Source organism: Amycolatopsis sp., from assembly GCF_025464955.1.
Lineage (GTDB): Bacteria > Actinomycetota > Actinomycetes > Mycobacteriales > Pseudonocardiaceae > Amycolatopsis.
On sequence record NZ_JAODNM010000130.1, the window covers coordinates 1 to 56959 of the forward strand.

55 protein-coding genes (1 of these 55 cut by a window edge) are annotated in these 56959 nt (G+C 68.4%); 34 read left to right on the plus strand and 21 right to left on the minus strand.

The window, feature by feature from the left end:
* Positions 1-100: 100 nt before the first annotated feature.
* Together JWQ81_RS33930 and JWQ81_RS33935 are read right to left on the minus strand one after the other, a co-directional pair.
* On the minus strand, positions 101-556 hold the full coding sequence (locus JWQ81_RS33930; RefSeq protein ID WP_297548007.1) for a DUF3558 family protein: 456 nt from the start codon (positions 554-556) through the stop codon (positions 101-103).
* A 91-nt stretch (positions 557-647) separates the two neighbouring features.
* Entirely contained in the window at positions 648-1277 is a 630-nt protein-coding gene (locus JWQ81_RS33935; protein ID WP_297547885.1) for a DUF3558 family protein, read from the minus strand.
* A 129-nt stretch (positions 1278-1406) separates the two neighbouring features.
* On the opposite strand from JWQ81_RS33935, the gene JWQ81_RS33940 reads away from it, so the two are divergent.
* Entirely contained in the window at positions 1407-1733 is a 327-nt protein-coding gene (locus JWQ81_RS33940; protein ID WP_297547886.1) for a hypothetical protein, read from the plus strand.
* On the opposite strand, the gene JWQ81_RS33945 is transcribed toward JWQ81_RS33940, so the two are convergent.
* Both JWQ81_RS33945 and JWQ81_RS33950 read right to left on the minus strand, forming a co-directional pair.
* Positions 1714-1947: a DUF397 domain-containing protein gene (locus JWQ81_RS33945; protein WP_297547887.1), complete on the minus strand. Its 234-nt coding sequence runs from the start codon at positions 1945-1947 to the stop codon at positions 1714-1716. The two genes, JWQ81_RS33940 and JWQ81_RS33945, sit on opposite strands and share 20 nt — an antisense overlap.
* A complete protein-coding gene (locus JWQ81_RS33950) occupies positions 1940-2350 on the minus strand; it encodes a DUF5753 domain-containing protein (RefSeq protein ID WP_297547888.1) in 411 nt (136 codons plus the stop codon). Before JWQ81_RS33950 ends, JWQ81_RS33945 begins: the two co-directional genes overlap by 8 nt.
* Positions 2351-2397: 47 nt before the next feature.
* Between JWQ81_RS33950 and JWQ81_RS33955 the strand changes: the two genes are divergently transcribed.
* The gene (locus JWQ81_RS33955) at positions 2398-2706 is read left to right on the plus strand and encodes a hypothetical protein (RefSeq protein ID WP_297547889.1); all 309 of its coding nucleotides are present in this window, start codon (positions 2398-2400) and stop codon (positions 2704-2706) included.
* Positions 2707-2780: 74 nt separating this feature from the next.
* The gene (locus JWQ81_RS33960) at positions 2781-3266 is read left to right on the plus strand and encodes a hypothetical protein (RefSeq protein WP_297547890.1); all 486 of its coding nucleotides are present in this window, start codon (positions 2781-2783) and stop codon (positions 3264-3266) included.
* A gap of 61 nt (positions 3267-3327) precedes the next feature.
* Here JWQ81_RS33960 and JWQ81_RS33965 read toward each other — a convergent pair whose 3' ends face one another.
* The gene (locus tag JWQ81_RS33965) at positions 3328-7047 is read right to left on the minus strand and encodes a multifunctional oxoglutarate decarboxylase/oxoglutarate dehydrogenase thiamine pyrophosphate-binding subunit/dihydrolipoyllysine-residue succinyltransferase subunit (RefSeq protein ID WP_297547891.1); all 3720 of its coding nucleotides are present in this window, start codon (positions 7045-7047) and stop codon (positions 3328-3330) included.
* Positions 7048-7388: 341 nt separating this feature from the next.
* Positions 7389-8003, minus strand: coding sequence for a DUF4291 domain-containing protein (locus JWQ81_RS33970; protein WP_297547892.1), 615 nt, complete (start codon positions 8001-8003; stop codon positions 7389-7391).
* 46 nt (positions 8004-8049) lie between these two features.
* On the opposite strand from JWQ81_RS33970, the gene JWQ81_RS33975 reads away from it, so the two are divergent.
* The gene (locus JWQ81_RS33975) at positions 8050-8601 is read left to right on the plus strand and encodes a DUF4262 domain-containing protein (protein ID WP_297547893.1); all 552 of its coding nucleotides are present in this window, start codon (positions 8050-8052) and stop codon (positions 8599-8601) included.
* Between the two features lie 8 nt (positions 8602-8609).
* On the opposite strand, the gene JWQ81_RS33980 is transcribed toward JWQ81_RS33975, so the two are convergent.
* The 4 genes from JWQ81_RS33980 to ald all read right to left on the minus strand — a co-directional run bounded on the left by JWQ81_RS33980 (position 8610) and on the right by ald (position 16091).
* Complete coding sequence (locus JWQ81_RS33980; protein WP_297547894.1) at positions 8610-12371, minus strand: ABC transporter ATP-binding protein; 3762 nt, start codon at positions 12369-12371, stop codon at positions 8610-8612.
* 145 nt (positions 12372-12516) lie between these two features.
* Positions 12517-13398, minus strand: coding sequence for an ABC transporter permease (locus JWQ81_RS33985; protein WP_297548009.1), 882 nt, complete (start codon positions 13396-13398; stop codon positions 12517-12519).
* 2 nt (positions 13399-13400) lie between these two features.
* Positions 13401-14465, minus strand: coding sequence for an ABC transporter ATP-binding protein (locus tag JWQ81_RS33990; protein ID WP_297547895.1), 1065 nt, complete (start codon positions 14463-14465; stop codon positions 13401-13403).
* Positions 14466-14975: 510 nt separating this feature from the next.
* Entirely contained in the window at positions 14976-16091 is a 1116-nt protein-coding gene (ald, locus tag JWQ81_RS33995) for an alanine dehydrogenase (protein WP_297547897.1), read from the minus strand.
* Positions 16092-16301: 210 nt separating this feature from the next.
* Here ald and JWQ81_RS34000 point away from each other — a divergent pair, with 210 nt between their 5' ends.
* Genes JWQ81_RS34000 through JWQ81_RS34010 form a run of 3 tightly spaced genes read left to right on the plus strand, consistent with a single transcriptional unit; the run spans position 16302 to position 18377 of the window.
* Positions 16302-17192 (plus strand): phosphatase PAP2 family protein, encoded by an 891-nt coding sequence (locus tag JWQ81_RS34000; RefSeq protein WP_297547899.1) that lies wholly within the window; start codon positions 16302-16304, stop codon positions 17190-17192.
* A gap of 33 nt (positions 17193-17225) precedes the next feature.
* Entirely contained in the window at positions 17226-18164 is a 939-nt protein-coding gene (locus JWQ81_RS34005) for a zinc-binding dehydrogenase (RefSeq protein ID WP_297547901.1), read from the plus strand.
* The gene (locus JWQ81_RS34010) at positions 18165-18377 is read left to right on the plus strand and encodes a hypothetical protein (protein WP_297547903.1); all 213 of its coding nucleotides are present in this window, start codon (positions 18165-18167) and stop codon (positions 18375-18377) included.
* A gap of 91 nt (positions 18378-18468) precedes the next feature.
* On the opposite strand, the gene JWQ81_RS34015 is transcribed toward JWQ81_RS34010, so the two are convergent.
* Both JWQ81_RS34015 and JWQ81_RS34020 read right to left on the minus strand, forming a co-directional pair.
* Positions 18469-19398: a zinc metalloprotease gene (locus JWQ81_RS34015; RefSeq protein WP_297547905.1), complete on the minus strand. Its 930-nt coding sequence runs from the start codon at positions 19396-19398 to the stop codon at positions 18469-18471.
* Between the two features lie 141 nt (positions 19399-19539).
* Positions 19540-21111 carry a CdaR family transcriptional regulator gene (locus JWQ81_RS34020; RefSeq protein ID WP_297547907.1) on the minus strand — a complete coding sequence of 524 codons (1572 nt, stop codon included), beginning with the start codon at positions 21109-21111 and terminating at the stop codon, positions 19540-19542.
* Positions 21112-21246: 135 nt separating this feature from the next.
* Between JWQ81_RS34020 and JWQ81_RS34025 the strand changes: the two genes are divergently transcribed.
* The gene (locus JWQ81_RS34025; RefSeq protein WP_297547909.1) at positions 21247-22563 is read left to right on the plus strand and encodes a bifunctional o-acetylhomoserine/o-acetylserine sulfhydrylase; all 1317 of its coding nucleotides are present in this window, start codon (positions 21247-21249) and stop codon (positions 22561-22563) included.
* The gene (locus JWQ81_RS34030; protein ID WP_297547911.1) at positions 22560-23699 is read left to right on the plus strand and encodes a homoserine O-acetyltransferase; all 1140 of its coding nucleotides are present in this window, start codon (positions 22560-22562) and stop codon (positions 23697-23699) included. The genes JWQ81_RS34025 and JWQ81_RS34030 overlap by 4 nt, the downstream gene beginning before the upstream one ends.
* 24 nt (positions 23700-23723) lie before the next feature.
* Here the strand turns inward: JWQ81_RS34030 and JWQ81_RS34035 are convergent, their stop codons facing one another.
* Both JWQ81_RS34035 and JWQ81_RS34040 read right to left on the minus strand, forming a co-directional pair.
* Positions 23724-24224 (minus strand): hypothetical protein, encoded by a 501-nt coding sequence (locus JWQ81_RS34035; protein ID WP_297547912.1) that lies wholly within the window; start codon positions 24222-24224, stop codon positions 23724-23726.
* A gap of 56 nt (positions 24225-24280) precedes the next feature.
* Entirely contained in the window at positions 24281-24871 is a 591-nt protein-coding gene (locus tag JWQ81_RS34040) for a TetR/AcrR family transcriptional regulator (protein WP_297547914.1), read from the minus strand.
* A gap of 188 nt (positions 24872-25059) precedes the next feature.
* Between JWQ81_RS34040 and JWQ81_RS34045 the strand changes: the two genes are divergently transcribed.
* From JWQ81_RS34045 to JWQ81_RS34095, 11 genes are all read left to right on the plus strand, one after another.
* Positions 25060-25875: an SGNH/GDSL hydrolase family protein gene (locus JWQ81_RS34045; protein ID WP_297547916.1), complete on the plus strand. Its 816-nt coding sequence runs from the start codon at positions 25060-25062 to the stop codon at positions 25873-25875.
* 116 nt (positions 25876-25991) lie between these two features.
* Complete coding sequence (locus tag JWQ81_RS34050; protein ID WP_297547917.1) at positions 25992-27605, plus strand: carboxyl transferase domain-containing protein; 1614 nt, start codon at positions 25992-25994, stop codon at positions 27603-27605.
* 19 nt (positions 27606-27624) lie between these two features.
* Positions 27625-29607 carry an acetyl/propionyl/methylcrotonyl-CoA carboxylase subunit alpha gene (locus tag JWQ81_RS34055; RefSeq protein WP_297547919.1) on the plus strand — a complete coding sequence of 661 codons (1983 nt, stop codon included), beginning with the start codon at positions 27625-27627 and terminating at the stop codon, positions 29605-29607.
* The gene (locus JWQ81_RS34060) at positions 29604-30758 is read left to right on the plus strand and encodes an acyl-CoA dehydrogenase family protein (protein WP_297547921.1); all 1155 of its coding nucleotides are present in this window, start codon (positions 29604-29606) and stop codon (positions 30756-30758) included. Before JWQ81_RS34055 ends, JWQ81_RS34060 begins: the two co-directional genes overlap by 4 nt.
* A 491-nt stretch (positions 30759-31249) precedes the next feature.
* On the plus strand, positions 31250-32554 hold the full coding sequence (gene hemL, locus JWQ81_RS34065) for a glutamate-1-semialdehyde 2,1-aminomutase (RefSeq protein WP_297547923.1): 1305 nt from the start codon (positions 31250-31252) through the stop codon (positions 32552-32554).
* Positions 32551-33177 carry a histidine phosphatase family protein gene (locus JWQ81_RS34070; RefSeq protein WP_297547925.1) on the plus strand — a complete coding sequence of 209 codons (627 nt, stop codon included), beginning with the start codon at positions 32551-32553 and terminating at the stop codon, positions 33175-33177. The genes hemL and JWQ81_RS34070 overlap by 4 nt, the downstream gene beginning before the upstream one ends.
* The gene (locus JWQ81_RS34075; RefSeq protein WP_297547927.1) at positions 33174-33752 is read left to right on the plus strand and encodes a TlpA disulfide reductase family protein; all 579 of its coding nucleotides are present in this window, start codon (positions 33174-33176) and stop codon (positions 33750-33752) included. Before JWQ81_RS34070 ends, JWQ81_RS34075 begins: the two co-directional genes overlap by 4 nt.
* Positions 33753-33905: 153 nt before the next feature.
* Positions 33906-34688 (plus strand): cytochrome c biogenesis CcdA family protein, encoded by a 783-nt coding sequence (locus JWQ81_RS34080; protein WP_297548011.1) that lies wholly within the window; start codon positions 33906-33908, stop codon positions 34686-34688.
* Entirely contained in the window at positions 34685-36289 is a 1605-nt protein-coding gene (locus tag JWQ81_RS34085) for a cytochrome c biogenesis protein ResB (protein ID WP_297547929.1), read from the plus strand. Before JWQ81_RS34080 ends, JWQ81_RS34085 begins: the two co-directional genes overlap by 4 nt.
* Before the next feature lie 2 nt (positions 36290-36291).
* Positions 36292-37272, plus strand: coding sequence for a c-type cytochrome biogenesis protein CcsB (gene ccsB / locus JWQ81_RS34090; RefSeq protein ID WP_297547931.1), 981 nt, complete (start codon positions 36292-36294; stop codon positions 37270-37272).
* A 111-nt stretch (positions 37273-37383) separates the two neighbouring features.
* Positions 37384-38745, plus strand: coding sequence for a MinD/ParA family protein (locus JWQ81_RS34095; RefSeq protein ID WP_297547933.1), 1362 nt, complete (start codon positions 37384-37386; stop codon positions 38743-38745).
* A 79-nt stretch (positions 38746-38824) separates the two neighbouring features.
* Here JWQ81_RS34095 and JWQ81_RS34100 read toward each other — a convergent pair whose 3' ends face one another.
* Positions 38825-39007 (minus strand): hypothetical protein, encoded by a 183-nt coding sequence (locus JWQ81_RS34100; protein WP_297547935.1) that lies wholly within the window; start codon positions 39005-39007, stop codon positions 38825-38827.
* 209 nt (positions 39008-39216) lie between these two features.
* Positions 39217-39417, minus strand: a complete 201-nt coding sequence (locus tag JWQ81_RS34105) for a BldC family transcriptional regulator (RefSeq protein WP_297548013.1) — start codon at positions 39415-39417, stop codon at positions 39217-39219.
* Between the two features lie 226 nt (positions 39418-39643).
* Here JWQ81_RS34105 and JWQ81_RS34110 point away from each other — a divergent pair, with 226 nt between their 5' ends.
* From JWQ81_RS34110 to JWQ81_RS34120, 3 genes are read left to right on the plus strand one after another with little or no spacing between them, the layout of a single operon-like run.
* Positions 39644-40117 (plus strand): Lrp/AsnC family transcriptional regulator, encoded by a 474-nt coding sequence (locus JWQ81_RS34110; RefSeq protein ID WP_297547937.1) that lies wholly within the window; start codon positions 39644-39646, stop codon positions 40115-40117.
* A gap of 11 nt (positions 40118-40128) precedes the next feature.
* Positions 40129-40404: a DUF4229 domain-containing protein gene (locus tag JWQ81_RS34115; protein WP_297547938.1), complete on the plus strand. Its 276-nt coding sequence runs from the start codon at positions 40129-40131 to the stop codon at positions 40402-40404.
* On the plus strand, positions 40401-41492 hold the full coding sequence (locus JWQ81_RS34120; RefSeq protein ID WP_297547940.1) for a PLP-dependent cysteine synthase family protein: 1092 nt from the start codon (positions 40401-40403) through the stop codon (positions 41490-41492). Before JWQ81_RS34115 ends, JWQ81_RS34120 begins: the two co-directional genes overlap by 4 nt.
* Positions 41493-41554: 62 nt before the next feature.
* Here JWQ81_RS34120 and JWQ81_RS34125 read toward each other — a convergent pair whose 3' ends face one another.
* The 4 genes from JWQ81_RS34125 to JWQ81_RS34140 form a co-directional block, all read right to left on the minus strand.
* A complete protein-coding gene (locus JWQ81_RS34125) occupies positions 41555-42427 on the minus strand; it encodes a 1,4-dihydroxy-2-naphthoate polyprenyltransferase (protein ID WP_297547942.1) in 873 nt (290 codons plus the stop codon).
* 67 nt (positions 42428-42494) lie between these two features.
* Complete coding sequence (locus tag JWQ81_RS34130) at positions 42495-43673, minus strand: hypothetical protein (protein WP_297547944.1); 1179 nt, start codon at positions 43671-43673, stop codon at positions 42495-42497.
* Between the two features lie 57 nt (positions 43674-43730).
* Positions 43731-44867 (minus strand): o-succinylbenzoate--CoA ligase, encoded by a 1137-nt coding sequence (menE, locus tag JWQ81_RS34135; RefSeq protein WP_297547946.1) that lies wholly within the window; start codon positions 44865-44867, stop codon positions 43731-43733.
* Positions 44868-44931: 64 nt separating this feature from the next.
* Entirely contained in the window at positions 44932-45855 is a 924-nt protein-coding gene (locus JWQ81_RS34140) for a 1,4-dihydroxy-2-naphthoyl-CoA synthase (protein ID WP_297547948.1), read from the minus strand.
* A gap of 124 nt (positions 45856-45979) precedes the next feature.
* Between JWQ81_RS34140 and menD the strand changes: the two genes are divergently transcribed.
* Positions 45980-47659: a 2-succinyl-5-enolpyruvyl-6-hydroxy-3-cyclohexene-1-carboxylic-acid synthase gene (menD, locus tag JWQ81_RS34145; RefSeq protein ID WP_297547950.1), complete on the plus strand. Its 1680-nt coding sequence runs from the start codon at positions 45980-45982 to the stop codon at positions 47657-47659.
* Between the two features lie 257 nt (positions 47660-47916).
* Positions 47917-48369 (plus strand): hypothetical protein, encoded by a 453-nt coding sequence (locus JWQ81_RS34150; RefSeq protein ID WP_297547952.1) that lies wholly within the window; start codon positions 47917-47919, stop codon positions 48367-48369.
* A gap of 67 nt (positions 48370-48436) precedes the next feature.
* On the opposite strand, the gene JWQ81_RS34155 is transcribed toward JWQ81_RS34150, so the two are convergent.
* Positions 48437-49273, minus strand: a complete 837-nt coding sequence (locus JWQ81_RS34155; RefSeq protein WP_297547954.1) for an inositol monophosphatase — start codon at positions 49271-49273, stop codon at positions 48437-48439.
* Between the two features lie 188 nt (positions 49274-49461).
* Between JWQ81_RS34155 and JWQ81_RS34160 the strand changes: the two genes are divergently transcribed.
* From JWQ81_RS34160 to JWQ81_RS34200, 9 genes are all read left to right on the plus strand, one after another.
* On the plus strand, positions 49462-50580 hold the full coding sequence (locus JWQ81_RS34160) for a glycosyltransferase family 1 protein (protein ID WP_297547956.1): 1119 nt from the start codon (positions 49462-49464) through the stop codon (positions 50578-50580).
* Position 50581: 1 nt separating this feature from the next.
* Positions 50582-51697, plus strand: a complete 1116-nt coding sequence (locus JWQ81_RS34165; RefSeq protein ID WP_297547958.1) for a glycosyltransferase family 1 protein — start codon at positions 50582-50584, stop codon at positions 51695-51697.
* 9 nt (positions 51698-51706) lie between these two features.
* A complete protein-coding gene (locus JWQ81_RS34170) occupies positions 51707-52117 on the plus strand; it encodes a hypothetical protein (RefSeq protein WP_297547960.1) in 411 nt (136 codons plus the stop codon).
* A 67-nt stretch (positions 52118-52184) separates the two neighbouring features.
* Positions 52185-52889, plus strand: coding sequence for a class I SAM-dependent methyltransferase (locus JWQ81_RS34175; RefSeq protein WP_297547962.1), 705 nt, complete (start codon positions 52185-52187; stop codon positions 52887-52889).
* Positions 52886-54184, plus strand: a complete 1299-nt coding sequence (locus JWQ81_RS34180; protein ID WP_297547964.1) for a geranylgeranyl reductase family protein — start codon at positions 52886-52888, stop codon at positions 54182-54184. Before JWQ81_RS34175 ends, JWQ81_RS34180 begins: the two co-directional genes overlap by 4 nt.
* Before the next feature lie 883 nt (positions 54185-55067).
* On the plus strand, positions 55068-55424 hold the full coding sequence (locus JWQ81_RS34185) for an NADH-quinone oxidoreductase subunit A (protein ID WP_297548015.1): 357 nt from the start codon (positions 55068-55070) through the stop codon (positions 55422-55424).
* An 8-nt stretch (positions 55425-55432) separates the two neighbouring features.
* The gene (locus JWQ81_RS34190) at positions 55433-55981 is read left to right on the plus strand and encodes an NADH-quinone oxidoreductase subunit B family protein (RefSeq protein ID WP_297547966.1); all 549 of its coding nucleotides are present in this window, start codon (positions 55433-55435) and stop codon (positions 55979-55981) included.
* Between the two features lie 5 nt (positions 55982-55986).
* Positions 55987-56748 (plus strand): NADH-quinone oxidoreductase subunit C, encoded by a 762-nt coding sequence (locus tag JWQ81_RS34195; protein ID WP_297547968.1) that lies wholly within the window; start codon positions 55987-55989, stop codon positions 56746-56748.
* Positions 56745-56959, plus strand: the 5' end (the start) of a protein-coding gene (locus JWQ81_RS34200) for an NADH-quinone oxidoreductase subunit D (protein ID WP_297547970.1). It continues 1159 nt past the right edge of the window; only the first 215 of its 1374 coding nucleotides appear in the window; it begins with the start codon at positions 56745-56747; the stop codon falls past the right edge of the window. Before JWQ81_RS34195 ends, JWQ81_RS34200 begins: the two co-directional genes overlap by 4 nt.

The window sequence follows — 56959 nt, forward strand, 5'->3', positions numbered from 1 at the left end:
CGCTTGGCTGGACTGGCTGTGTGAGTTCGACGGCGGGTCCGACCGGTGTGGTGTCGTCAACGCTTCGGGGATGCCGTAGGCGTCTTCGGTCGTCGCTCGTCTACGTCCTCGCCTTGATGTTGGTCAGTACCCGGTCGGCCACATCGCGGCCGGCGGTGCAGGCATCGATACCTTTCGACGCTGCGCCTTGGCTGATAAACATGCCGACCGTGAAAACAAGGTCGTCGCGAATTCCAACAAACACCCGGCAGTCGAGGCTGAGACCCCCGCCTGCCTTGGTTTGGTAGGTCACACCAATGTGAGCCCCGCTGCCTGAGGCATTATTCCAGTCGCATTTGGGGCCGGCCGCGTTGTCGCTAGGTGTGGGTGGATTAGGGGTTCCGATCAACGTCGTGAGGTCGGCGGTGGTTAGTGCGGTGTCGCAGGGGCTGCCGGCGAGGACTTTCGCGGGAAGGGGGTTTTCCACAGATGGGACGTTGGAGGTCGACGCTCTGGTCGTCGACACAGAGCCAGGTACTGCTGACGGAACGCCAGCTACGGAGCACCCTGCGAGCATGAGCCCGCTGAAGGCGAGGCCGATGATGGTCGACGAATGGTGGCGAGTCACTGAGAATTCTCCTTGAATGTCCGGCTGCTGGATGGCACGGCTAGGACCTTGCCTTGATGTTGGTCAGCACCTGGTCGGCGATGGATCTGGCGGCCGTGCACGGGTTGACGTGCTTGCCCTTCGCAAGCTCGCTGAGCGTGATTCCGGCGGAGTGGGCCAAGGAATTCGAGATACGCACGACGACCTGGCAATGGTCTACGCCAGCGGTGTCGACGTCTCCTGTTGCACGGTAGGCGACTGCCGGGTAGCTCTGGACGGCTTCGAGTTCTTCCCAATGAACGGCGGTTGACTTCACGTTTTGGTAGGCGTCGCTCAGGCCATGGGAATTCGTTTGGTAGAAGACGGTGGTGGTTGCGCCGTTGCCTGATGCGTTCGCCCAAAAGCATCGTGGTCCGAGCGGAGTGTCTCCAGGTTTGCCTGGGTCGGGCGGGCCGATGAACTTCGTCAGATCGGCGGTGGTTAGGGCTGTGTCGCAGGGGTTGCCAGCGAGGGCCTTGGCGGGGACGGGGTTTTGCACGGTGGGGGCGCCGCTGGAGGTGGCGACGGTGCTGGTGGAGGGGGTTTCGGAGCTGGGGGTTGGGGTGTCGGCGACGTGGGCGGGGGAGCAGGCGGTTAGGGCGAGGGCAGTGAGGGTTAGGAGAGCGGCGATTGGTGGGTGGGGGCGCGGCACGCGAGTGGGATCCTTCCGGGGGCGGGCTGGGGCGCACTGAGGATAGCCGGGTGGTTACGCAGCGTGGGGCGGAATAGGAAAGGTCGAAATACACAGGTTCGTTACAGGATTGTCTGGCAGGGTGGCCGAATGGACGGCGACGGGTACGTGGAGGGGCTCCGGAGAACTGCGGCGGCGGCGGCGAGTTTGGCGGAGACGCAGAGTCAGTTGGCGGAGGCTCTTCGCGGGATTGACGACCTGGGGGTTGATATTGACCAGATGGTCCAGATTAGTACCCGCGGGGCTGAATTCCTCAAGCAGATCGGTGCGGTGAACGCGGCGCAAGCGCTTGCGTATGAGGACATGATGGCGGCCGGCGGGCCGGAGAACTCTCGCGCTTATGTGGAGTACGAGGCCACGACTCGGCGGAATACGGAATTGCTGCCCAGTGAGTCTCTCAGCGACGAACTTTGGTGATGAAGGCGTTCCACTGAGTAAGTGAGACGGTCAGGGTGCCGCCTGGGCGGTCTTTTGTGTCTCTGACCTGGATGTTTTCTGGGGCATTGGCGATCTCGACGCAGTTGCCTTCACCAGCCGAGTGGCTGCTGGTGCGCCAGCCGACCTCGATGCAGTTGCCCTGGCCGCCGCTGTAGCTGCTTGTCCGCCACGTGACGTCGGTCGGCTCAGGCATGTTCATCGGGGTCCTCTCTATCGCCGTATAGCTCCACTGCAATCTTGCGGATCAAGCCTCTCGATTGTTGCTCATCGAGCGAGGTTTCCGCCAGCGCCGCAACTATTCGCTGGTAGGCGATGATTTCCTCCGGCTCCTCCAAGAACAAGGTGGAGGTCGCGCTCTCCAAGTAGATCACTGGCTTGATCGTTGCGAAGTCCATGAGCGTGAACGACCCCTCGACGCCTGCGTGCGCACCCATGCTGGTCGGCACAACACGCAACGAGATGTAGGGGCGTACTGACATGCGTAGTAGGTGATGGAGCTGTTCTGACATCACCGAGCCGTCGCCGACGGGGAGCCTCAATACGAACTCGCCGACAATTTCGGCCAGGGACACTGTGGCGCCACCGGAAAGGAGCATTGAGTGCGTTCAGTGAAATCGGTTTCCTATGGTCAGGAGGTTCGACTATGCCCACTATTTCACCCGCACATGCACGCGCATTCTGGTTGCTGCGCAATGAGATCTACGCCCAACTCGACGAGGCCGAGTTCCTTGCCATGGGTTTCGGCGAATGGGGAATCAGCGATCCGGAAGCCATCGGCAAGCTGATCTGCGATCTGGTGACCGTGATCCGCATCGTCGTCGGTAAGCACAGCGAAGACGCCGAAGGCCGTTGCGGGTTCTGCAACTCCTCGTGGCCGTGTCCCAGCGTCGGCTCGATCCACGACGCCATGCGCGACCCGGAGAGCGAGTTCGTGAAACTGGTCGAGAGCTAGCCTTCCCGGCTCAACCTTTCGGTACGTCAGACCGTACTACTCGATGTCAGAGGTTCACTCGATCGAGGAGCACCATGGATTTTCGTGCCAAGCTGGGGATCGGTGTCGCCGTGTGTGCGGTGGCGGGGATCGGGACGTCGATGTTCGCACCGGCGGCCTTCGCCGAGTCCGGCAAGTTGACACAGTCGGCGGCCGTGTCGCAGCTCGCCGCGGCCGGGATCGGGTACACGTCATCGGGCGGTTGCACGACGAGAAGCGACGTGAACTGCACGTCCCTGGACCAGATCAACGCCACGACGGTCAACGACCTCATCGCGTTCCACCGGACCAGCGGCTGCGCGGTGCTGATCACCGGCGGCACCGAAGTCGGGCACGAGACGAGCACCTACAGCCACTACAACGGCTACAAGGTCGACCTGAGGCTGAACACCTGCATCAACAGCTACATCCGCGCCAACTACGTGCCGATCGTGCCGCCGACGTTCGGCACCGAGCAGTACCGCGACGGCAGCAACATCTACACCTACGAGGGCAACCACTGGGACGTCGAGTACCACTGAGCAGCAACAGAAAGGCCGCCTTCACCACTGCTGTGAAGGCGGCCTTTGCCGTTCTGGAGACCTACTCGAAGGCCTTGGCGATCAGGGCCTTCTGCTCGACCTCGTGCACCTTCGACGAACCCGCCGACGGCGCGGCCATCGGGCGGCGCGCGGCCACCTGCAGCTTGCCGAGGACCTCTGGGAACTTGCGGGGCAGGTTCAGCCCGAAGAACGGCCAGGCACCCTGGTTCTCCGGCTCTTCCTGGACCCACACGATCTCGGTCGCGTTGGTGAAGCGCTCGATCGCCGCGAGGAGCTTCTTCTTCGGCAGCGGGTAGTACTGCTCGATCCGCACGATCGCGACGTCGTTCGCTTCCTGCTTCGCGCGCTCGGCAGCCAGCTCCCAGTAGAGCTTGCCCGACGTCAGCAGGACCTTGCGCACCTTGGCCGGGTCAACGGTCGAGTCGTCGATGACCGACATGAACTTCGTCTGGTCGATGAAGTCCTCGACCGCCGAGGTGGCGGCCTTGTTGCGCAGCATCGACTTGGGGGTGAAGACCACCAGGGGTCGGTTCACGCCGTCCATCGCGTGACGGCGCAGCAGGTGGAAGTAGTTCGCGGGCGTCGACGGCACGGCGACCGTCATCGAGCCCTCGGCGCACAGTGCCAGGAAGCGCTCGATGCGACCGGACGTGTGGTCCGGGCCCTGGCCTTCGTGGCCGTGCGGCAGGAGCAGCACGACGTCGGAAACCTGGCCCCACTTGGCTTCACCGGACGAGATGTACTCGTCGATGACGGTCTGCGCGCCGTTGACGAAGTCGCCGAACTGCGCTTCCCACATGACCAGCGCGTCGGAGTTGGCCACCGAGTAGCCGTACTCGAAGCCGACCGCCGCGTACTCGGACAGCGCCGAGTCGTAGATCATCACGCGGCCCTGGTCCTCGGCGAGGTTCTGCAGCGGGCTGTACTCCTGGCCGGTCTTCCGGTCGATGAGCACCGAGTGCCGCTGGGTGAACGTGCCGCGTCGCGAGTCCTGGCCGGACAGCCGCACGAGACGGCCTTCGATCGCCAGCGACCCGAACGCGAGCAGCTCGCCGAACGCCCAGTCCGCGCCGCCTTCGCGGGACATCTTGTGTCTCCGCTCCAGGACCGGCTTGACTCGCGGGTGCGCGGTGAAGCCCTCCGGCGTGTTGAGGAACGCGTCGCCGATGCGCTCGACGACCTCGCGCGTGACAGCCGTCGGCACCTTCGACGGGACCTGCTGCTCCTCCTCGACCGACGGGCTCACCGTGGCGGGGTGCTTCTCGAGCTCCCGGACCTCGTTGAACACGTGCTCGAGCTGGCTGGAGAAGTCACGCAGCGCGGCCTCGGCCTCGTCCACGGAGATGTCCCCGCGGCCGATCAGCGATTCGGTGTACGTCTTACGCACCGACCGCTTGGTGTCGATGATGTCGTACATCGCCGGCTGCGTCATCGAGGGATCGTCACCCTCGTTGTGGCCGCGGCGGCGGTAGCAGACCATGTCGATGATGACGTCCTTGTGGAACTCCTGGCGGTAGTCGACGGCCAGCTTCGCCACCCAGTGGGCGGCTTCCGGGTCGTCACCGTTCACGTGGAACACCGGCGCGGCGATCATCTTGCCGACGTCGGTCGCGTACTGCGACGAGCGCGAGTGCTCGGGCGCGGTGGTGAAGCCGACCTGGTTGTTGATGATCAGGTGGACCGTGCCGCCGGTGCGGTACCCGCGCAGCAGCGCGAGGTTCAGCGTCTCGGCCACGACGCCCTGGCCCGCGAAGGCCGCGTCGCCGTGCATGAGCAGCGGGAGCACGGTGTAGCCGGAGCCGCCCTTGTCGAGGAGGTCCTGCTTCGCCCGGACGATGCCTTCGAGAACCGGGTCGACCGTCTCGAGGTGCGACGGGTTCGACGCCAGCGACACCTTGGTCTCGCCGTCGCCGAACATACGGAAGTACTTGCCCTCGGCGCCCAGGTGGTACTTCACGTCACCGGAGCCGTGCGCCTGGCCGGGGTCGAGGTTGCCCTCGAACTCGCGGAAGATCTGCGAGATCGGCTTGCCGACGATGTTCGCGAGCACGTTCAGCCGGCCGCGGTGCGGCATGCCGATGACGACCTCGTCGAGCTCGGCCTCGGCGGCCTTGTCGAGCACGGTGTCGAGCAGCGCGATGGCCGTCTCGCCGCCTTCGAGCGAGAAGCGCTTCTGACCGACGTACTTGGTCTGAAGGAACGTCTCGAACGCTTCGGCCGCGTTCAGCTTCGACAGGATGTACTTCTGGACCGCGGTGTCGGGCTTCTCGTGTGGCACCTCGACGCGGTTTTGGATCCAGCGGCGCTCGTCCGGGTCGAGAATGTGCGTGTACTCGATGCCGACCGTGCGGCAGTACGAGTTGCGCAGCACGCCCAGGATGTCGCGCAGCTTCATGCGCTCCTGGCTGGCGAAGCCGCCGACGGGGAACTCGCGGTCGAGGTCCCAGAGCGTCAGGCCGTGGGAGAGGACGTCGAGGTCCTCGTGGCGGCGCTGGCGGTAGTTCAGCGGGTCGGTGTCGGCCATCAGGTGACCGCGCATGCGGTACGCGTCGATGAGCTCGAGCACACGAGCTGTCTTGTCGACGGCGCCTTCGGGGATGTCGGCGACCCAGCGGATCGGCTCGTACGGCAGCCGCAGTGACGTGAAGATGTCGTCGTAGAAGCCGTTTTCGCCGAGCAGTAGCTGGTGGATCAGCTTGAGGAACTCGCCGGACTCCGCGCCCTGGATGACGCGGTGGTCATACGTCGAGGTCAGCGTGACGATCTTGCTGACGGCGAGGTCGACCAGCGTCTTCTCACTGGTGCCCTCGAACGCCGCCGGGTACTGCATGGCGCCGACGCCGATGATCGTGCCCTGGCCGACCTGCAGGCGCGGGACCGACTGGTTGGTGCCGATGCCGCCGGGGTTGGTCAGCGAGATCGTGGTGCCGGCGAAGTCGTCGGCGGTCAGCTTGTTGTTGCGGGCTTTCCGGACGATGTCCTCGTACGCCTGCCAGAACTGCAGGAACGTCATGTTCTCGGTCGCCTTGATGGACGCGACAACGAGCGTGCGGGTGTTGTCCTTGCCCTTCATGTCGATGGCGAGACCGAAGTTGACGTGCTCCGGGGTCACCGCGAACGGCTTGCCGTCGACCGACTGGAAATGCCGGTTCATGTTCGGGAACTGCTGGAGCGCCCGGACCATCGCGTACCCGATGATGTGGGTGAAGGAGATCTTCCCGCCACGGGTGCGCTTGAGGTGGTTGTTGATGACGATGCGGTTGTCGGCCATCAGCTTGGCCGGCACGGCACGCACGCTGGTCGCGGTGGGCACGGACAGCGAGGCGTCCATGTTCTTCGCGATCGCCGCGGCCGCGCCGCGCATCTGCTTGCGCTCGGGCTCGGCGGCGGCCGGCTTCGCGGCGGGGGCCGAGGCGGCCACCGGGGCAGCGGCGGGCGTGGCGGGCGCGGGCTTCGCGGCCGGTGCCGAGCCGTTGGCCGACGTCGTCGCGGCGGGCGTGGCGGGCGCTGCTTTCGCGGCTGGTGGTGGGCTGGCCGGCGCTACCGGCGCCTTGCCGTTGCTCGAACTCGCGACCTGGTCAGAGGCCTTTTCCGGGGTGGTCGTCGCCTGGGTAGGCGTGGCCTGCGTCGGCTTGAAGTCCGCAAAGAAGTCATGCCATGCGGCATCTACTGAAGAGGGGTCGGCGAGGAATTGGTCATACATTTCCTCGACCAGCCACTCATTGGGGCCGAACTGTGACGCAGGGCTGCTGCTGGACACGGCTTGGGCTCGCCTCTATCCGTCTCGATCTTGATGTTCACTGATGCGCCTACCAGGCTAACCCCCTCTCGATCCGGCGTGTGATCGAACTGGCCTGTGTGAGGCGTGGCGCACTAAGGCGTCGATCACTGCCTCGATCAAGATGAGGCAGGTCACCCGTCGTCGGGAGGGTGAAACCGCCTACCCGTCCAGGGCATTGTCACTGTGGGTCACCGCTGTTCAGCGCGTTGCTTCGATGCGTGAAACACCTCCGAAAGTAGGTCGGGTGGAGTCGTCGGAAACGGACGCGCTCGAGCGTGCAGAAGGGGCATCCGAGAACTGGGTCATCGACGTTCCTGTGGTCAGCGCGTTGCGCCGATGAGAGTGGACACCTCCGGGGCGAGGATGAAGGGGCGTTCGTCTGGGAGTTCGGCGCGGGCTTTGTCGAGGTCGCCGTTGGCGACGTGGGTGCCGACCGTGTGGAACAGCGGCGTCACGTCGGTGACCTCGGTGATCCACTCGTCGACGTAGCGCTCGACGCCCTCGCCGCTGAGACCAATTTGGATCGACCGGTACGGCAGCGGGCGGTGGTGGAGGTCGCGTTCCGGGTCCCACTGGACGCGGACGGGTGACGTCTTGAGCTGGTCGGCCCAGGCTTGCCGGTCGGCGTGCATCGACCGTTCGAAGTGGCTGAGTGAGGCGTGCCGCAGTGCCCAGTCGAAGCCTTCGAGGGTGATGTCCAGCGCGAGGACGCACTCCTGGCCGGGTTTTCGGCCCCAGCCACAGCGGTACGCCATCCAGAGAAAGGACGGCTTGATCCACGTCATCCGTTCCCGTTTGAACGGTGCCACGAAGGTGCCCGCTTCGACCGCCGGGTCGGCGATCTCGGGCGCGTAGGCCTGGTAGACGCGGATGGTCGTCTCGGTGTGCCGCGCCCGGATCTGGCGTTGGGGCGGTGGCTGGTTCACGGGGGTCATCGTCTCAGCTCGGCCGAAGTCGGGACACCGATTTAGACTCTGTTCCATGCCTGCTGGGGAACGCCGCTGCCAGTGCCTGATCTGCGCCGACTACGGCGATCGGGACCGGCTCGACGCGATCGACACCGACCTTGTCGCGAACATCGACGAGCGCGGCTGGGGCGTGATGATGATCCCCGAGGACGACACCGGACCCGGCTGGGCGTACACGGTCGGACTCTGGCACAGCCACTTCTCGGCCGAGATCGCGATGTTCGGCCTGGACATCTACGACATGACCGACTGCCTCAACGTCCTGGGCGCGCAGGTCCGGGACGGTCGCGCGCTGGTCTCGGACGAAGGACGCGCCGAGGTGATCGAGCGGTATCCGGTGGTGCTCAAGGACGTCGACGAGGGCTGGCGCAAGGCCTTCTTCGGTACGTCGATGGGGTTCTACCGGTCGACTCGGGAGGTTCCGTTCCTGCAGGTGCTGTGGCCTGACCAGGACGGCAAGCTTCCGGGGGTTCCAGGCTGTTCGGAGGGGTACCTCGCCCTGCAGCCGAGCTTGTGGCTGACGCCTGACGAGCACCCAGTCGGGTGCTGGACGGCGCAGATCTGACCCGCGGGTCATGAGCCCAGTGCCCAGAGCCGGGCGTAGAAGCCGTTGTGGGCGAGGAGTTCGGCGTGGGTGCCTTGCTCGACGACCCGGCCGTGGTCGAGGACGATGATCCGGTCGGCGCGGGCCGCTGTGGCCAGGCGGTGGGCGACCACGAACGTGGTGCGCTTGCGCGCTAGCTGCTCGGTCGCGCGGAGCACGGCGGACTCGGTGGACGGGTCCAGCGCGGCTGTCGCTTCGTCGAGCAGCAGGATATCCGGGTCGACGAGTTCGGCCCGCGCGAGTGCGACGAGCTGGCGTTGCCCGGCCGAGAGCGACCGGCCCCGCTCGCCGACGGGTTGCCGGAAGCCGGCGGGTAGCGCGGCGACGCCGTCCAGCGCGCCGACCGACCGCACCGCGGCCTCGACCTCGGCATCGCTGGCCGACGGCTTGCCATAACGCACGTTGTCCGCGACCGTGCCGGAGAACAGGTGCGCCTCCTGCGGCACCACGCCCATCCGGCCGCGAAGTGCCGCGAGGTCGTACGACCGGATATCGATGCCGTCGATGCGCACTTCCCCGCCGGTCGCGTCGTAGAACCGCGCGACCAGCTTGACCGCCGTCGACTTTCCCGCTCCGGTGGCGCCGACGAGCGCGACGGTCTCCCCGGGCGTGACGTCCAGCGACATGTTGCCCAGCGCGAGCTTTTCCGTGCCGGTGTAGGCGAAGTCGACGTTGTCGAAGGTCACCTCGCCGCGCAGCTTTTCGGGCACCTCGACCGGGTTCTCGGCGGCGGGTACCGAACTCGGCGTGCGTAGCAGGTCGCCGATGCGGCTGAGGCCGACGCGGGCTTGCTGGTAACCGTCGAAGACGGACGAGAGCTGCTGGATCGGGGAGAAGAACTGGTCCAGGTACAGCAGGAACGCGAGCAGGATCCCGGCGGACAGCGTGCCGGCCGCGACTCGGTTCGCGCCCGCGAGCAGGACGACCGCCTCCGCGATGCCGGAGAGCATGGTGACCAGCGGGAAGTACGTCGCGATGTACGCCTGGGCGCGGAGCCGCGAACGGCGGTAGTCGTCGCTGCGTTCGGCGAAGGCTTCCGCCGAACGCTCCTCGCGGGTGTATGCCTGCGCGACCCGCAGGCCGGTCACGTTCTCCTGCATGTCGGCGTTGACCACGCTGACGCGTTCCCGCGCTTCGGTATACGCCCGGGATGCGAGCCGCCGGAAGAAGTACGTCGCGACCGCGAGGATCGGCAGAACCGCGAGCGCGTACAGCGCCAGCGCGCCGTCGGTGAGCAGCAATGCGCCGGAGATCCCGACCAAGGTGAGCACGCTGACCACCGCGGTGGCGAGCCCGGTCTGCAGGAAAGTGGACAGCGCGTCGACGTCGGTGGTCATCCGGGTCATGATCTTGCCGGACAGTTCACGCTCGAAGTAGTCCAGGCCGAGTCGCTGCAAATGCGCGTAACTGCGTACCCGCAAGGCATACAGCACCGTTTCACCGACTCGGGCCGTCATCTTGGTCTGCGCGTAGATCGCCAGCCAGTCCACCAGGATGACCAGCGCGCCGATCCCGGACGCCACCCAGATCGCCGACTCGACCCCGACGCGGACACCGTGATCGACCCCCTGCTGGTACAGCGCGGGGAGCGCGATCGCGGCGAGCGCGTCGGCGGCGACGAGCGCGATGACCACGATGAGCGGCCAGCGCACCGGCCGCAGTAGCGCGCTGAGCCGGAACGTGGGATCCGGGGCTGTCACGTCAAGTTTGCCCAGCCTCGGAGAATCGTAGGCAGGCGGCAGTTTCCGGACGCCCTCGAGAAGTTCCTCGGTCGGCGGCAGGTCCAGCCCGGACGATCCCCGGCCGCCGTCCCCGGAGGCACCGCCGGTGCGTTGCAGAGCCGAATCGGCCAGCTCGTCGACCTCGTCACGGTTCCCGTCGTCCGGCCACAGCGCCGGAGTGATCCCGGCGGGGCCGCAGTCGAGGCCTTCGCACCGGTGGACCTCTTCGACGTCGTCGCCGGGGCCGGCGACCAGCTCGCGGTAGAGGGCGCAGCGGCCCTGCAGTTCTTGCTCGGTGCCGATGTCGATCACGCGGCCGCCGTCCAGCACCGCGATCCGATCGGCGAGCGACAGCGTGGAACGCCGATGCGCGATCAGCAGCGTCGTGCGCGAGGCGGTGACCGAGCGCAGGGTGTCGTAGATGGCGGCTTCGGTGACGGTGTCGACCGCGGACGTCGCGTCGTCGAGGATCAGCACGCGAGGATCGGTGAGCAGCGCCCGGGCGAGCCCGAGGCGTTGGCGCTGACCACCGGACAGCGTCAGCCCGCGCTCGCCGACGAGGGTGTCGTAGCCCTCGGGCAGCAGCCGGATGAACTCGTCCGCCTCGGCCGCCCTCGCCGCGGCGATGATCTCGTCTTCGGCGGCGTCCGGCCGGCCGTACGCAATGTTGTCGCGGATCGAGGTGGAGAACAGGAAGGCTTCCTCGAAGACCACGCCGATCGAGCGTCGCAGCTCCTGCATCTTCAGATCGCGGATGTCGACCCCGCCGATCTCGACGGACCCGCTGTGCACGTCGTAGAACCTGGGCAGCAGTAACGAGATCGTCGACTTGCCTGAACCTGCCGTGCCGACCAGCGCGAGGGTCTCGCCGGCCCGGGCGTGCAGTGACAAGCCGTTGAGCACGGGCTCGGACCGGGTGTAGCCGAAGTGGATGTCGTCGAGCCGGATGTCCAGCGGCCCTTCGGGCATCGGGCGGGCGTCCAGGCTGTCGACCACCTCGGGCTGGGCGTCGACGAGTTCGTACACGCGCTCGGCGGCCGCCCTGGTCAGCTGTGCCTGCACGACCAGCCCGGCGAGCATGCGGGCCGGGCCGGTCAGCGCCGAAACGTATGTCGCGAAGGCGAGGAACGTGCCGAGGCTGATTTCCCCGCGCATCGCGAGAATTCCGCCGGCGGCGAGCACCGCGACCTGGCCTGCCGCGGGCAGCGCGGACGTCGTCGCGGTGGGCAGCGCGGACAGCCGCGCCGCCCGAAGCCGTTCGGCGAACAGGGTTTTCGCCGTTTTCTCCAGGCGCGCGACCTCCCGGACTTCCTGGCCGAACCCCTTGACCACGCGGACGCCGGTGACCGTCTCCTCGACGTGCTGGGCGACGTCGGCCGCGCGTTGCTGCGCTGACCAGGTGGCGGGGAACAGGCGTTTGCGGCTTGTGGCGATGATGATCGCCACCGCCGGTGTGATCACCAGCGCGATCAGCGTCAGCGCCGGGGACATCCAGAGCATCGCGCCCAGCGCGAGGACGGCGAAGATCACCGAACCCGCGGACAGCGGAACCTGCATCAGGATCCCGGTGACCAGCTGCAGGTCCGTGATCGCGCGCGAGACGATCTGCCCGGTGCGCATCGAGTCCTGCTTGCCGCCGTCGAGCCGCGACACCGCGCCGAACACGGTCTGCCGCAGGTCGTGCTGGACGTCGAGGGCCAGGCGGCCGCCGACGTACCGGCGCACGAACGCGGTGCCGAACGACAGCACCTGTACCGCGATCAGCGCGACGGCCAACCCGCCGAGCTGGCCGGTGCGGCCGCCGACCGCGTCGTCCACGGCGACTTTGACCAGCAACGGGGACGTCGCCTGCAGGCCGACCCCGACGATCGCGGCGGCCAACGACAGCATGACCACCCAGCGGTGCCGCCAGGAGGCGGCCGCGAGCCGGCGGATCCAACCGGTGTTCTTCGGCCGGCCCGTCTCGCGTGCTGGACGGTCTTGACGGATGAGGGGTGGGGCAGTGGTCACTCCGTCACAGTAGGCGGGGGTACCGACAACCTGCCGTGATTGTGTCCGACGACCGTTCGAGATGCGCACTCGTACGGTCGCCCCGTGCGCTCAAGCGCGCGTGGAATGCGCTTGAGCGCACGGGAAATGCACTCACTTGACTCGATCAGGTGATGTCCCGGCGTTGGTTCGCGGCCCAGCCGCCGCCGAAGAGCGCTGCCGTCCAGGCGGCGAAGACCAGGGCCGAGGCCCACCAGGAGACGACGCCGGGGGCACCGGCCGCTTGCTGGACGAGATACTGCGCGCCGTTGCTGAGTTCCGGGGGCAGGTTCAGGGTGTTGATGCCGAACGCGCCGGCCGCGATCCCGCCGACGATCCCGTTCGAGGTGCCGTTGGGCAGGATCGCGCCGAGCACGGTGGTGTCGCTCCACAGCACCAGGGTCAGCGTGTTCTCGATGATCAGGAAGTACACCAGCAGCAGCACCACGGCCAGGGTGACGTTGTTCAGCAGCGCGCCGAAGCCGATCCCGAACAGCGTCACCAGCACCGAGGCGAGGATCGTGCCGCCGAACGCGGCCAGCCACTGCGCGACGTCGGGCAGATGCGAGCCGTCGACGCTGACGACCGTCGCGATCGCGGCCACCGCGAAGCTGACGACGCCGTACAGGACCCCCCACACGATGTAGGTGATCATTTTCGCGCTCAGTGCGGAAAGCCGGTTTGGCGCGGTCAGGAAGGTGGTGGAGATCGTCTTGTTGCGGTACTCGCCGGCGAGGGCGAAGACACCGAACAGTGCCGGGATGAGCATGGCGACGTTGACCCCGTGCGCGATCGACAGCAAGCCGACCGGGAGCTTGCTGACGTCGATGCCCACCCGCCGGAAGATCAGGTCGGAGTCGCTGCCGCCGATGTAGTTGACGAAGTTGTTGGTGAGCAGGCCCCAGACGTACGAGAAGCCGAACCCGAGGAGCACCAGCGGGATCAGCAGCACCCACCAGGTCTTGAGCGAAAGCGTCTTGCGGAACTCCGCCTTGATCAGGTTGCCCATCATCAGCCTTGGCCTCCCCAGCCGTTCTGCTGGCCCGGCGGCGGGCCCTGTTGGTAGGGCGGCTGCCCGGGTTGCTGGTAACCGGGTTGCTGGTAACCGGGCGGCGGTCCCTGCTGGTAAGGCTGCTGGTAGCCGGGCGGTGGTCCCTGCTGCGGGTAGCCGCTGAACTGGGACGAAGTCAGCTGGAAGAAGAGGTGCTCGAGGTCCGCGTGTTCCTCTTGCATGCCGTACAACGCCGTACCGGCCTTCGCGGCCAGGTCGCCGATCTGCCGCACGGTCGCGCCGACAACGGCGACCCGGCCGTCCGGCGTCGGGGACACCTGGGTGAACCCGGCCTCCTGCAACGCGGTGACGAGGACCGACACGTCCGCGGGTTGCACGAGTACGCGGGATTGCCGGCTCTTTTTCAGCTGGTCGAGCGAGCCGTAGTAGCGGGTCATGCCCTGGCTGATGATGACCACCTGGTCGATGGTCTGCTCGACCTCGTTGAGCAGGTGGCTCGACACCAGCACGGACCTGCCTTCACGCGCGTACGCCCGCAGGAAGTTCCGCAGCCACAGGATTCCTTCCGGGTCGAGGCCGTTGGCCGGCTCGTCGAGCACGAGGACCTGGGGGTTGCCGAGCAACGCCGTCGCCAGCGCGAGCCGCTGCCGCATGCCGAGCGAGAACCCGCCGGCCTTGCGGTCGGCCGCGGGCGACAGGCCCACCAGTCCGAGCACCTCTTCGACGCGCTGGTCGGGCATCCCGATCGCCGCGGCGTAGACGCGCAGGTGGTTGCGGGCCGTGCGGCTCGGGTGGAAGCCCTCGTTCTCCAGCACCGAGCCGACTACCCGCGCCGGGTTGCCCAGCTGCGAATGCGGGCGGCCGTTGATGGTCGCCGTGCCCGCCGACGGCGTCACCAGCCCCAGCAGCATCCGCAGCGTGGTCGTCTTACCGGCCCCGTTCGGCCCGAGGAAACCCGTGACCGAACCAGGTTCCACCGTGAAGCTCAGATTCTGGACCGCGTTGACCGGGCCGAACTGCTTACTCAGGTTCTGCACCGTGATGCGACCACTGCCGTCGTGCATACCGCCCCTTCCCCCGTTGTGGATCCGCGCCATCCTGCCCTATGCGGACCCCTCGCGCGTGACGTTGGGCACGGAAAGGTGATAAGCGACGTTCGTCACGGTGTGGGCGCTGTGTTCTTCACGTCGAGGTCACAGAAGGGGCCCGTTTTTGTCGCCGGATGCCCGTTTGTAACGTTTTTCTCCAGGAGTTCACCGACTGCGGGCCTTCTTGGTGGACAAGTATTCCGACAGAACTACGGACCCGACGCAGCGAACTCTCGCGTTATTACCTAAGCTATAGCTGGCGGCCCGCTCCCAGTGACCCCCAGGCTGGTTGAGCGGGTCGCCCCTTCACCTTCTCCCCAGTGTGTCCGCGGAGAGCGCGGACCTGCGGAGGTTCGGTTCTTCAGCCCTGGGGGCCGAGCCCCCAGACCCCCACGGTGCGGTATGTCGCTGTTGGCGGGCGTGGTGACGCTTGAGGGACAAGAAACGGGCCCCACCGGGTGGTGGGGCCCTTTTCGTTTGTTGGAGTCAGGCGAGGACGGACGCCACGGGGGTGTGGGGGAGGTCGTGGGCGACGGCGACCGGGCCGTTCGTCAGGGCACCGGCGTGGGTGTTGAGACCCTTCGCGAGGCTCGGATCCGCGGTGAGCGCGGCCTTCCAGCCGAGCTCGGCCAGCTGCACGGCGTACGGCAGCGTCACGTTCGTGAGGCCGTACGTCGACGTCCGCGGCACCGCGCCCGGCATGTTCGCGACGCAGTAGAACACCGAGTCGTGCACCTGGTAGGTCGGCTCGTCGTGGGTGGTCGGCCGTGAGTCGGCGAAGCAGCCGCCCTGGTCGATCGCGATGTCCACCAGGACACTGCCCGGCTTCATGCGCGACACGAGGTCGTTCGAGACCAGCTTCGGCGCCTTCGCGCCCGGGACCAGCACCGCGCCGATGACCATGTCGGCCTCGAGCACGGCCTGCTCCACGGAGAACTTGTTCGACGTCACCGTGCGGATGCGGCCGCCGAAGTCGTTGTCGATCTGGCGGAGGCGGTCGACGTTGGTGTCGAGGATTTCGACGTCCGAGCCGAGGCCGAGCGCGACCCGCGCCGCGTTGATGCCGGCCACGCCGCCACCGATCACGACGACCCGCGCCGGGTGCACCCCGGGGATGCCGCCGGGCAGCACGCCGCGGCCGCCGCTGGGCTTCATCAGCGCGTAGGCACCGACCTGCGGAGCGAGCCGGCCGGCGACCTCGGACATCGGCGCGAGAAGCGGCAGCGCGCCGTTCGCGGTCTGCACCGTCTCGTAGGCGATCGCCGTCGTGCCCGACGCCAGCAGCGCGTCGGTCAGCGGGCGGTCGGCCGCGATGTGCAGGTAGGTGAACAGCACCTGGTTCGCGCGGAGCAGCGGGTACTCCTGGGCGATCGGCTCCTTGACCTTCAGGACCAGCTCGCCCTCGGCCCAAGTCTCGGCGGCGGTCGCGAGCACCTTGGCGCCCGCGGCGACGTACTCGTCGTCGGTGATCGACGAACCGACGCCCGCGCCGGTCTCGATGAAGACGTCGTGACCTCGCCGGGTCAGCTCGTGCACGCCCGCCGGGGTCAACGCCACCCGGTACTCGTGCTTCTTGATCTCACGGGGTACGGCGATACGCACGAGAGGCCTCCTGAAGGCGTTGCGGTAAGTGCTCCTGACCACGGTGAACCACCCGGACGGCGGTGTCATCGTGCTGTCAGGACAATCTTCAGGGACTCTCGTAGTGCTGTCGAGACAGAGTCAGATTGTCAGCGACCTGTCGGCGTTTTGTGGCAGAACGATGACATCGCGCACACAGAAACCGCAAACTCGCGGTCGACAGTGGATGTCATGGTGATCAGCAGTTCGGCGCGAACCCAACCGCTATGGACCCCGACCCCGCAGGATTTCCCCGCGAAGGAGCCCCGGACGGGTTCCAGACGCGGTCTCGCGGCCTTGGCTGCCGTCGGCTGCGTCATCGCGTTTCTGTTCACCTACGGGATTTTCGTGTTCACCGCGGGCGGGCAGCGCGCTGAGGACGCCATCCTGCACAACGCTCAGTCCGCCGCCCGGCTCGGTCAGGACTCCTCGGCGACGCTGTTGCAGGGCGCCGACGTCGCGACGGTGATCCTCCTGTCGGCCGGGCTGGTCGTGATCATCGCCGGGATGCGGCGCCAGTTCGTGCTGGGCCTCGTTTCGTTGGTGGCGCTGGGGGTTTCGCTGCTCGCGACCGACTTCCTCAAGACGTCCGTGCTGGTTCGCCCGGATCTGGGCAACGAGGGGCGTGCCTGGCACAACAGCTTCCCGAGCGGACACGCCAGCGCGGCGATGGCCTGCGTGCTGGCCTTGGCGCTCGTCGTCCCGCGCCGGGGGCGGCCGTTTGTGCTGGTGCCGGGCGCGATCGCGGTGGCGTGGGTTTCGTCGTCGACGATCACGCTGGCTTGGCACCGCCTCAGTGACACGATCGGCGGCACGATGCTGGTGACGGCGATCTTCGCCCTCGCCGCGGCCGGTTTCGCCTGGAAGTCGTCGGATCGTGGTCGGGGGCTGTCCTGGGGAGTCGGCGTGTTGGCGCTGGTCGTGCCGACGTTGATCAGCTTCGCTTGCTTCGTCGTGCTCACCGAGCTAGCCGCGCTGGACACCGCGGTGGCGTTGGCAAGCCTGTCCGCGGTCGGAGTGTCGGGGTTCGCGCTGTGGTTCCTGGGGGGTGTCGACGTCGGCTGGCCGCGTCACGCCGCTTGACCTCGAGTGTGGTCGAGGTTGCAGGCTTGGCCGATGCGAGCTGTGTGGTTGAAGGAGTTCGGCGGACCGCGGGTGTTGTTCGCGGGTGACGCGCCCGATCCGGTGCCAGGGGTGGGGCAGGCGCTGGTCGAAGTGGTGTTCGCCGGGATCACTTTTGTCGAGACGCAGTTCCGGGCGAGTGGGCAGGGGCCGTTCGCCGCGGAGTTGCCGATGATTCCGGGCAACGGCGTAGGCGGGGTGGTCAGCGCTGTCGGCCCGGGGGTGGACAGCGAGATCGTCGGCATGCGGGTCGTCACGGGGACCGGGGGTTCCGGCGGCTACGCGCAGCGGGTGGCCGTCGACGCGGCGACGCTGTTCGAGGTGCCTGACGGGCTGGGGCTCGACGTCGCGGTGGCGTTGCTGGCCGACGGCCGGACGGCGACCGGGCTCGCGCGGGCCGCGTCGATCCAGCCGGGGGAACGCGTGCTCGTCGAGGCGGCGGCCGGGGGCGTCGGCGGACTGCTGGTGCAGCTCGCGCAGGCGGCGGGGGCCGAGGTGATCGGGGTCGCCGGTGGCGCACGCAAGGTCGAGCACGTACTGGAACTCGGCGCGGACTTCGCCGTCGACTACAGCGAGCCAGAGTGGGCCGAGCGAATCGGCGCGGTCGACGTCGTGTTCGACGGCGTCGGCGGGGACGTCGGCGCGGCGGCGTTCGGGCTGCTCAGGAGCGGCGGGCGGATGGTGATGTTCGGGCTCGCCAGTGGAACGTGGACGACGATCCCCGACGACGTCGCCGAGCGAGAGGTCACGGTGGTACGCGGGATCGGGAGTCCGGCGCTGTTCCGCGAGTTCACCACGAGCGCGCTGGCGGACGCGGCCGAGGGCAGGCTGCGGCCGGTGATCGGGCAGCGGTTCGCGCTCGAACAGGCGGCCGACGCACACGCGGCGATCGAGTCGCGGGAGACCGTCGGCAAGACGCTGTTGGAAGTGTGAGTGACTTCGAGGTCGATGCGTTCCTGGCAGCTGCTGCCGTTCGACGTCCCGCGCGGACGTCGCAAGTTACGCCGGTATCTCGGCGAGGACGAAGCCGGTTGGGACGCGAGGTTTCGGAGCTACCTCGGTGACGACCCGGCGACGAAGGGCACCGTCTGGCTGCGTGTCCAGCCTGCTTCGATGCGGGCTGCGGATCTCAGCTTCCGGGTGTGAGGGGCGTTCCCTCGGGGCCATCCTTGTGGCGTTCAACGCCACAAGGGTGGCCCCGAGGGGTCCTTGGAGCTGGCCAGCTCCGGAGCCGACGCTAGCCTCGGTAGGAGGTCCAGGCGTTGGTCATGCGGGTGTCCTGGCCGGGGGTGAACTCAGTCATGCAGCTGTCGTAGCTGTAGTCCATGAAGTTGTGGATCGGGTCCTTGCCCGACGCGGTGCAGGTGTCCTTCGTGGCCGGGCAGCCTGAGGTCGCGCTGGCTTCGGCGGGGGTGTCGGAGACGTAGTCGCCCGAGCCCGAGCAGCCGCCCTGGAACGTGTGGTAGAGCCCGAGCCAGTGCCCGATCTCGTGGGTCGCGGTGTCGCCTTCGTTGTAGTTGGCGGCCGAGCGGCCGGGGAACGACTCGTCGAGGATGACGACGCCGTCCATCGCCGGGCTCGCGCTGTAGCCCCAGGGGAAGGTCGCCCAGCCGAGCAGGCTGTCGCCGAGGGATGCGGTGTACAGGTTGAGCGCGTTCGCGCCGCCCTTGTGCAGTGTGGTCTTCATCTGCTGTTCGGCGGACGAGCCGTCGGTGATTCCGTTGTACCAGGCGGCTTTGTTCGTGTAGTCGGTGCTGGTGAGCTTGAACGAGAAGCCCGCGGGCGAGTACGCGCTGTTGAGCACGGAGATCTGTTTCGTGATGGTCGCGGCCGGCAGCGAGCCGGTGGAGCCGCTCGTGATCACGTGGACGTACACCGGGATCGAGACGGCGGCGAGCGCGTTCGCGGACTTGCCGCGGGTCGCCAGCCGATGCGCCATGTCGGCTTCCACCGCGGCCGCGTTCGCCGGGGCGAGCGTGTTGGCGTCGCCGTCCTTGCTGCGGTCCGCCGGGTTCGCGGGATGGAGACAGGAGGGCGTTGCGGGCGCGGCCTCGATACTGGTGAAAGCGCTGCTGGCGGCGGTGCCTGGTACCACGAGGCAGGCCAGTGTCAGCGTCGACAGAACGCCGGTCCTGACGAATTTCCGGACGCGCTCGGGATAGCTCATGGCGACTCCTCGGTTACGCTTGATGGCCCTCGATGGGCCAGCGAAAAGTAGCCAAGGAATCACCGGAAAGGATGACATTGACGGGCAGAACCGACATTCCGTCCCTTCCGCGCGGACCATCCGGGCTAACGGTTGGGCCGGTCAGCTCCACCGCAGTGCGACCAGCTGGGTGATCAGCGCCAGCCGCACGTCCGGATCGTCCAGGTCGAGCGGCACCTGTTCGAGCAGCTTCCGCATCCGATAGCGCAGGGTGTTGGGGTGGATGCTGAGCTCCTTGGCCGCGGCGCGCGGGTTGCCGGGATGCCGCAGCCACTGGTACAGCGTGTCGACGTACCCGGCGCCGGTCGCCTGGTCGTGTGCGCGCAGCGCGGCGAGCGGGCCCAGCTCGGCGACCTTGGCGGCCGCGGCCGCTGCCGCGCCCCGATGCAGCGCGAGCGCCGTCCACGCCTCGTCGAAGCTGACGACTCGCCCGGGCACCAGTCCCGCGCGCAGCAGGCCGAGGGCCTCGTCGGCTTGGGCGCGGGACACGGCCAGCTCGCCGATCTCGGTCGGGCTGCCGGCAGCGACCCGCGGCGCGGCCCCTCGGCCGGACGTCGGCATCTCGACCAGTGCGCCGCGCAACTCGGCCCAGCCGCCGGGGCCGTCACCGTCGGGCACCACCGCGTAGAGCAGTCCGCCGAGCTCGGTCGCGGCGGGACGCCTGCCGACGCCTTGGGAGATCTTCTCCAGCAACGCGAGCCGTAAACCTTCGCCCTGAGTGTCGCTGCCAGGCGTCTCGATCACGACGACGCGGTGGGGCTCGTCGGTCAGGTCGAGTTCCGCCATCGCCTTGCGGGGACTGGCTTTCCCGTCGAGGACAGCGCGCAGCAGCTCGGCGGACGCTCGCCGCTGGGCGTCGGCGTGTGCCCTTCGCCGCAGCAGGTTCAGCGCGACGACCGGCGCGGCGTCGGCGAACGCGGCGGCCCGCTCGTCCGACACCGGCCCGGCCACCACTGCCCACATCGAGCCGAGCAGTTCGCCGCCCATCCGGATCGGCACGATCAGCCGCGGGAGCGTCCCGTCGCGCTGAGCTGGCACGAACACCGTTTGCCTGCCTCGGGAAAGTTCGCGAAACACCCCGCGGGAGCGGAATTTCGCCAGCACGTCGTCGGGGATCCGCCGGCCCATGATCGTGGAGATCCGGGCGGGATCGGTGAGGTCCTGGCGCGCCGAATACGCCAGCACGCGCGAGTTCGTGTCCTCGATGGTCACCGGCGCGTCGACCACGGACGCGACGGCGTCGGCCAGCCGGAAGAGGTCGGCCGAACCCTGGCGGTCGTCGTTTTCCACCGCGTCGGTGTCGGACTCGTCGGTGATCGCGTCGAGGACGGTCCGCAGCAACCAGACGAGCTGGGCCCACGACGCCGCGCCGCGGACCTCGACCAGCGCGACACCCGCCGCCTTCGCCGCGCGTTTCACCGCCGGTTTGGCCGCCAGCGGCGGTTTGAAGAGGACGGCTGCGGCACCCCGCGCGGCACTGCCGCGGATGAGCTCGACGGCGTCCTCCGGTTCGGTCACGGCGACGCCGAGCACGAGGTCACCGGCGGAAAGCTGGCCGGGACCGCCCGGTTCGGCGATCACCACGTCCGCGACCGCCGGGCAGGTCTCCGGCAGCAGCACCGCGCGCAGCAGCGTCGGGCCCACCCGATCGACGAGACTGCGCACCGACACCATGGCTACAGTGTCGCCGAGCGGAGCGCGTCGCGCTTGATCCGGACGCTCTCAGCAGGTGGGACCCGGTTGGGTGAGCCACCGGGCAGACGTAACTTCGAGGCAACAGCGAAGACTTCCTGCCGCAAGGAGAATCTGATGGGCGTGGACGGTTCCGACAGCTCGGCGTGGTCTTTCGAGACCAAGCAGATTCACGCGGGTGCGGCGCCCGATCCCACCACCGGGGCCAGGGCCACGCCGATCTACCAGACGACGTCGTACGTCTTCCGCGACAGCCAGCACGGCGCCGACCTGTTCAGCCTCGCCGAGCCGGGCAACATCTACACGCGCATCATGAACCCGACCCAGGACGTCCTCGAGCAACGCCTCGCCGCGCTCGAAGGCGGCGTCGCGGCGCTGGCGTTCGCGTCCGGGTCGGCCGCCACCACCGCGGCGATTCTCAACCTCGCGAGCTCGGGCGACCACTTCGTGTCCAGCCCTTCCCTGTACGGCGGCACGTACAACCTCTTCCACTACACCCTGCCGAAGCTCGGCATCGAGGTCACCTTCGTCGAGGACCAGGACGACCTCGAGCAGTGGCGGGCCGCGGTGCGTCCGAACACCAAGCTGTTCTTCGGTGAGACGCTGGCCAACCCCGGCAGCAACGTGCTGGACATTCGCGGTGTGGCCGACGTCGCGCACGAGGCCGGGGTGCCGCTGGTCGTCGACAACACGATCCCGACGCCGTTCCTGCTGCGTCCGATCGAACACGGCGCGGACATCGTCGTCCACTCGGCGACCAAATACCTCGGCGGCCACGGCACCACGGTCGCCGGTGTGCTCGTCGACGGTGGCACCTTCGACTACGGCAAGAACCCGGAGAAGTTCCCCGGTTTCACCGAGCCGGACCCGAGCTACGGCGGTCTCAAGTACTGGGAAGCACTCGGACCGGGCGCGTACGCGGCCAAAGCGCGCGTCCAGATCCTGCGTGACACCGGTGCCGCGATCGCGCCGTTGAACAGTTTCCTGATCCTGCAGGGCATCGAGACGCTTTCGTTGCGGCTCGAGCGGCACGTGTCCAACGCGCAGGCGCTGGCCGAATGGCTCGAATCGCGCGACGAGGTCGAAAAGGTCTACTACGCCGGCCTGCCGTCGAGCCCGTTCTACGAGGCGGCCCAGAAGTACCTGCCGAAGGGCGCCGGTGCGGTCCTGTCGTTCGACCTTCGCGGCGGTGTCGAAGCCGGCCGCCACTTCGTCGACGGCACCGAACTGCACAGCCAGCTGGTGAACATCGGCGACGTGCGCAGCCTGATCGTGCACCCGGCGAGCACCACGCACGCCCAGCTTTCGGCGGAGGAGCAGCTCACCAGCGGCGTCACGCCGGGTCTGGTCCGGCTGTCCGTCGGGCTGGAAGGCATCGAGGACCTGAAGGCAGACCTCGAAGCCGGCTTCCGGGCGGCCAAGGCCGCTCAGTGACCCTTCCCAGTAAAGATCGCCTGCCCGTCACCGGTGCGTGGCGGGCAGGCGATCCACCTGGGCGGCGGAAGTGGATCACCGGCGCCGGTCCGTTGCGGCTGGAGGCCGGTGGGGTGCTGCCGGGGTTCGAGCTCGCGTACGAAACCTGGGGCACGCTCAACTCCGACGGCTCGAACGCGGTTCTCGTCGAACACGCCCTGACCGGGGATTCGCACATCATCGGGCCCGCCGAACCCGGGCACCCGACCGCCGGCTGGTGGGATGGGCTGCTCGGGCCGGGACGCTCCGTGGACACCGGCGAGTTCTTCGTCGTCGCGCCCAACGTGTTGGGCGGCTGCCAGGGATCGACGGGTCCTTCCTCAGCCGACCCCGATGGAAAGTCTTGGGGCAGCAGGTTTCCGTACGTCACCCCGCGTGACCAGGTGGCCGTCGAAACCCAGCTGGCGGACGCGCTGGGCATCGCGTCCTGGGCTGCCGTGCTCGGTGGGTCGATGGGTGGGATGCGCGCGCTGGAATGGGCGGTCATGCACCCGGACCGCGTCGATTCGCTGCTGGTGCTGGCTTCCACCGCGTCGGCGTCCGCCGAGCAGATCGCGTGGGCGTCCCCGCAGCTGCACGCGATCACGTCCGATCCGGGTTGGCGCGGTGGCGACTACTACGACGCAGCGCCCGGCGAAGGGCCGCATCGCGGACTCGGCATCGCTCGCCGGATCGCGCACGTGACCTACCGCGGCGAGCAGGAACTGGCCGAGCGTTTCGGCCGGGACCCGCAGGACGACGAGGATCCCGCACAGGGCGGGCGATTCGCCATCGAGTCCTATTTGGACCATCATGCGGACAAGCTCGTCCGGCGCTTCGACTCCGGCAGCTACGTGACGCTCACCCGCTCGATGAACGCCCACGACGTCGGCCGTGACCGCGGCGGCGTCGCTTCGGCTCTTTCGCGCGTCAAGGCGCGTTCGGTGATCGCGGGCGTCGACACGGATCGGCTGTATCCGCCCTACCAGGCACAAGCGCTGGCCGAGGGGATCCGGGGCGCGGGCGAACCCGCGCTGATCTCTTCGCCGTACGGGCACGACTCTTTCCTCATCGAGACGGATCAGATCGGCGCCCTGGTCAAGTCCCTGATCGGTTAGTCTCGGGTCTCAGCGTGCGACCAGTCAGTCGTCCGCCACGGCGTCGGAGATCCAGTCGGCGACGGGGAGATCGCGCTCGAGGCATTCCGCGGACAGGCGGATCGTCCAGCGCAGGGCCTGCAGGACCAGGCTGTCGACCTCGTCGGGGGCGGCGTTGGCCAGTGCGATCTCGACCTGTTCCTCGGCGGCCTCGGTGTTGCCGTGGACTTCGGCGAGCAGGGTGCGGACGGCGGTGCGGACGGGCGGGTCCGCCTGGTCGATGGACACTTCTTCGCCGTCTTCGTCGAACACCTGGACCTTGACCGGCGCGCTGCCGCCGTCGCCGAGGGTGGACACCATCGCGCTGCATTCACCGAACAGCAGCAGCATGAGTCCCCGGGTTTCCGCCGAACGTGCTTGGGGCTCGACAGCGGACGGCGCCACCTCGTCGAGGGCTTCGGCGTCCGCGCCGAGGCTGATCGCGACGAGGGCGCGCTGCGCCTTTTCGACGAGCCGACGCTCGTCCTCGCTCCTGTCGGGCTCCACACGCCTATCAAACACCAGCGCAGCGAGGTTTGGGGTAGTCCGTCCGGGCCGTTGGATCAAGTCGCGGCGCGTAGTGCACCGAGCGCGAGCTTGCCGAGCAGTTCGGCGAGCTCGTCGTCACCGAGATGGCGGTTGTACGGCGTGGAGTTGATCAGTCCGAACACCGCGTGTGCCGCTGACCGGGCATGTCGCTCGCCGACCCCGGGAACCGCGTCGGAAATGGCCTGCACCCAGATCTCGACGTAACGCCGTTGCAGGGCACGGACCTGCTTGCGGTCGGTGTCGGTGAGGTTGGCGAGGTTCCGTTCCTGCACGGTGATGAGCGCGGGGTGCTCGAGCGCGAACTCGACATGGAATTTCACCAGTTCGGTGAGCTTTTCGCGCGGATCGACGACCTGCTCGGCGCGTGCGGTGCCGCCGTCGAGCAGGTACAAGCTGATCGAGTTCAGCATCTCGCCGAGCATCGAGTCCTTGCTGCGGAAATGCCGGTAGAGGGCCGGCCCCGAGATCCCCACCGCCGCGCCGATGTCGTCGATGCCGACGCCGTGGAAGCCGTGGTGGGCGAACAGTTCCGCGGCCGCGGCGAGGATCTGCTCACGTCGGCTGGCCTTCTCCCCGTTAACCAGCGGGGTCGGATTGGACGCCATGGGCCGATCTTAGAAGAAGGAGGTTAGCGAGCGCTAACAGCACTGGTCAGCGTCGCTCTCAGGCATCAGTCAGCGCCGAGTCAGACTTCCAGGTTAAGCCAAGCGGGTACGTCTCACGCGGATCCTTCCTCGTGGGGAACACACCTGGTATTGATACGTCGCGTTGATACGTCACAAGGGAGTGGCCCATGTCTGCTCGTACCCGCAAGTCCCCTTTCGCCCTCAAAAGGCTCCTGACCACGGCGGCCGTCGCCCTACTCGCGACCGCCGGGCTAGCCGGTACCGCCGGGGCCGTCACCGCGACCACCTACTCCGCGCTCGGCGACTCGTACTCGTCCGGGGTCGGTGCCGGAAGCTACGGAAACTCCGGCGCCTGCAAGCGCAGCACGAACGCGTACCCGCAACTGTGGGCGAACGCGCACGCCGGAACGCAGTTCCAGTTCCTGGCCTGTTCCGGCGCGCGCACGAACGACGTGCTGACCCAGGCCGCGTCGATCCCGTCGGGCGCGACGATGGTGACCGTCTCGGTGGGCGGTAACGACGCCGGGTTCACCGACGTGATCACCACGTGCACGCTGAACTCGGATCAGACCTGCGTCGATCGGGTCAACACGGCCAAGACCTACGTCAACGGCACATTGCCCGGGCTGCTGGACAACGTCTACGCGACGATCAAGGCGAAAGCCCCGAACGCGCGGCTGATCGTGCTGGGCTACCCGCGGTTCTACACGGTGCCGGGCGGCTGCAGCTTCGGCCTGAGTGATGCGAAGCGGACCGCCATCGACTCCGGTTCGGACACGATCGACACAGTGCTCGCGAACCGCGCCTCAGCCGCCGGCGCGACGTTCGTCGACGTACGCTCCAACTTCACGGGTCACAACATCTGCTCGAGTGGCACGGCGTACCTGCACAGCCTGACGTTCCCGGTCGACGAGTCGTACCACCCGACTGTCGCCGGCCAGGCAAGCGGCTACTACCCGGCACTGAAGGCGGTTACCGGCTAGTACTTCTCCCGTTCACCGGGGTCCGGTGGACAGCCAGGTTAGCGGTCGCTAACATCCATGGTGTAGTTAACGACCGCTAACCTGACTTTCCGCTGCCAGGCGGACGACGAGGAGCCATGGACACCCCGGTGCTGAGCAGCTCCGCCGACCCGCGGAGCGAAGAGTACGCACGTAGTTCCCTTGCGCATGCCGAGCTGGTCGAGGACCTCGACAAGAGGCTGTCGTCAGCTCGGCTCGGTGGTCCCGAGAAATCGCGTACACGACATGTCGAACGCGGCAAGCTGCTGCCGCGCGACCGGGTGGATACCCTGCTCGACCCGGGGTCCCCGTTTCTCGAGCTGTCGCCTCTCGCGGCGACCGGGCTGTACGACGACGAAGCGCCAGCCGCCGGGATCATCACCGGGATTGGCCGCGTGTCCGGCCGCGAGTGCGTCATCGTGGCCAACGACGCCACGGTCAAGGGCGGCACGTACTACCCGATGACGGTCAAGAAGCACCTGCGCGCGCAGGAAGTCGCGCTGCACAACAACTTGCCGTGCCTCTACCTGGTCGACTCCGGCGGCGCGTTCCTGCCGCGCCAGGACGACGTCTTCCCGGACCGCGAGCACTTCGGCCGGATCTTCTACAACCAGGCGACCATGTCGGCCCGCGGGATCCCGCAGATTGCCGCGGTGCTCGGTTCGTGCACCGCCGGCGGCGCGTATGTCCCGGCGATGAGCGACGAAGCGGTCATCGTGCGCAACCAGGGCACGATCTTCCTCGGCGGTCCGCCGCTGGTGAAGGCCGCGACCGGCGAGGTCGTCACGGCGGAGGACCTCGGCGGCGGAGACGTCCATTCGCGACAGTCCGGCGTCACCGACCACCTGGCGGACAACGACGCGCACGCGCTGAGCATCGTGCGGTCCATCGTATCGACGCTCGGGCCGCGCACGCCCAGGCCTTGGGATGTCCAGCCGACCGAAGAGCCCAAAGTGGACCCGCGGCAGCTGTACGGCGTGGTGCCGACGGACTCGCGGACCCCGTACGACGTGCGCGAGGTCATCGCGCGGATCGTCGACGGCAGCCGGTTCGCCGAGTTCAAAAAGGAGTACGGCTCCACGCTCGTCACCGGCTTCGCGCACGTCCACGGTCACCCGGTCGGGATCATCGCGAACAACGGCGTGCTGTTCTCCGAGTCGGCGATGAAGGGCGCGCATTTCATCGAGCTGTGCGACAAACGCTCGATCCCGCTGCTGTTCCTGCAGAACATTTCCGGTTTCATGGTCGGCAAAGCCTACGAAGCAGGCGGTATTGCCAAGCACGGCGCCAAGATGGTCACCGCGGTCGCGTGTGCCAGGGTCCCGAAGCTGACGGTGATCATCGGCGGTTCGTTCGGGGCAGGAAACTACTCGATGTGCGGCCGGGCTTATTCCCCGCGGTTCCTGTGGATGTGGCCGAATGCGCGGATCTCGGTGATGGGCGGCGAACAGGCCGCGTCCGTGTTGTCGACGGTTCGTCGTGACGGCATCGAGGCGCGCGGCGGCGAATGGTCCACAGCGGACGAAGAACTGTTCAAGGACCCGATCCGCGAGCAGTACGAGGCTCAGGGCAGCCCGTACTACTCGACGGCGCGGTTGTGGGACGACGGTGTGATCGACCCGGCGGACACCCGCACGGTGGTCGGCCTCGCGCTGTCGGCCGCGGCCAACGCGCCGCTGGAACCGGTCAACTACGGCGTCTTTAGAATGTGACGAGCAGGATGTGAGCGAAGTGTTCGATACAGTTCTGGTCGCCAATCGTGGCGAGATCGCCGTCCGGGTCATCCGGTCCCTGCAGGACATGGGGATCCGCTCGGTCGCGGTCTACAGCGACGCGGACGGCGATGCCAAGCACGTCCGCGAAGCGCACACCGCTGTCCGCATCGGCCCGGCCGAAGCCTCGGAAAGCTATCTGTCCATTCCCGCTATCGTGCAGGCCGCTCTGGATACCGGGGCGCAGGCTGTTCACCCGGGCTATGGCTTCCTCGCGGAGAACGCGGCTTTCGCACGCGCCTGCGTCGACGCCGGGATCGTGTTCATCGGCCCGCCCGCGAGCGCGATCGACGCGATGGGCGACAAGATCCGGGCCAAGGCGACAGTGTCGGCGGCCGGAGTTCCCGTGGTGCCGGGCAAATCCGATGTGGACATTCCGAAGGGTGGCTACGCGGCCGCGGCCGAAGAGGTCGGGTTCCCGTTGCTGCTCAAGCCGTCCGCCGGTGGCGGCGGCAAGGGCATGCGCCTGGTGACGAAAGCCGCGGACCTGGCGGACGCGATCGAGTCCGCGCGGCGCGAGGCCAAGGGTTCGTTCGGCGACGACACGCTGCTCATGGAACGGTTCGTCACCACGCCCCGGCATATCGAGATCCAGGTGCTGGCGGACGCGCACGGGAACGTCATCCACCTCGGCGAGCGCGAGTGCAGCCTTCAGCGGCGGCACCAGAAGATCATCGAAGAGGCTCCTTCGGTCCTGCTGGACGAAGAGACCCGCGCGCGCATGGGCGCGTCCGCTGTGGAGGCAGCCCGCTCGTGTGGTTACGTCGGTGCCGGCACGGTCGAGTTCATTATGTCCGCGAAAACACCGGACGAGTACTTCTTCATGGAGATGAACACGCGGCTGCAGGTCGAGCACCCGGTGACCGAGTTGGTGACCGGGCTCGACCTCGTCGAGTGGCAGGTGAAGATCGCCGCTGGTGAACACCTTTCCGTTACGCAGCAGGATGTCCGGTTTACTGGGCACGCCGTCGAGGCCCGCGTTTACGCCGAGGACCCGTCGCGCGGGTTCATCCCCACCGGTGGCACCGTGCTCGCCGTGCACGAGCCCGCGGGTGACGGGGTCCGGGTCGATTCGTGGATGACCGAGGGCGCGGTGATCGGCTCGAACTACGACCCGATGCTCGCGAAGATCATCGCGTGGGGGCCGGATCGGGCCTCCGCGCTGCACCGGCTGGACCTGGCGCTTGCCGACACAGCACTGCTCGGCGTCGGCACGAACATCATGTTCCTTCGTGGACTGCTCGGCGACGACGAGGTCCGGGCAGGCAAGCTCGACACCGAACTTGTCGAGCGCCGGTTGTCCACTTTGGTCTCGGCCGAAGTGCCCACCGAGTTCTTCGTCGCGGCGGCGCTGAACAAGCTGCTGGCGCTGCGCCCGAAGGGGTCCATTGTGGATCCGTGGGACGTGCCGAGTGGCTGGCGGCTCGGGTCCGCGGGCGGGGTCACCTTCCGGCTCAAGTCCGGTGACGCCGAAGCTGTGGTCCGCGTGGAAGGGACCCCCGAGGACGCACTGGTCACTGTGGACGGCGGTACGCCCGAGCGGTTTTCCGCGCGGCTGGAGTCCGATCTGCTCGAAATCCGTCATCTGGGCGGATTCCACCGGTACCGGTACGCGACTGCGGACAGGGCGCTGTGGCTGGCCCGCGACGGTTGGTGCCTCGCTCTTGCAGAACAGGAAAACCTCCTTACCGCGCAAGGGGTTTCGGCGGGGTCCGGTCCGGTCAAGAGCCCGATGCCCGGAACTGTGCTCGTGGTCAAGGTCGCCAAGGGCGACGTCGTCAGCGCCGGCACCCCGCTGCTCGTCGTCGAGGCGATGAAGATGGAACACACCATCACCGCGCCCGTCGACGGGCTTGTCAGTGAACTCCACGTCCAGGCCGGCCAACAGGTCGCGATGGACGAAAACCTCGCCTTGGTCACCCCACAGGAGAATTCGAAATGATCGACTTCCGGTTGGACGAAGAGTACGAAGCCCTGCGAAAGACCGTCGAGGACTTTGCGCATTCCGAAGTCGCGCCCGTGATCGGTGACTTCTACCAGCGGGAGGAATTCCCGTACGAAATCGTGTCGAAGATGGCTCAAATGGGCCTCTTCGGACTGCCGATCTCAGAGGAGTTCGGCGGCATGGGCGGCGACTACTTCGCGCTGTGCCTCGCGTTGGAAGAACTCGCCAGGGTCGATTCTTCGGTCGCGATCACCTTGGAGGCCGGGGTTTCGCTCGGTGCCATGCCGATCTACCGGTTCGGCACGCAGGCACAGAAGGAAACCTGGCTCCCCGCGTTGACCGCCGGTGAGGCGCTCGGCGCGTTCGGCCTCACCGAGCCGGGTGGTGGTTCGGACGCCGGCGCGACGCGCACGCGGGCCGTCGACGACGGCGGCGAGTGGGTCATCAACGGCAGCAAGTCGTTCATCACCAACTCGGGCACCGACATCACGCGCCTGGTCACGGTCACCGCTGTCACCGGCGTGATGGACAACGGGCGCAAGGAGATTTCGGCGATCATCGTGCCCTCGGGTACGCCCGGCTTCGAGGTGGAGAAGAAATACTCGAAGGTCGGCTGGAACGCGTCCGACACCCACGGCCTGGCGTTCACCGATGTCCGCGTGCCCAAGGAGAACCTCGTCGGCGAACGCGGCCGCGGGTACGCGCAGTTCCTGTCCATTTTGGACGAGGGCCGCGTGGCGATCGCCGCGGTGAGTGTCGGCTTGGCGCAGGGCTGCGTCGACGAGTCGGTGCGGTATGTCTCCGAGCGCGAGGCGTTCGGGCACAAGATCGGGACGTACCAGGCGCTGCAGTTCAAGATCGCCGACATGGAGGTCCGTACGCACACCGCGCGGCTCGCCTACTATGCGGCGGCGTCGAAGATGCTGCGAGGCGAACCGTTCAAGAAGGAAGCCGCGATCGCGAAGCTCGTCGCGTCGAACGCGGCCATGGACAACGCGCGGGACGCCACGCAGATCTTCGGTGGCTACGGGTTCATGAACGAGTTCCCGGTCGGGCGTTTCTACCGCGACGCGAAGATCCTTGAGATCGGCGAGGGCACCAGCGAGGTCCAGCGCATGCTCATCGCCCGCCACCTCGGCGTCGCCTGAGCGTCCGCAAGCAGGGCACTTTAGTGGTTCTTGTGTCGTGTGTGTGGGTCCGCGACGCCTCAGTGGGTGCCGGGTGATGTGGACTGGCCTCGTTTTACCGCGGCAGGGGCGGGTGGTGTGGGGGGAAGGGATTCTGAAGGCCGGTTGGGGTGGCTGGGTGGTGCCGGTGCGGCTGGTGAGGTTCCTGAGGTCAGCGGGTGTGGTCGGCTGGTGGTGACTGTGGGACTCGTCGGTTTGAACGTGGGACTCGCCGGGCCGGAGTGTGGGACTCGCCGATGGGCTGTGCGAGTCCCACGTTCAGCGAGGGCGAGTCCCACAATCAGACCGGCGAGTCCCACACCCAGCTCCGGACACCGACACGACCCGGCCCTTGCTGCGGTAAAACGCAGCCAGTCCACAGCAACCAGCACCCACACAGACGACCGAAGAGCCACAAAAGTACAAAAGTGCCCGGCCGGCGGGCGTGCCGCGCGATTTGCGAGACTGGACGGGTGACAGCTGGAGTCGATCAGTCCAAGGCCTGGTTCGCGCGGGCGAAAGCGTCGACGCCGGGCGGGGTGAACTCCCCGGTCCGGGCGTTCAACTCGGTCGGTGGGACCCCGAGGTTCATGGTCCGGGGTGACGGGCCGTACCTCTGGGACGCCGACGGCACCCGTTACGTCGACCTGGTCTCCTCGTGGGGGCCGATGATCCTCGGCCACGCGCATCCGGACGTCGTCCGAGCCGTCCAGGAGGCCGCCGTCAACGGGCTGTCCTTCGGCACGCCGACCGGCGGCGAGGTCGAGCTCGCCGAGGAGCTGATCGGCCGGGTCGACCCGGTGCAGCAGGTGCGGTTGGTCAACTCCGGTACCGAGGCGACGATGAGCGCCGTCCGGCTCGCTCGCGGTTTCACCGGTCGCAGCAAGATCATCAAGTTCGCCGGGTGTTACCACGGCCACGTCGACGCGCTGCTCGCCGAAGCGGGCTCCGGGCTGGCGACGCTGGGGCTGCCGACGTCACCTGGCGTCACAGGCGCGCAGGCCGCGGACACCATCGTGCTGCCGTACAACGATCTCGACGCCGTCCGAAAGTCCTTTATGGACAATCCGGACACCGTCGCCGCGATCATCACCGAAGCGGCCGCGGGCAACATGGGCGCCATCGCCCCGGATGACGGCTTCAACGCCGGACTGCGTGATCTCGCCCACGCCCACGGCGCGCTGCTGGTGATGGACGAGGTGATGACCGGCTTCCGCGTCTCCCATTCGGGCTGGTTCGGCATCGAAGGCGTCGAAGGCGACCTCTACACGTTCGGCAAGGTCATGTCCGGCGGGCTGCCCGCGGCGGCCTTCGGCGGGCGGGCCGACATCATGGCGCGGCTGGCCCCTGGCGGGCCGGTCTACCAAGCCGGAACGCTCTCGGGGAACCCCGTGGCCGTCGCCGCCGGGCTCGCGACCCTGCGTGCCGCCGACGAGTCGGTGTACCGCGCGCTGGACGTCAACTCGCAGCGTCTCGGCGTCCTGTTCGGCGAAGCGCTGACGGCTGCCGGTGTCGCACATACCGTGCAGTTCGCGGGCAACCTGGTCAGCGTGTTCTTCACCGAGAACCGGGTGCGTGACTACGCGGGCGCGCAGGCCGCGGAAACCTGGCGCTTCCCGGCCTTCTTCCATGCGCTGCTCGACGCGGGCGTCTACCCGCCACCGAGCGCGTACGAAGCATGGTTCGTCAACGCGGCCATGGACGACGCCGCGTTCGACGTGATCGAGAAGGCGTTGCCCGCCGCAGCGCAGGCGGCGGCCGTGGCGGTGAAGCCGTGACCACGATCGTGCACATGCTGAGGCATGGCGAGGTCCACAACCCGGACAAGATCCTCTACGGACGGCTGCCGGGTTTCCGGCTGTCCGAACGCGGTCAACGTCAGGCGCTGACGGTCGCGGAGGCCGTTGCCGGGCACGACATCGTGCACGTCGTCGCGTCACCGTTGCAGCGCGCGCAGGAGACGGCGGCGCCGATCGCCGGCGCGCACCGGCTCGACATCGCGACCGACGCCAGGCTGATCGAGGCCGGGAACCAGTTCGAGGGCAAGCGGGTCGCCGTCGGCGATGGCGCGCTGCGGCAGCCGAAGCACTGGCCGAAGCTGCGCGACCCCTTCACGCCGTCGTGGGGCGAGCCGTACGTCGAGATCGCCCACCGGATGCTCGGCGCGGTCTACCGCGCGCGGGCGGCGGCGGAAGGGCACGAGGCGCTGTGCGTGTCCCACCAGCTGCCGATCTGGACGCTGCGCAGGTTCCTGGAGGCGAAGCGGCTGTGGCACGACCCGCGCGCCAGGCAGTGCTCGCTCGCGTCGCTGACCAGCCTGGTGTTCGACGGCGAGGAGCTGGTCGACATCGTCTACAGCGAACCCGCGGGTTCGACCGATCCGAAGGTGACGGGCGCGTGAAGCGACTCGCGGCGGCGGTTCTGCTGGCAGCGCTGACGCTGTCGGGGTGTTCGATCGGCAAGGACGCCGTCGCGCAGGGCAGCACGTTCTCGTTCGTCGCGCCCGGAGGCAAGGTCGACATCACCTATCCCGTCGCCGACCGCCAGCCCGCGCCGAAGCTGTCCGGCGACAGCCTGATGCAGGTCGGCAAGCAGGTCGGCATCGAGGACTTCCCCGGCAAGGTCGTCGTGCTGAACCTGTGGGGCCAGTGGTGCGGCCCGTGTCGGACGGAGGCGCCCGAGATGGAGAAGGTCAGCCAGCAGACCGCGAGCGCCGGGGTCCAGGTGCTCGGCATCGACCTGCGCGAGGACAGCGGCCGCCAGGCGCCGCAGGACTTCGTCCGCGACCGCGGGCTCACCTACCCGTCGATCTTCGACCCGTCGGGCCGGATCCTGCTGCAGCTGTCGGGTTATCCGCGCAACGTCGTGCCGTCGACGCTCGTCCTCGACAAGCAGCACCGCGTCGCCGCCGTCTTCCTGCGCACCCTCAACGCCGGCGACCTGCTGCCCCTGGTCCGCCAGCTGGCCGCCGAGTAAGTCCCCAAAGCTCCCTCAGGGCCACCCTTGTGGCTTTCAACGCCACAAGGGTGGCCCTGAGGGGTCCTGGGCGACCAAGGGCGATACGTGACGTGAGGAGCATCCCGTTCAGCTATCCCCGGCGGCCTCACAAAAAGCTCACTGCCTACCCTGATCAGGGTGAACTCCTCGGTGACAGCGCTGGCGACCTCCGGTCCGCTACTGCTCGCCGCGGGAGTCGCTTTGCTCGCCGGGGCGATTTCGTTCGCCTCCCCGTGCGTGGTCCCGCTCGTTCCCGGTTACCTGGCGTACCTCGCGGCGCTGGTCGGCGCCGAAGCGCCGGCCGTCAGTGCTGGTGAGGAGCGTAAGAAGGGCCGGTTCGCGGTCGTCGGCGCGGCCGGGCTGTTCGTGCTCGGGTTCACCGTGGTGTTCGTCGCGGGCCTCGGCACCATCGTCTGGCTCGCCGACGAGCTGCTGATCAACCAGGACATCCTGCAGCGTGTCGGGGGAGTGCTGACGATTCTCATGGCACTCGTCTTCCTCGGCTGGATTCCCTGGCTGCAGCGGGACATCCGCTCGCACAAAGTGCCGAAGGGTGGCCTCTGGGGCGCTCCGGTGCTCGGCGCGGTGTTCGGCCTCGGCTGGACGCCGTGTCTCGGTCCGACGCTGTCCGGCGTGACGTCGATGGCTACCGCCACCGGCAGCGACGCCGTCCGCGGTTACGTGCTCGTGCTCATCTACTGCCTCGGTCTCGGGCTGCCGTTCCTGCTGATCGCGTTGGGCGCCCGCTGGGCCGTCCGGGCGACGGACTGGTTGCGCCGCAACGGCAGGCGGGTCCAGATCTTCGGCGGCGCGCTGCTGATGGTGGTCGGCGTCCTGCTCGTCACCGGGCTGTGGGCCGAGCTCGTCGGCTGGATGCGCGACGCGTTCATCTCCGACGTCAGGTTGCCTCTGTGACGACAGTCGAAGCACCTCCGGCCCAGCCGGAAAAGCCCTACCGCCCCACGCTCGCGCGGCGGGTGCTGGCCTTCCTGCGCAACACCTGGCGCGGCCTGACCTCGATGCGCACCGCGCTGGTGCTGCTCTTCCTGCTCGCGCTCGGCGCGCTGCCCGGTGCCCTGCTGCCGCAGCGGGCGTTGAACGGCCCGAAGACCGACGCCTTCATCGCGTCCCACGGCTGGTGGGGCACGCTGCTGGACAAGCTCGAGTTCTTCACCGTCTACTCCAGCATCTGGTTCTCCGCGATCTACCTGCTGCTGATGATCTCGCTCGTCGGCTGCCTCGTACCCCGCCTCGTCGACTACGTCCGCGCGATCGGCGCGAAGCCCGTGCTGACCCCGCGCAACCTCTCGCGGATGCCGCACTACCACCGAGCCGTCGTCAAGGATTCCCCGGACGAGGTCATGGCCGCGGCGAACGCCCGGCTTTCGCGCTGGCGGCATACCGAGCGCGAGGAAACCGGCTCGCGGAGCCTGTCCGCCGAACGCGGCTACCTGCGCGAGACCGGAAACCTGATCTTCCACTTCTCCATGCTCGGCTTGATCATCTTCTTCGCCCTCGGCAAGATGTTCGGCTACTCGGGCCAGGTCATCGTGCAGGCGGACGGCAGCCAGTTCTGCAACGCCGGCATCCTCGGCTACGACTCGTTCGACGCCGGCCTCCGCGTCGACGGGACCCAGCTGGACCCGTGGTGCGTCAAGATCAACGACTTCAAGGCCCAGTACACCGAGAACGGCGAGCCGATCCAGTACGAGTCCTCGATCGACTACCAGTCCGGTGACGACCTCAAGACCGGCACCTGGCGGCCGTACGACCTGAAGGTCAACTCGCCGCTGCGGACCGCGGGCGACCGCGTCTACCTGCTGGGCAACGGCTTTTCGCCGAAGTTCACGGTGACCTATCCCAACGGCGAGCAGCGCAGCATGGCGACCCAGTGGGCGCCGGTGGACCAGACGACGCTGCTTTCCCAGGGCGCGACGAAGTTCGAGCCGCCGGGCATCACTGACGAAGCCGTCCGCCGCACCAAGGAGCTCGCCGTCACCGGCGTGTTCGCGCCCTCGGCGTTCATCCACGCGAACATCCTCACCTCGGCCGGCCCCCAGCTGACGCTGCCCGCGGTGGCCGTCAACGTCATGCGCGGCGACCTCGGCACGGACAACGGGCAGGGCCAGTCGATCTTCAGTGTCGACCAGTCGATGGTCGCGGACGGCAGGCTCAAGCAGGTCGCGCGGCAGAACCTGTTCGTCGGCCAGACGATCACCCTCGACGACAAGACGCAGATCCGGTTCGACGGCGTCCAGCGCTGGGTGTCACTGCAGATTTCGCACGACCCGACGCAGGACTTCGTCCTGTTCTTCGCCATCACGATGCTCATCGGACTCGGCGGGTCGCTGCTGTTCAAACGCCGCCGGGTGTGGGTCCGGGTGATCCCGGCCGAAGATCCGGCGGGCGGTACCGTGGTCGAGATCGGCGGGCTCGCCCGCACCGATCAGGCCGGCTACGGCGAGGAGTTCGGCCGAATCGCGGAGCAGTTGGCCTCCGGCAGGAAAGGGACCTGAGCATGCCGATCAACGAGACACTGTCCCGGTACAGCGACTGGTCGTACACCACCGCGACCGCCATCTACGTGCTGGCGCTGCTGTTCTTCCTCGTCGAGCAGAGCTTCGGCGCGAAGGGCAGGCAAGCGGCCGAGCGCCAGAAGCAGCGCGTCCGCGAGCTCGCCGGCGCCGGCGGTCCCTCGGTCACCGAAGACGTCATCCCGCCCGCCGCGCCGAGTGCCCGTCAGGGCCGCGCCGAGCGCATCGGGCGCATGGGCGCTTCGCTGATGGTGCTCGGGGTGGTGCTGCACTTCTCCGCGATCGTGCTGCGCGGCTTCGCGACCCACCGGGCGCCGTGGGGCAACATGTACGAGTACGGCATGGCGGTCACGTTCGTCGCCGCGGTCACCTGGCTCGTGGTGATCAGGAAGTTCCCGGTGCGCCACCTGTCCGGGTTCATGCTGCTGCCCGTCGTGATCCTGATGTTCGTCAACGGGACCCTGCTCTACACGATCGCGGCCCCGGTCCAGCCCGCGCTGCAGTCGTACTGGCTGGTCATCCACGTCTCGGCGGCAGTGATCGCGTCCGGGGTGTTCATGGTCCCCGGTGTCGCCAGCGTGCTCTACCTGTTCCGCTCGGCGCACGACAAGAACCCGGCGAAGTTCCCCCGAATGGGGCCGAAGCTGCCCGAGGCCGCGGTGCTCGACCGCATCGCCTACCGGATGACCATCATCGCGTTCCCGATCTTCACCTTCGGCGTGCTCTGCGGCGCGGTGTGGGCCGAGGCCGCGTGGGGCCGCTTCTGGGGCTGGGACCCCAAGGAGACCTGCGCGTTCGTAGCCTGGGTGTTCTACGCGGCCTACCTGCACTCGCGGGCGACAGCCGGCTGGCGCGGGACCAGGGCCGCGGTGATCAACGTCGTCGGGTTCGCCGCGATGGTGTTCAACCTCTTCTTCATCAACCTCGTCACCACGGGGCTCCACTCCTACGCCGGACTCGGCTGATTCCCTTTAGGTTGCGGCCCGGACTCGGCGAGGGGGCTGAGTAGGACACAGCGGCTTCTCCCGGCTACCGTCACCGAGTACTGAAGACGACGTTCCAGGAGGATTCCAGCTGTGACCGGCCCCAGCGACGAGTCGTCCCCCGACAGCCCCGAAACCGGCGCGACCCCGGTGGAACCAAGCCCGGGGATGTTCTCCGATGACCGGACGGACTCGACGCCACACCCCGGGACGGGCGGTTATCCAGTACCGAACCCGGCCACTTCGGGCCCGCACCAGGTGCCTGCCCCGCAGCCGCAGAACCCGGCCGTGTCCGGCCCGTACCCGGTGCCTGGCGCGCAGCAGCATGCCTACTACGCCGAGGCCACGCCGTCCGGCCCGCAGCCCGTCCAGCAGCAGCCTCAGCAGCAGTACGCCCAGCAGCCGCAGCACCAGGGTTACGACCAGAACCTGCCGCCGCTTCAGCCGCAGTACCCCGATCCTTCGCAGTACCAGCAGCAGCCCCAGTCGGCGATCCCGTTGCCGCAGCCCCAGTCGCAGCATGGCCGCCACGCCCACGACGGCCCGGCGGACCTGGCCACCGCACATCTGGTCAAGCAGAACAAGCGGCGGCCGCAGTCGGGGTGGCGCAAGGCGGTCTATGTCGGCACCGGGAAGCTCCTCAACCCCGGCGAGAGCCCGGCCGACCAGCGCCGCCGCGAGCTGATCGCGCAGGTCAACCAGCCACTGCGCGGCTGCTACAAGATCGCGATGCTCAGTCTCAAAGGCGGCGTCGGCAAGACCACCACCACGACCACCCTCGGCGCGACGTTCGCGTCGCTGCGGGGAGACCGCGTCGTCGCCGTGGACGCGAACCCGGACCGCGGCACGCTGTCGCAGAAGATTCCGATCGAGACGACCGCGACCGTGCGGCACCTGCTGCGCGACGCGGACAAGATCACTCGGTACAGCGATGTCCGCTCGTACACGTCGCAGGGGTCCAGCCGGCTGGAGATCCTCGCCAGCGAGCAGGACCCGGCGGTGTCCGAAGCCTTCTCCGAGAGCGACTACCGCCGCGCGGTGAACCTGCTCGAGCACTTCTACAACATCGTGCTCACCGACTGCGGCACCGGCCTGATGCACTCCGCGATGAAGGGCGTCCTCGACGTCGCAGACTCGCTGGTACTGGTGTCCTCCGGCTCGGTCGACGGGGCACGCAGCGCCTCCGCCACGCTCGACTGGCTCGATGCGCACGGTTACGGCGAGCTGGTCAAACGGTCTGTCGCGGTGATCAACTCGGTGCGGCCGAAGGGCGGCTCTGTCGACCTCGACAAGCTGTCCGCGCACTTCGGGGCCCGCGTCCGCGCGGTGTGCCGGATCCCGTTCGACCCGCACCTGGAAGAGGGCGCGGAGATCGAGCTCGAACGCCTGAACCCGGACACCCGGCTGAGCCTGCTCGAGCTGGCAGCCACCGTCGCGGACGGTTTCGCGCGCTAGCTGGCTAGTTCCTCAACTCAACGTAAAGGCCCCCTTTGCTGTTTCGGCATAGGGGGCCTTTACGTTTTGAAGAACAGGCTTACTCCTCGGGCGTGTCCCGGGGGCGGCGCTGGTCTTCACCGAGTTTGCGGAGGAAGTCCGGGTCGTCGTCGGGTGCCAAGGTCGCTGAGCGTGACGGGACACCGACGCGCTCCGGACCGAAGGCCCGCCACAACAGTACGGCGATCGTGAATGCACCGACCACCGCGAGCAGGTAGACCATGCTCGCTCCTTTCCGTGTGCGGGACCAACGGTCCGTTCCTGCTGTGAGGTTAATCCTTCGACGGAGTTTCCCACGGCCTGGTTACGAACAGTGTACTGAGCCGATACGACAACGAAGGGTCGTGAGTGGCCACGCCGGGTACCCGGCATGACCACTCACGACCCTTCGCGGCCGTTGAACGTCAAATCTTGCGCGTCAAATCTTGCGCGTCAAATCTTGCGCGTGGGCTCACTCGCGTCGGTGGTCAGCTCCGCAAGGAGTTCATTGACCTCGGACTCCCGGAACCGACGGTGCCCACCTGGGGTCCTGATCGATCCGATGCGCCCGGCAGTCGCCCACCGAGTGACCGTCTTCGGGTCTACTCGGAACAACGCGGCGACCTCACCTGGCGTGAGCAGTCGGCCTGACATGGTCGCGGTCACTTTCCGCCTCCTTCACGACTTCGCTGCTATACCGGTGTGTATCGGACCCTTTGCCCGTCGCGCCGGCCAGCTAACACGGCAATCGTTGCATCTCACCCGTCAGGTACTCGAACGGTTGTCCAAGGGTAAAGAGGTCGTAAAGGACAAAACAGACTTTGGTTGCACACGCCTGCCACCGCGTGGGCACGGAGTCCGCGCGGCTTAAATAGAGCCCATGGATGTTGTGGACAGGAAAATCATCGCCGCGCTGCGGGTGAACGGTCGGGCAACATATGCCGACCTGGGCCGGCTGGTCGGGCTGTCGGCGTCGTCGGTGCACGAGCGGGTGGGGAAACTCGAGTCCGGCGGGGTGATCACCGGGTACCACGCGCTGGTCAACCCGAGCGCGGTCGGCCTCGGGGTGACGGCGCTCGTCGGCATCCAGCCGACGGACACGGCGACGGACGAGGATGTCGCGGAGTCCCTGGGGGAGCTTGACGAGGTCGAGAGCTGCTACGCGGTGGCCGGGGACGATGCGTTCGTGGTGAAGGTCCGGGTGTCGACAGTCGACGACCTCGAGCGCACGCTGGGCCGGTTGCGGCGGATTTCCGGGGTCGCGCGGACGCATACGACCGTGGTGCTGTCGACGAGGTTCGAAGGCCGGGCGAACAACGCGGGGTTGGAAGACGAATCAACTGGTGGCGCGTAACCTGCTTCGATGTGAGCTCTGAACGCGCTGATAGCCACCTCGCCCGCGACCTGGTCGTCTACGTGCTGGCGCGGTTCGCGCTGGTCGCCGTGGTGGCCTGGGTGCTGACGTTGTTCTCGGTGCCGCTGCTGGTCGCGGTGGCGGTCGGGATCGTCGCCGGGCTGCCGATCGGGCTGCTGGTGCTCCGGCCGCTGAACCAGCGGGTCACCGCGGGGCTCGCCGAACGCAACAAGGGCCGCGCCAGCGAGCGCGCGAAGCTCCGCGCCGAGCTGCGCGGCGAGCAGTGACCGGTCGCGGCCTGCAGCGCCGCAGCTGGATCCGGGAGGCCGTCCGCATCATCGAGGCCGACGCCAACCGCAGCGCCGACACCCATCTGCACGTCTTCCCACTGCCCACGGACTGGGGCATCGACCTTTACCTGAAGGACGAGTCGGTGCACCCCACCGGCTCGCTCAAGCACCGGCTGGCGCGTTCGCTGCTGCTGTATGGCCTGGTCAACGGCCAGATCGGCCCCGGAACCGTGCTCATCGAGGCGTCCAGCGGGTCCACCGCGGTGTCCGAGGCGTACTTCGCGCGGATGCTCGGGCTCGAGTTCGTCACGGTCGTGCCGCGCAAGACGAGCCCGGAGAAGATCTCGCTCATCGAGTTCTACGGCGGCCGTTGCCACTTCGTCGACTCGCCCGCGGAGATGTACAGCGAGGCCGAGCGGCTCGCGGAGGAATGCAACGGTCATTACCTCGACCAGTTCACCTACGCCGAGCGCGCGACAGACTGGCGTGGCAACAACAACATCGCCGAGTCGGTGTACGCGCAGATGGTGTCGGAGCGGCATCCGGTGCCGGCCTGGATCGTGGTCGGCGCAGGCACCGGCGGCACCAGCGCGACCTTCGGCCGGTACGTGCGGTATCGCCGTCACACCACCAAGGTCGCCGTCGTCGACCCGGAGAACTCGTCGTTCTACGGCGCGTGGCAATCGCGTGATCTCGACCACGCGACCGGGATGTCGTCGCGGATCGAGGGCATCGGGCGGCCGCGGGTCGAGCCGTCGTTCGTCCCGGGCGTGATCGACGAGATGCTGCAGGTGCCCGACGCGGGCTCCCTGGCGGCCATCCGGTTGCTGCGCGAGCGGACGGGGCACTGGGCAGGCGGCTCGACCGGCACGAACCTCTACGGCACGTTCGTGCTGATCTCGCGGATGCTGGAAGAAGGCCAGGCAGGCAGCGTCGTCACGCTGGTCTGCGACGGCGGCGAGCGCTACGCGGACACGTACTACAACGACGACTGGCTCGCGGAACAGAACCTCGACATCAAGCCGTACGCCGCGGTGTTCGAGGAGTTCCTGCGCTCGGGCAAGTTCCTCCCGCCCGGGGTTTAGCAACTGGACGTGAAGGCCACCTTCACAACGAATTACGCAATGAAGGTGGCCTTCACGTCCAATCAGAGCAGCGCGAAGCCGACAGTGGTGAGGACGGCCCAGGCGAGCATCGCGAGGCCGGTGTCGCGCAGCGCGGGGATCAGTTCGCGGCCCGTCTTGCCGCCGCTGACGGCCTTCACCGAGCTCCGCAGCAGCGGCGCGGTGAGCAGGCCGAGCAGGAGCAGCGGGTGCCACACGCCCAGCAGAACACTCACCACGAACGGCGCAGTGATCAGACCCAGGTAGAACCGGCGGGTGCCCTTGTCGCCGAGGCGGACGGCGAGGGTGCGCTTGCCGGACTCGATGTCGGTCGGGATGTCGCGCAGGTTGTTCGCGGTGAGCACGCCGGTCGAGAAGCAGCCGACGGCGACCGCGCAGCCGAGCGCGGCCCAGCTGACGTGCCCGGCCTGGACGTAGACCGTGCCGAGGACCCCGGCGAGGCCGAAGAAGACGAAGACGGCGATCTCGCCGAAACCGTAGTAGCCGTACGGCTTCTTGCCGCCGGTGTAGAACCACGCGCCGATGATGCAGAGCGCGCCCATGATCAGCAGCCACCAGTGGCCGGACACCGCGACGAGCACCAGCCCGAGCACCCCGGCAAGGCCCAGCGACGTCAACGCGGCGGTGAGTACGGCCTTCGGCTTCGCGGTCTTCGAGCCGACCAGGCGCAGCGGGCCGACCCGGTGCTCGTCCGTCCCGCGGATCCCGTCCGAGTAGTCGTTGGCGAAGTTCACCCCGACGATCAGGGACAGCGAAACCAGCAGCGCGAGCAGCGACCGTGACCACGAGAACGTGTCGAGCGCCGTCGCCAGTCCGACCCCCGCGACGACCGGTGCCACCGCGTTGGGCAGCGTCCGCGGACGGGCCCCCTCAATCCACTGCCCCACAGTTGCCATGGCCCCATTCTTCGGCATCGGTCCGATGTCTGGTGATCGGGTCAGGGCTCGAGAGTCATCCGGCCAGTCAAAACTGGCTGGAACACTCACGAGCCGCGGTCTCGAGCCGCACGTCGGCACTGGCTAGGTACTTTCCGGCGGCGAGGCGGTACCAGACGTCGGAGGTGCCGCTCGGGCCGTCGACGCGCTCGCCGTCGGTCTGGCACTCGATCCGGACCTGCGCCTGTCCGACGGCGATGCCCGAGTCGCGCGCCGAGTCGTCGGGCCCGGAGCGGACGGTCAGCGGGGCGGGCGCGGCGACCGTGCCCCACGGCCCGGAGCCGCTCCACTGGTAGGTGACCGTCACGTAGGCGTTCCCGGTGAGCTGCAGACCGTCCCGGAAAGCGCCGTCGGCCAGGTCGATCCCGGCGGGATTGGCCACCTTGCGGCCGGACTGGTCCTTGCCGCCGTGGTATCCCGAGGTGTAAGCGGCCTGCGCCTCCGGCAGGCCTTGGGGAAGGTCGGGCCACGACTGCCGCGGATCGTTCCAGTAGTCGTCCTTGGTATTCCACGGGCCGACGTCCCAAACCGGCGCCCACTCGCACCGGTCGCCGCTGGTGGTACAGATCCGGACCGTGTATTCGCCGTCGCCCGCCGTCGACAGGCCGCGCCGCGAAGGCAACGCGACGAAGTGGTCCCGGGCCGTGATGACATGCCCGTTCGCGGTGGTTTTGCCGACCAAGCCCTCCCGGGTCGCGAACACGGTGAACGTCGCGCCGTCAGGTGAGGTGAGGTCGCGTGGCTCTCCGACGTTGCTCGCGCTGAAGGTGACGGACCGCACGACGACGTCCGCCGGGTCGGTCAGTACCAGCCGAGCTTGCACCGAACGGGTGCTTTCCGGGAGCACCGCGGTGGGTCGGGCTTCGGCCCATTCCGACCAGGTGCCGTCGGCCCGCAGCCCGCGGATGTCGACAGCGGCGGACGAGCCTGCCGGGATCGTCGCGTCCAGGCGCGCTCGGACGGTGTCGGCCGGGACGGCGAGCGTGTGCGTGCCCAGGTCGGCAATGGAGGTCCGGCTCAGGGAGCTGACGTCGCTGCGCGGCGTGGCCGAGGTGGAGACCGTCCAGTTCGAGGTGCCGTCGGCGCCTGCCGGGGTGGCGAGTGCGGTCGTCAGGCAGAGGGCGGAAAGTCCGGCAAGAATCCATTGTGGACGGCGCTGTGGACGGCGCTGTGGACGGCGCTGTGGACAGTGCTGTGGACGGCGCATGCGCAGAGCCAAAACTGACGGCGTCGTGCTGTCAACGACGAGCCACGATCGGGCTACTCAGCGCGTCAGTGCCGCCTTGACAGCGTCACGGTCGATCTTGCCGGGGCCGCGCAGGGGTAGCGCTGTGACGAACTCGACGCGCTTGGGGGTCGCGGCGGCACCGACCTCGGCCCGGACCGCCGCGCGCAGCGTGTCGACGTCCGGGGTCGTCCCGTCCGGGACCACCATCGCGACGACGGCCTCGCCCCACTCGACGTCGGGCAGCCCGACAACGCACGCTTCGCGGACGCCCGGCTGCGCGGCGAGCGCGCGCTCCACGGTCGACGCGGGCACCTTGACCCCGCCGGTGTTGATCATGTCGTCGATCCGGCCGAGGACGTCGACGCGCCCGTCGGGGTGGATGCGCCCCTGGTCGGATGTGGTGAAGCGGCCGTCCACGAAGGACTCCGCGGTCAGCTCGGGCTGGAGGCGGTAGCCGTGGGCGAGGACCGGACCGGACAACCGGATGCGGCCTTCTTCGTCGAGATCGACGTCGACGCCGTCGAGCGGGAAGCCGTCGTAGACGCAGCCGCTCGCCGTCTCGCTCATTCCGTACGCAGGCACGATCGATACGCCGGCTTCAGCGGCCCTCTCGCGCAGTTTCGACGACGTCGCGGCCGCGCCGACGACGATCGCGTCGAACGCCCTCGCCGCGTCGAGCCCCGGGCCGCCCGCGTCGAGGAGCCGGGTGAGCTGGGTGGGGACGAGCGCGGTGTAGCGCGGGCCGTCCGCGGCGAGCACCGGCGCCGCCGCGGCCGCGAAGTCCTCGGCCCGGAAGCCGCCGCCGGGCAGCACGGCCGGGGTCGTGCCGGCGAGTAGGGAACGGACGAGGACCTGCAGGCCGCCGATGTAGTGCGCGGGCGTCGCCAGCAGCCAGTGCCCGGGGCCGCCGAGCCGGTCGTGGGTGGCCGTGGCGGACGCCGTCAGCGCCGACGCCGACAGCAGCACGCCCTTCGGCGCCCCTGTCGAGCCCGATGTGGCGATGATCACGGCCGTGTCGGGCTCCATCGGGCTGTCGGGCTCCATCGCCGCCAGCAGCGCGGGGGCGCCGGGGTCCTCGGCGCTCAACGGCAGCACCGTCGGCCCGCCATCCAGGGCCGCCGACAACGCGCGGAAGAGGGGGGCGACCGTGGCGTCGATCCACACCGGCTGCAAGGGGGGTCACCTCCAGGGCTCGTGAGTGTTCCGGCCGGTTAGAACGAGCCGGAACACTCACGAGTCAGTAGTAGTACGGATAGTCGGAGAAGTCGGGGTCGCGCTTCTCGAGGAAGGCGTCGCGGCCCTCGACGGCTTCGTCCTGCATGTAGGCCAACCGGGTGGTTTCGCCGGCGAACAGCTGCTGCCCGACCAGGCCGTCGTCGACCAGGTTGAACGCGTACTTCAGCATCCGCTGCGCGGTCGGGGACTTGGCGTTGATGGCCCAGCCCCACTCCAGCGCGGTCGTTTCGAGCTGCGCGTGCGGGACGGCCTCGTTGACCGCGCCCATCGCCTGCATCTGCGCGGCGGTGTAGTCCCGGCCGAGGAAGAAGATCTCCCGCGCGAACTTCTGCCCGACCTGTTTGGCCAGGTAGGCCGAGCCGAAGCCGCCGTCGAACGAGCCGACGTCGGCGTCGGTCTGCTTGAACCGCGCGTGCTCGGCGGAGGCGAGCGTGAGGTCGCACACGACGTGCAGCGAGTGCCCGCCGCCGGCGGCCCAGCCGGGGACGACCGCGATGACGACTTTCGGCATGAACCGGATCAGCCGCTGCACCTCGAGGATGTGCAGGCGTCCGGCCCGCGCGGGGTCCACCGTGTCGGAGGTCTCCCCGCTCGCGTACTGATAGCCGGAGCGTCCGCGAATACGCTGGTCACCACCGGAACAGAACGCCCAACCGCCGTCCTTGGGCGACGGGCCGTTCCCGGTGAGCAGGACGCAGCCGACGTCCGAGCTCATCCGGGCGTGGTCCAGCGCGCGATAGAGCTCGTCGACGGTGTGCGGCCGGAAGGCGTTGCGGACCTCCGGCCGGTCGAACGCGATGCGCACGACCCGCTTGCCGGACCGGCTTTCGGTCGAGCGGTGATAGGTGATGTCGGTGAAGTCGAAACCATCGATCTCGGTCCACAAGGCCGAATCGAACAGTTCGGAAACCTGGGCGTCATCCACGCTGGGGAGAATAGGCTGAGTGAGAAATGCCCCTCGGATCGACCACGGACTGCCTTGGACGGAACCTCCTACGTAAAGTCACTAGGGTGGACATGAGGACTGAAGACGTACCCGGAGCGTGCCGGTGAATCCGTCCACCGCCGAAGCCAGGGTCATCGTCGACGAGCTCGTCCGCAACACCGTTTCCCACGTGGTGCTGTGCCCTGGTTCCCGTAACGCCGCGATGTCGCTGGCGCTGTACGACGCGGCCGCCGCCGGGAAGCTCCAGCTGCACGTCCGCATCGACGAGCGTGGCGGCGCGTTCCTCGCGCTGGGCATCGCCGCCCGCACCGGGCGCCCGGTCGCCGTGCTGTGCACTTCCGGCACCGCCGCCGCGAACTTCCACCCCGCCGTGCTCGAGGCCGACCGCGCCGGGGTCCCGCTGATCGTGATGACCGCGGACCGGCCGCCCGAGCTGCGTGCGGCGGGTGCCAACCAGGTCATCGACCAGCACCACCTGTACGGCGGGGCGGTGCGCTACTTCGACGAGTTCGCCGTCGCCGAGCGCCGTGCGGGCCAGAACTCGTACTGGCGCAGCCAGATCTGCCGCGCGTGGAACGCCGCGTATGGCGAGTGGCGCTGCGGCCCGGTGCATCTCAACCTGCCGTTCCGCGAGCCGCTGGTGCCGGAGCTCGGCGAGAACGCCGAAGACTGGTACGAGTCGCTCGAAGGACGTCCCGGCGGAGCCCGCTGGACGGAGCTGCCCGACTTCGGCTCGCTGCCCTCGTTCGTCGTGCCTTCGGCGCGCTGCGGCCTGGTCATCGCGTGCGACACCGGGGTCCGGGCCGCCAGCGAGTGGGCCGAGCTGCACGGCTGGCCCGTGCTGTCGGAGACCGGTGGTATCGGCCTGTCCGGGTCGTCGGCGATCTCGTCCGGCGCTTGGCTGCTCGGCGTCGAGGAGTTCATCACCACCCACAAGCCCGAGCAGGTGCTCTGTATCGGCCGTCCGACGGTGTTTCGCCAGGTCCAGGGCTTATTGTCGGACCCGGACGTCGAGGTGCTGTTGGTCCGCCCCGACTCCGACTGGCCTGCCCCGGCACACAACGTCCGCCAGGTCGGCCAGTGGTTCGACGAGCCGACCAAACCGGCCGACCCCGAGTGGCTCGCCGGCTGGCAGCGCGCCGACGCGGCGGCCAAGGGCGCGGTCACGCAAGCGCTTGCCGAGGAGCCGTGGCCGAGCGGGCTGCGGCTCGCCGCGGAGATGGTCGACGCCCTGCCGCCGGAATCGCTGCTGGTCGTGGGCTCGTCCAACCCGACACGTGACGTCGCACTCGCCGGCGGGCTGCGGCCGGACGTGCTGGTGCACCGCAACCGCGGGGTGGCGGGCATCGACGGCACGGTGTCGACGGCGATCGGCGCCGCGACCGTCCACCGGGGCCACTCGTACGCGCTGATCGGCGACCTGACGTTCCTGCACGACGCGAACGGCCTGCTCACCGGCCCCGCCGAGCAGCGCCCGGACCTGACGATCGTCGTGCTCAACGACGACGGCGGCGGCATTTTCTCGCTGCTGGAACAGGGTGCGCCGGAACACAGCGCCAGCTTCGAACGGGTTTTCGGGACACCGCACGGCGCGGACCTCGGCGCGCTGTGCGCCGGTTACCGCGTCCCGCACCAGGTGGCCGAGACGCTGACCGAATTCCGGGCCGCGTTGCGCCCGGCGCCGGGTCTGCGCGTCGTCGAGGTGCGCGTCGACCGCTCAAGCCACCGTGAACTGCATGGGCGCCTGCGTGCGGCCGTCTCGGCGGCCGTGTCGCGGGTCTAGGACTCGTGAGCGTTCCAGCCGCTTACTGTGCCCTACGGACACCCGCACCCGGGCGAGCCGGAACGCTCACGAGCTTCGACCTGGACTTCGGGCTCAGGGTCAGTTCGGTCGTGGCGAACAACGTGCCCGCGACCTTCGGCCACTCGCACGGCGCCGACGACAAGCTGTGGGCGACGACACGTTCGCGCAGATCGAGTCAGTGCACCAAATGCTCGCCGAAAGCCACACGCCGTAGAGGGACGCTCTATGCTCGCGGCGTGACAGCGCGAGGTGAACGGGCGAGGCGCATCGGGTGGCGTGCAGTGCTCGGTGTCGCCTCGCTCATCACCATTCTCTGCGTGGCACTGTTCTTCGCGGCCGTGCGCAACGACGCCTCCATCGAAGGGCAACTGGGCACTGTGAACGCGCAGGTCGACTCGGTCGCGTTCGACCGGACGATCATCCACTTCCAGACGCCCGACGGGATCACGCACAGCCCGGCCACCGGGGTGCTCTACCCGGACGGGCTGTCCGTGGGCGAGGTCATCCGCATCCAGTACGACATCGGCAACACCGAACTGACCCGGGTCGCCGGGCGTTCCGCGGAGCTGACACTGCTCCCGCTGGGCAGCACGATCGGCTTCACCTGGCTCGTCGCCGCCCCCCTGCTGTGGTGGATCCGGCGGACGAACCAGCGTGCGAAGACCGCCAAAGAGCCCGCGCAGGTCTAAGGCTCGTGAGTGTTCTGGCACGCCCGGGTGCGGGTGTCCCGCAGGGCACAGGTACCGGTCGGAACATTCACAAGACGGTGGCGGATTCCTGCCACCAGGACAGCACCTCGTCCGCGACGCCCGGTGCGGCCACCAGTAGTCCGTCGGCGGGCAGGGCGGCGCCTTCGCCGTGGCGGTCCAGCACCACCGCACCCACCTCGATGGCCAGCGCGACCGAGCCGGCGACGTCCCATTCGTGGTAGCTGTGCAGGACCGCGGCGGTGGCGTGGCCCAGCGCGACCTGCGCGATCGACAGCGCGGCCGAGCCCAGCACGCGGACCCCGGCATGCGCGGCGGCGGCGCGTTCGATGAACCGGCCCATCCCCGGCCACGGTCCGCTGCGGGCGAGTTCGGTGCACACAATCGCGCCGGCGGTGGTACCCCGGTCGACGAGCTTGATCGGCTTGCCGTTGGCGCGTGCGCCCCGGCCGCGAGCGGCGGCGTAGATCTGGGCGCGGTAGGGGTCGGCGACCACGCCGACGACCGGGCCGGACGCGTCGATCAACGCGAGGCTGTACGCGCACCAGGGCACCCCGGCGACGTAGTTCGCGGTGCCGTCGACCGGGTCGACCACCCAGCGGTACTCGGCGACGTCGGCGCCGTGGTCCGCGCCGAACTCCTCGCCGACCACCGGGATCCCGGGGAATTCGGCAGCGAGGACGCGCCGGGTGTGACGTTCCAGGATGCGGTCGGTGTCGGTGACCCAGTCGAACGGGGAATCCTTGGTGTCGGGATGGGCGCCGCGGCCTGCTGTCGCCGTGATCACGTCGGTGGCGTCATTGGCCAGGCGTCCGGCGACCTCGAGCGCCCTGGACACCAGCCCGGGTTCAACGGGTTGGGGCGCGCGGGAGGACAGGAGCGTCATGCCTACCCACTGTGGCCATCCCTGGTGTCCGGAACGCGACCTGCAGATGACATGTGGCTCCCAATTCTCGGCTGTGCGGCAGCGTGCGGGTCTTGGGCAGGCACCCGGGGCGAGGTGTTTTGGCAGCGTTTGTCCGGGGGTCACGTGCAGGTAGGCAGCCTGCCGACCGCGGGTGCGAAGGTGGGATCGTGCGAGTTGCGATAGTCACCGAAAGTTTCCTGCCCCAGGTGAACGGCGTGACCAACTCCGTTCTCCGAGTGGTCGAGCACCTGCGTGCCAGAGCCCACCAGGTGTTGATCATCGCCCCCGGCCCAGGCCCGACCGAGTACCTTGGCGCGCCCGTGGTGCGCATCCCGGCGCTGGACTTCCCCGGCGTCAACTCGTTGCCGATCGGCGTGCCGACCAGGACGGTTCTCACCGCGATGGCCGCGTTCGCGCCGGACGTGGTGCACCTGGCGTCGCCGTTCGTGGTCGGCGCGCGCGGGCTGGCGGCGGCGCGGCGGCTGCGGGTGCCGACGGTCGCGGTCTACCAGACCGACATCGCCGGGTTTGCCTCCGCGTACGGCTTCGGCCTCGGCGCGCGGGCCGCGTGGCGCTGGGTGCGGCGGCTGCACTCCCGCGCCGATCGCACGCTCGCGCCGTCGAGCGACTCGGTCGAGCAGCTGCGCCTGCACGGTGTCCCGCGCGTCCATCGCTGGGGACGCGGTGTCGACATCGAGAAGTTCTCCCCGGCCAACGCCGACCCCGCACTGCGGGCCGAGCTGGCGCCCAACGGCGAACTGCTCGTCGGGTTCGTCGGCAGGCTCGCGCCGGAGAAGGAGGTCGACAGGCTGACGACGTTGGCGGGCCTTCCCGGGGTGCGCGTGGTCGTCGTCGGGGACGGCCCCGAGCTGACGTCGTTGCGCGAGCGGATTCCCGGTGCGGCGTTCCTCGGCGCGCGGTACGGAGAAGAGCTTTCCACGGCTTACGCGAGCCTCGACGTCTTTGTCCACACAGGACCGCACGAGACGTTCTGCCAAGCCGTGCAAGAAGCCATGGCGTCCGGTTTGCCGGTGCTGGCACCGGACGCGGGCGGCCCGAAGGACCTGGTCCTGCCCGGGCGCACCGGTTATCTGCTCCCGGCCGACCGCGCCGGTTTCGCGACCGAGCTGGTGAGCCGCATCGACGACCTGCGTGACGACGCCCTGCGCGCGAGACTCGGCGAAAAGGCCAGGAAGGTCGTGCTGGGGCGGACCTGGCCCGCCGTCTGCACCGAGCTCGTCGGGCACTACGAAGCGGTCACCGGCCGCCTCGCCAAAGCCGCCTGAAATGCACATTGTCCAGCTGGCGAACTTCTACGGCCCACGTTCGGGCGGGCTGCGCACCGCGCTGCACCACCTCGGCGCCGGGTACGTCGCCAGCGGCCACCAGGTGACGCTGGTGGTACCCGGCCGCCGGTACGCCGACGAGGTCCTCCCGTCCGGCGTCCGGCGGTTTTCCCTTCCCGCGCCCCAGATTCCGGGCACCGGCGGGTATCGCGCGGTCGACCCGCACCGGGTGCGCGCGGTGCTGCGGCGCCTCGAACCGGACCGGCTGGAGGTGTCCGACCGGCTGACCCTGCGCGGGATGGGCAACTGGGCGCGGCAAAACGGCGTGCCCAGCACGGTCATCTCGCACGAGCGGCTGGACCGGTTGCTCGAGCAGTTCCTGCTTCCCGGGTTCCTCGCGCGCCGCGTCGCGGACACCGCGAACCGCCGGATGGCCGGCTCGTACGACACCGTGGTCTGCACAACTTCGTTTGCCAGAGCCGAATTCGACCGGATCTCCGCACCGAACGTCCGGTGTGTCCCGCTCGGTGTCGACTTAGCGACCTTCGCGCCGCGGCGGCGTGATGACGGCTGGCGTCACACGCTCACCGGTGACGCCGACGCGCTGATCGTCCATTGTGGACGTCTGTCGACCGAGAAACACGTCGAGCGAAGTGTGGACACTGTCGCCGAGCTCACCGCGTCAGGTGCGCGTGTCCGGCTCGTGGTGGCCGGCGACGGCCCGAAGCGACGCGCGCTGGAGCGGCGGGCTCGCGGGCTGCCGGTGACGTTCCTCGGGTTCCTCAGCGGCCGCGACGAGGTTGCCAGGCTGCTGGCCAGCGCCGACGTCTCGCTGGCACCGGGTCCGCACGAGACGTTCGGCCTCGCCGCGCTGGAGGCACTGGCGTCGGGAACGCCGGTGGTGGTGTCCGCGTCGTCCGCGTTGCGGGAGATCGTGAGCCCAGGCTGCGGCGCCGCCGTCGACGACCACGCGCCCGCGTTCGCCACCGCCGTAACGGGTCTGCTGGAACGTCCCGAGGACACCCGCCGCGCCGCCGCCAGGGCCCGCGCCGAGGACTTCGCCTGGGGAACCTCGGTGACCGGGATGCTCGCGGCGCTCAGCTGGCCGCGGCCCTAACCTGTGGGTATGCCGAGTCTGGAGATGACCCCCAACGCCCGCCGGGCACGCCGACGGGCACTGTCCGGTTTCGACCTGGCGGGGATCGTCGTGATCGTCCTCGTGGCGTTCGCGTACGCAGGCGGCAAGGGGGCCGTTTCGGCCCTGTGCTGGCTGGCGTTGACCCTGCTCGCGACCGTCGCGGTGCTGGTGCTGCTGGGTTCGTCCGAGCATTCGACGCCGGGCAACCTGCGGCTCGGCCGGCTCGTCGCCACCTATGGCGGAGTTCCGGTCGTGGTGCTGGCGGTCCTGACCCTGTTCGGCGTATACGGCTCGTCGAACATCGGGCTGGCGCTGGCCGACCTCTTCCCGGTCGTGACGCTGCTGCCCACCGCCGCCTACTTCAAGCGGCTGCTGGGCCGCTGGTCAACGGGCTCGTGAGCGTTCTAAACGGCTCTAACCGGCCGCAACACTCACGAGGCTCCGACCTGGCGGCTACATTCTGACCATGTCCCGTGCGAGCCTCGACAAGGATCCTCACGAAGTCGCCGCCATGTTCGACGGCGTCGCGTCCGGTTACGACCGGGCGAATTCGTTCATGACGTTCGGGTTCGACCGGCGGTGGCGCAACACCACGGCACGGGTGCTCGACGCCAAGCCGGGGGAGAAGGTGCTCGACCTCGCCGCCGGCACGGGCGTGTCCACCACGGAGTACATCCGCGGTGGCGCGTGGGCGATCGCGGCGGACTTCTCGCTCGGCATGCTCAAGGCCGGGCTGCACCGCAAGGTGCCGATGGTCGCCGCCGACGCGCTGCATCTGCCATTCGCGAGCGAGAGCTTCGACGTCGCGACCGTGACGCTGGGCATCCGCAACTTCGTCGACACCAAGGCCGCGCTTACCGAGATCGCCAGGGTGGTCAAGCCCGGTGGCAGGCTCGTGGTCTGCGAGGTCTCCACGCCGACGTTCCCGCCGATCCGGTTCGTCTACCGGCGGTTCATGCTGCGCCTGCTGACCTGGCTCGGCCGCCGAGTGTCGTCCAACCCGGACGCCTACGGCTACCTTGCCGAGTCGATGCTCACCTGGCCCGACCAGCGCGGGTTCGGGGAGATCATCTCCAGCGCGGGCTGGAAGGACGTCGAGTGGATGAACCTCACATTCGGCGTCGTCGCCATTCATCGGGCCACGAAAGGCCCCGTAGACTTGCCCGCATGACAACGCCGAGCCGCCGCGGTCCTGATCACGACGCCGAAGTGATCGTCGTCGGCGCCGGCCCGGCCGGTTCGACCGTCGCGACCTACCTGGCCCGTGCCGGGGTCGACGTGCTGCTGCTGGAGAAGACCGAGTTCCCGCGCGAGAAGGTCTGCGGGGACGGGCTGACGCCTCGTGGGGTCAAGCAGCTCATCGACCTCGGGATCGACACCAGCGAGGAAGCCGGCTGGGTCCGAAGCCGCGGCCTGCGGATCCTCACCCAGGAGCTCACCCTCGAGCTCGACTGGCCGGATCTCACCAGCTACCCGCCGTACGGTGTCTCGCGCACGCGTCACGACTTCGACGACATGCTCGCGAAGCTGGCCGTCAAAGCCGGTGCGCGGCTGCAGGAGCGCACCACCGTCACCGGCGCGGTCACCGACGAACGCACGGGCCGCGTGATCGGCGTCGAGGCCAAACTCGGCCCCGAGAAGAAGCCCGTCAGCTACCGCGCGCCGCTGGTGCTGGCCTGCGACGGCGTGTCCGCCCGCCTCGCGCTCAGCGTCGGCATCGAGAAGACCGACAAGCGCCCGATGGGCGTCGCCGTGCGCCAGTACTACAAGAGCCCGCGCCACGACGACCCGTTCATCGAGGGCCACCTCGAGCTCTGGGACAGGTCCGACCCGCGCCACCCGAAGCTGCTGCCCGGCTACGGCTGGGCGTTCCCGCTCGGCGACGGCACGGTCAACGTCGGCCTCGGCATGCTGTCGACGTCGAAGGCCTTCCGCAGCACCGACTACCGCGCGCTGCTGCGGCAATGGCTCGACGGGACCCCGGAGGAGTGGGGCTACCGCGAGGAAAACGCCGTCGGCAAGGTCGGCGGCGCCGGGCTGCCGATGGGCTTCAACCGCACCCCGCACTACCGTGACGGCCTGCTGCTGCTCGGCGACGCCGGCGGCATGGTCAGCCCGTTCAACGGTGAGGGCATCTCGGCCGCGATGGAGTCCGCGCAGCTCGCCGCGGAAGCCGTCATCCAGGCACTGGCGAGGCCGGAAGGCCCCTCGCGCGAACGCGCGCTGCAGGGATACCCGGTGGCCGTCGCGGAGCTCATGGGCGGCTACTACCAGCTCGGCAACGTCTTCGCGAAGATCATCGGCAAGCCCAAGATCATGCGCGCCGCGACCAAGTACGGGCTGCGGATCAACAAGCTGCTTCCGTTGGTATACAAGGGACTCTCCGGCTGCTATGACGCCAAGGGGGGCGACGGCGTCGACCGCCTCATCGCCGCACTGGCCCGGGCCACCCCCTCACCCAAGTAGCTGCCCTCGCCTACGGCAACGTACTGGGGCTGCGCGTTAGCGACTCGGGGGACGTTCCCGCCCTGCGCTGAAGCGGCCGTCCGAGGGCCTGTCGCGTCACGTCGTTGTGACTGATGCGACTGATGCGACTGATGCGACTGATGTGGCAGGTGTGGCGTTGTGACGTGTCGTGAAGGCCACCTTCACGGCGTAAGGCGTACTCAACTAGGCCTTGACGACGCCCCTGCCCTTGCCGAAAGTGCCGTCAGGAGCCCCAACAGTCACATCGCCATCACCAGCACCACCTGCGCGACGTGACTGGCCCTAAGTTCCGCTACCAGCACCCATTCGCCCCGGTCCTTTGCTGCTGTGGACAGAACCGACCACCCTTAAGTTCCAAGCACTGGCGTTCAGCGCACTGCGAGGGTCGCCATGTCGTGACCCCGAGGGATCCCTGCACCCACGTGGGATGGATCACACTGGCGGGGCGGGGCGGAAGGGCGAGCAGGTGATCTTGGGCGCCTTCGCGCTGGTCTCCGGCTTGCGCAGCCGTACGGACGTTCTGTTGCGCCCCGCGAGGTTAGGGCACCCTTATAGCATGGGCCGTAGGGACAGGAATGTGAGTCGCGTCCTATAGTCGGCCCATGCTTTGTGAATCGCTTCACAACATCGACGGCTCGCTTGTGAACTTTTTCACAAGCAGGCCGCCGCCCGTCTACTGCCCGTAAGGGTGCCCTAACCCTCGGCGGTGTGACCTGGGTCCCTTAGGGTGCCGCCGACGCAGAAAAAAGCCCGACTCGAACCGCAGCGGCGCGGAAAGGATGGCGAAACCGTGCTGATGTTGACCCTGTTCTCGGGGGAGGGCGCCGAAGTTCTGGCGCAGGCTCCCGCGCCTGGGCTGAAGATGTACCTCCCGCTTGTCCTCCTCCTAGTGCTCGCCCTCGCCTTCGTGACCCTGTCGGTGCTGCTCGGACCGCTCGTCGGCCCGAGCCGGTACAACAAGGCGAAGCTGTCGGCCTACGAATGCGGCATCGAACCTTCACCCCAGCCGATCGCCGGCGGGGGCCGGATGCCGGTCGCTTACTACATCACCGCGATGCTGTTCATCCTGTTCGACATCGAGATGGTCTTCCTCTACCCGTTCGCCGTCACGGCGAACGCCTTGGGCATGTTCGGCCTGGTGGAGATCGTTCTGTTCATCGCGACGGTCGGTTTCGCGTACGCCTATGTCTGGCGTCGCGGCGGGCTCGACTGGAATTAGGGGCGCACATGGGTCTCGAAGAGAAACTTCCCAACGGAATCCTGCTGGCCAGCCTGGAAGGGCTGGTCAACTGGGCGCGCAAGAACTCGCTGTGGCCGGCCACGTTCGGTCTCGCGTGCTGCGCCATCGAGATGATGACGGTCGGTGGCTCCCGGTACGACATCGCCCGCTTCGGCATGGAGCGCTTCAGCGCGACACCGCGCCAGGCGGACCTGATGATCGTCGCCGGCCGGGTCACCCAGAAGATGGCGCCGGTCCTGCGCCAGATCTACGACCAGATGGCCGAGCCGCGCTGGGTGCTGGCGATGGGCGTCTGCGCGTCGTCGGGCGGGATGTTCAACAACTACGCCGTCGTCCAGGGCGTCGACCACATCGTGCCGGTCGACATGTACCTGCCCGGCTGCCCGCCGCGGCCGGAAATGCTGCTCGACGCGATCCTCAAGCTGCACGCCAAGATCCAGGACGAGCCGATCAACGCCCGCCGGGCCGCGATCCGGGCCGCCAGCGGCGCGCGCACCGAGCTGATCGCGTCTTCGATCAAGTACGCGAAGAAGTGAGCCCCGTGCCTGAAACCCCTGACACCAGCCCGGAAACGGGCGGTCCGCAGTCCAGCGCCGAACGTCCCGAAGCCGGCCTGGAGCCCCAGGGCGCCCGCCCGGCCGAGCCGGTCGTCACCGGTTCCCAGCGCCAGGGAATGTTCGGCGTCCACGGCTCGGGTGACACGTCCGGGTACGGCGGCCTGCGGCTCCCCGCGTTCGCCCCGGCCCCGGCTGAGCGCCCGTACGGCGGCTGGTTCGACGAGTTCGCCGACGAGTTCTACGCGGCCCTGTCGGACAACGGCGTCCCCGCGGAAGCCATCCTGCAGACGACGGTCGACCGCGGCGAGATCACCTTCTACGTCGCCCGCGAGCACCTCATCGCGATCTGCACGACCCTGCGCGACGACGCCGGCCTGCGGTTCGAGCTGTGCAGCTCGGTGTCCGGGGTGGACTACGGCGTCGACGTCCCGCAGCGCCTGCACTCGGTCTACCACCTGACATCGATGACGTACCGGCGGCGGATCCGGCTCGAGGTCACCCTCGACATCGAGGATGCGCACGTACCGTCGCTGGTGGGGCTCTACCCGACCGCCGACTGGCAGGAACGCGAAGCCTGGGACATGTTCGGGATCATCTACGACGGCCATCCCGCGCTGACCCGGATCCTCATGCCGGACGACTGGGACGGCCATCCCCAGCGCAAGGACTACCCGCTCGGCGGGATCCCGGTCGAATACAAGGGCGCGGAGATCCCGCCGCCGGACCAGCGGAGGTCTTACTCATGACAACCCCCGCCGATGCCAGCACCGGCACCGACACGACGCCCATCGGTTCCGACAGCGTCGATGACGTCGACTACGCCGACTCCCGCGAGACCACCGAAGGCCGGGTCTACTCGGTCTCCGGCGGCGACTGGGACGACGTCGTCGCCGACGCGCTGCACGACGAGCGCATGGTCATCAACATGGGCCCGCAGCACCCGTCGACGCACGGCGT

Coding starts and splice junctions, on each gene's coding strand:
- JWQ81_RS33930 (WP_297548007.1), bottom strand. CDS start 556: ATGCTCGCAGGGTGCTCCGTAGCTGGCGTTCCGTCAGCAGTACCTGGC.
- JWQ81_RS33940 (WP_297547886.1), top strand. CDS start 1,407: ATGGACGGCGACGGGTACGTGGAGGGGCTCCGGAGAACTGCGGCGGCG.
- JWQ81_RS33945 (WP_297547887.1), bottom strand. CDS start 1,947: ATGCCTGAGCCGACCGACGTCACGTGGCGGACAAGCAGCTACAGCGGC.
- JWQ81_RS33950 (WP_297547888.1), bottom strand. CDS start 2,350: ATGCTCCTTTCCGGTGGCGCCACAGTGTCCCTGGCCGAAATTGTCGGC.
- JWQ81_RS33955 (WP_297547889.1), top strand. CDS start 2,398: ATGCCCACTATTTCACCCGCACATGCACGCGCATTCTGGTTGCTGCGC.
- JWQ81_RS33960 (WP_297547890.1), top strand. CDS start 2,781: ATGGATTTTCGTGCCAAGCTGGGGATCGGTGTCGCCGTGTGTGCGGTG.
- JWQ81_RS33970 (WP_297547892.1), bottom strand. CDS start 8,003: ATGACCCCCGTGAACCAGCCACCGCCCCAACGCCAGATCCGGGCGCGG.
- JWQ81_RS33975 (WP_297547893.1), top strand. CDS start 8,050: ATGCCTGCTGGGGAACGCCGCTGCCAGTGCCTGATCTGCGCCGACTAC.
- JWQ81_RS33985 (WP_297548009.1), bottom strand. CDS start 13,398: ATGGGCAACCTGATCAAGGCGGAGTTCCGCAAGACGCTTTCGCTCAAG.
- JWQ81_RS33990 (WP_297547895.1), bottom strand. CDS start 14,465: ATGCACGACGGCAGTGGTCGCATCACGGTGCAGAACCTGAGTAAGCAG.
- JWQ81_RS34000 (WP_297547899.1), top strand. CDS start 16,302: ATGGTGATCAGCAGTTCGGCGCGAACCCAACCGCTATGGACCCCGACC.
- JWQ81_RS34005 (WP_297547901.1), top strand. CDS start 17,226: ATGCGAGCTGTGTGGTTGAAGGAGTTCGGCGGACCGCGGGTGTTGTTC.
- JWQ81_RS34015 (WP_297547905.1), bottom strand. CDS start 19,398: ATGAGCTATCCCGAGCGCGTCCGGAAATTCGTCAGGACCGGCGTTCTG.
- JWQ81_RS34020 (WP_297547907.1), bottom strand. CDS start 21,111: ATGGTGTCGGTGCGCAGTCTCGTCGATCGGGTGGGCCCGACGCTGCTG.
- JWQ81_RS34025 (WP_297547909.1), top strand. CDS start 21,247: ATGGGCGTGGACGGTTCCGACAGCTCGGCGTGGTCTTTCGAGACCAAG.
- JWQ81_RS34040 (WP_297547914.1), bottom strand. CDS start 24,871: ATGGCGTCCAATCCGACCCCGCTGGTTAACGGGGAGAAGGCCAGCCGA.
- JWQ81_RS34045 (WP_297547916.1), top strand. CDS start 25,060: ATGTCTGCTCGTACCCGCAAGTCCCCTTTCGCCCTCAAAAGGCTCCTG.
- JWQ81_RS34050 (WP_297547917.1), top strand. CDS start 25,992: ATGGACACCCCGGTGCTGAGCAGCTCCGCCGACCCGCGGAGCGAAGAG.
- JWQ81_RS34060 (WP_297547921.1), top strand. CDS start 29,604: ATGATCGACTTCCGGTTGGACGAAGAGTACGAAGCCCTGCGAAAGACC.
- ccsB (WP_297547931.1), top strand. CDS start 36,292: ATGCCGATCAACGAGACACTGTCCCGGTACAGCGACTGGTCGTACACC.
- JWQ81_RS34100 (WP_297547935.1), bottom strand. CDS start 39,007: ATGGTCTACCTGCTCGCGGTGGTCGGTGCATTCACGATCGCCGTACTG.
- JWQ81_RS34105 (WP_297548013.1), bottom strand. CDS start 39,417: ATGTCAGGCCGACTGCTCACGCCAGGTGAGGTCGCCGCGTTGTTCCGA.
- JWQ81_RS34110 (WP_297547937.1), top strand. CDS start 39,644: ATGGATGTTGTGGACAGGAAAATCATCGCCGCGCTGCGGGTGAACGGT.
- JWQ81_RS34125 (WP_297547942.1), bottom strand. CDS start 42,427: ATGGCAACTGTGGGGCAGTGGATTGAGGGGGCCCGTCCGCGGACGCTG.
- JWQ81_RS34130 (WP_297547944.1), bottom strand. CDS start 43,673: ATGCGCCGTCCACAGCACTGTCCACAGCGCCGTCCACAGCGCCGTCCA.
- JWQ81_RS34155 (WP_297547954.1), bottom strand. CDS start 49,273: ATGACGCTCCTGTCCTCCCGCGCGCCCCAACCCGTTGAACCCGGGCTG.
- JWQ81_RS34165 (WP_297547958.1), top strand. CDS start 50,582: ATGCACATTGTCCAGCTGGCGAACTTCTACGGCCCACGTTCGGGCGGG.
- JWQ81_RS34170 (WP_297547960.1), top strand. CDS start 51,707: ATGCCGAGTCTGGAGATGACCCCCAACGCCCGCCGGGCACGCCGACGG.
- JWQ81_RS34175 (WP_297547962.1), top strand. CDS start 52,185: ATGTCCCGTGCGAGCCTCGACAAGGATCCTCACGAAGTCGCCGCCATG.
- JWQ81_RS34180 (WP_297547964.1), top strand. CDS start 52,886: ATGACAACGCCGAGCCGCCGCGGTCCTGATCACGACGCCGAAGTGATC.
- JWQ81_RS34185 (WP_297548015.1), top strand. CDS start 55,068: ATGTACCTCCCGCTTGTCCTCCTCCTAGTGCTCGCCCTCGCCTTCGTG.
- JWQ81_RS34190 (WP_297547966.1), top strand. CDS start 55,433: ATGGGTCTCGAAGAGAAACTTCCCAACGGAATCCTGCTGGCCAGCCTG.